At 60.9% G+C, this 56,405-nt stretch carries 52 protein-coding genes and 1 pseudogene (1 of these 53 running past the window's edge); 26 read left to right on the top strand and 27 right to left on the bottom strand.

Features of this window, described 5'->3' with window-relative positions; all coding sequences use genetic code 11:
* Positions 1–802: the 5' portion of a leucine--tRNA ligase gene (gene leuS, locus KGB24_RS00260; RefSeq protein WP_223414463.1), read on the bottom strand. Its footprint begins 1,805 nt before the window's first position; the window shows 802 of its 2,607 coding nt (coding positions 1–802); it begins with the start codon at positions 800–802; its stop codon lies beyond the left edge, outside the window.
* A 279-nt stretch (positions 803–1,081) separates the two neighbouring features.
* Here leuS and KGB24_RS00255 point away from each other — a divergent pair, with 279 nt between their 5' ends.
* Positions 1,082–1,402, top strand: coding sequence for a hypothetical protein (locus KGB24_RS00255; RefSeq protein ID WP_008035114.1), 321 nt, complete (start codon positions 1,082–1,084; stop codon positions 1,400–1,402).
* A 107-nt stretch (positions 1,403–1,509) separates the two neighbouring features.
* Complete coding sequence (locus tag KGB24_RS00250; protein WP_008035115.1) at positions 1,510–2,271, top strand: YdcF family protein; 762 nt, start codon at positions 1,510–1,512, stop codon at positions 2,269–2,271.
* Between the two features lie 125 nt (positions 2,272–2,396).
* On the opposite strand, the gene lnt is transcribed toward KGB24_RS00250, so the two are convergent.
* From lnt to miaB, 5 genes are all read right to left on the bottom strand, one after another.
* Positions 2,397–3,920 carry an apolipoprotein N-acyltransferase gene (gene lnt / locus KGB24_RS00245; protein ID WP_223414462.1) on the bottom strand — a complete coding sequence of 508 codons (1,524 nt, stop codon included), beginning with the start codon at positions 3,918–3,920 and terminating at the stop codon, positions 2,397–2,399.
* Positions 3,921–3,928: 8 nt separating this feature from the next.
* Positions 3,929–4,768: an HlyC/CorC family transporter gene (locus tag KGB24_RS00240; protein ID WP_008035118.1), complete on the bottom strand. Its 840-nt coding sequence runs from the start codon at positions 4,766–4,768 to the stop codon at positions 3,929–3,931.
* Positions 4,769–4,773: 5 nt separating this feature from the next.
* Entirely contained in the window at positions 4,774–5,268 is a 495-nt protein-coding gene (gene ybeY, locus KGB24_RS00235) for an rRNA maturation RNase YbeY (protein ID WP_008035119.1), read from the bottom strand.
* Complete coding sequence (locus KGB24_RS00230; protein ID WP_032829221.1) at positions 5,261–6,265, bottom strand: PhoH family protein; 1,005 nt, start codon at positions 6,263–6,265, stop codon at positions 5,261–5,263. The genes ybeY and KGB24_RS00230 overlap by 8 nt, the downstream gene beginning before the upstream one ends.
* A 193-nt stretch (positions 6,266–6,458) precedes the next feature.
* Positions 6,459–7,787, bottom strand: coding sequence for a tRNA (N6-isopentenyl adenosine(37)-C2)-methylthiotransferase MiaB (miaB, locus tag KGB24_RS00225; protein WP_032829224.1), 1,329 nt, complete (start codon positions 7,785–7,787; stop codon positions 6,459–6,461).
* Between the two features lie 135 nt (positions 7,788–7,922).
* Between miaB and KGB24_RS00220 the strand changes: the two genes are divergently transcribed.
* Positions 7,923–8,252, top strand: a complete 330-nt coding sequence (locus tag KGB24_RS00220) for a DUF1820 family protein (RefSeq protein WP_007894425.1) — start codon at positions 7,923–7,925, stop codon at positions 8,250–8,252.
* Positions 8,253–8,391: 139 nt separating this feature from the next.
* Here the strand turns inward: KGB24_RS00220 and KGB24_RS00215 are convergent, their stop codons facing one another.
* The 4 genes from KGB24_RS00215 to KGB24_RS00200 form a co-directional block, all read right to left on the bottom strand.
* On the bottom strand, positions 8,392–8,946 hold the full coding sequence (locus KGB24_RS00215) for a tetratricopeptide repeat protein (RefSeq protein ID WP_008035122.1): 555 nt from the start codon (positions 8,944–8,946) through the stop codon (positions 8,392–8,394).
* 225 nt (positions 8,947–9,171) lie between these two features.
* On the bottom strand, positions 9,172–10,455 hold the full coding sequence (gene hemL / locus KGB24_RS00210) for a glutamate-1-semialdehyde 2,1-aminomutase (RefSeq protein ID WP_223414461.1): 1,284 nt from the start codon (positions 10,453–10,455) through the stop codon (positions 9,172–9,174).
* A gap of 15 nt (positions 10,456–10,470) precedes the next feature.
* Positions 10,471–11,094, bottom strand: a complete 624-nt coding sequence (gene thiE, locus KGB24_RS00205; protein WP_008044565.1) for a thiamine phosphate synthase — start codon at positions 11,092–11,094, stop codon at positions 10,471–10,473.
* Between the two features lie 18 nt (positions 11,095–11,112).
* Positions 11,113–11,910, bottom strand: coding sequence for a hydroxymethylpyrimidine/phosphomethylpyrimidine kinase (locus KGB24_RS00200; RefSeq protein ID WP_223414460.1), 798 nt, complete (start codon positions 11,908–11,910; stop codon positions 11,113–11,115).
* 314 nt (positions 11,911–12,224) lie between these two features.
* On the opposite strand from KGB24_RS00200, the gene KGB24_RS00195 reads away from it, so the two are divergent.
* The 4 genes from KGB24_RS00195 to KGB24_RS00180 all read left to right on the top strand — a co-directional run bounded on the left by KGB24_RS00195 (position 12,225) and on the right by KGB24_RS00180 (position 18,708).
* A complete protein-coding gene (locus KGB24_RS00195) occupies positions 12,225–14,609 on the top strand; it encodes a hybrid sensor histidine kinase/response regulator (RefSeq protein WP_223414459.1) in 2,385 nt (794 codons plus the stop codon).
* 73 nt (positions 14,610–14,682) lie between these two features.
* On the top strand, positions 14,683–16,329 hold the full coding sequence (locus KGB24_RS00190; RefSeq protein WP_223414458.1) for an acyl-CoA dehydrogenase family protein: 1,647 nt from the start codon (positions 14,683–14,685) through the stop codon (positions 16,327–16,329).
* 172 nt (positions 16,330–16,501) lie between these two features.
* Positions 16,502–18,001, top strand: coding sequence for an AMP nucleosidase (amn, locus tag KGB24_RS00185; RefSeq protein WP_177318196.1), 1,500 nt, complete (start codon positions 16,502–16,504; stop codon positions 17,999–18,001).
* A 71-nt stretch (positions 18,002–18,072) separates the two neighbouring features.
* Positions 18,073–18,708: a pseudouridine synthase gene (locus tag KGB24_RS00180; protein WP_008035145.1), complete on the top strand. Its 636-nt coding sequence runs from the start codon at positions 18,073–18,075 to the stop codon at positions 18,706–18,708.
* Here KGB24_RS00180 and KGB24_RS00175 read toward each other — a convergent pair.
* A complete protein-coding gene (locus tag KGB24_RS00175) occupies positions 18,703–18,912 on the bottom strand; it encodes a DUF2788 domain-containing protein (protein WP_007937369.1) in 210 nt (69 codons plus the stop codon). The two genes, KGB24_RS00180 and KGB24_RS00175, sit on opposite strands and share 6 nt — an antisense overlap.
* A 189-nt stretch (positions 18,913–19,101) precedes the next feature.
* Entirely contained in the window at positions 19,102–19,581 is a 480-nt protein-coding gene (locus KGB24_RS00170; RefSeq protein WP_007894448.1) for an Lrp/AsnC family transcriptional regulator, read from the bottom strand.
* A gap of 435 nt (positions 19,582–20,016) precedes the next feature.
* Here KGB24_RS00170 and KGB24_RS00165 point away from each other — a divergent pair, with 435 nt between their 5' ends.
* On the top strand, positions 20,017–21,051 hold the full coding sequence (locus tag KGB24_RS00165) for a DUF6515 family protein (protein ID WP_223414457.1): 1,035 nt from the start codon (positions 20,017–20,019) through the stop codon (positions 21,049–21,051).
* Here KGB24_RS00165 and KGB24_RS00160 read toward each other — a convergent pair.
* Positions 21,036–21,944: a cation diffusion facilitator family transporter gene (locus KGB24_RS00160; RefSeq protein ID WP_223414456.1), complete on the bottom strand. Its 909-nt coding sequence runs from the start codon at positions 21,942–21,944 to the stop codon at positions 21,036–21,038. The genes KGB24_RS00165 and KGB24_RS00160 overlap by 16 nt on opposite strands.
* Before the next feature lie 29 nt (positions 21,945–21,973).
* Positions 21,974–22,393, bottom strand: a complete 420-nt coding sequence (locus tag KGB24_RS00155) for a hypothetical protein (protein ID WP_008035153.1) — start codon at positions 22,391–22,393, stop codon at positions 21,974–21,976.
* A gap of 109 nt (positions 22,394–22,502) precedes the next feature.
* On the opposite strand from KGB24_RS00155, the gene hrpB reads away from it, so the two are divergent.
* Positions 22,503–25,019 (top strand): ATP-dependent helicase HrpB, encoded by a 2,517-nt coding sequence (gene hrpB, locus KGB24_RS00150; protein ID WP_223414454.1) that lies wholly within the window; start codon positions 22,503–22,505, stop codon positions 25,017–25,019.
* 221 nt (positions 25,020–25,240) lie between these two features.
* Here the strand turns inward: hrpB and KGB24_RS00145 are convergent, their stop codons facing one another.
* Positions 25,241–26,170 (bottom strand): LysR substrate-binding domain-containing protein, encoded by a 930-nt coding sequence (locus KGB24_RS00145; RefSeq protein WP_008031766.1) that lies wholly within the window; start codon positions 26,168–26,170, stop codon positions 25,241–25,243.
* A 225-nt stretch (positions 26,171–26,395) separates the two neighbouring features.
* Between KGB24_RS00145 and KGB24_RS00140 the strand changes: the two genes are divergently transcribed.
* The 5 genes from KGB24_RS00140 to KGB24_RS00120 all read left to right on the top strand — a co-directional run bounded on the left by KGB24_RS00140 (position 26,396) and on the right by KGB24_RS00120 (position 32,313).
* Complete coding sequence (locus tag KGB24_RS00140; protein ID WP_223414473.1) at positions 26,396–27,886, top strand: aldehyde dehydrogenase; 1,491 nt, start codon at positions 26,396–26,398, stop codon at positions 27,884–27,886.
* A gap of 21 nt (positions 27,887–27,907) precedes the next feature.
* Positions 27,908–29,278 (top strand): aspartate aminotransferase family protein, encoded by a 1,371-nt coding sequence (locus KGB24_RS00135; RefSeq protein ID WP_008041264.1) that lies wholly within the window; start codon positions 27,908–27,910, stop codon positions 29,276–29,278.
* A 402-nt stretch (positions 29,279–29,680) separates the two neighbouring features.
* Positions 29,681–30,676: an ABC transporter substrate-binding protein gene (locus KGB24_RS00130; RefSeq protein ID WP_223414453.1), complete on the top strand. Its 996-nt coding sequence runs from the start codon at positions 29,681–29,683 to the stop codon at positions 30,674–30,676.
* A 9-nt stretch (positions 30,677–30,685) separates the two neighbouring features.
* On the top strand, positions 30,686–31,489 hold the full coding sequence (locus tag KGB24_RS00125) for an ABC transporter permease (RefSeq protein ID WP_008031757.1): 804 nt from the start codon (positions 30,686–30,688) through the stop codon (positions 31,487–31,489).
* Entirely contained in the window at positions 31,477–32,313 is an 837-nt protein-coding gene (locus KGB24_RS00120) for an ABC transporter ATP-binding protein (RefSeq protein ID WP_008031755.1), read from the top strand. Before KGB24_RS00125 ends, KGB24_RS00120 begins: the two co-directional genes overlap by 13 nt.
* A gap of 126 nt (positions 32,314–32,439) precedes the next feature.
* Here the strand turns inward: KGB24_RS00120 and KGB24_RS00115 are convergent, their stop codons facing one another.
* Positions 32,440–33,519, bottom strand: coding sequence for an endonuclease/exonuclease/phosphatase family protein (locus KGB24_RS00115; RefSeq protein ID WP_223414452.1), 1,080 nt, complete (start codon positions 33,517–33,519; stop codon positions 32,440–32,442).
* Positions 33,520–33,585: 66 nt separating this feature from the next.
* Entirely contained in the window at positions 33,586–34,260 is a 675-nt protein-coding gene (locus tag KGB24_RS00110) for a YciC family protein (protein ID WP_032828940.1), read from the bottom strand.
* Positions 34,261–34,438: 178 nt separating this feature from the next.
* Here KGB24_RS00110 and KGB24_RS00105 point away from each other — a divergent pair, with 178 nt between their 5' ends.
* The 3 genes from KGB24_RS00105 (at position 34,439) to KGB24_RS00095 (ending at position 36,423) form a co-directional block, all read left to right on the top strand.
* Positions 34,439–35,182 carry a DUF2076 domain-containing protein gene (locus KGB24_RS00105; protein WP_223414451.1) on the top strand — a complete coding sequence of 248 codons (744 nt, stop codon included), beginning with the start codon at positions 34,439–34,441 and terminating at the stop codon, positions 35,180–35,182.
* A 127-nt stretch (positions 35,183–35,309) separates the two neighbouring features.
* Entirely contained in the window at positions 35,310–35,789 is a 480-nt protein-coding gene (locus KGB24_RS00100) for an NYN domain-containing protein (RefSeq protein ID WP_008031749.1), read from the top strand.
* A gap of 22 nt (positions 35,790–35,811) precedes the next feature.
* The gene (locus tag KGB24_RS00095) at positions 35,812–36,423 is read left to right on the top strand and encodes a PolC-type DNA polymerase III (protein WP_008041272.1); all 612 of its coding nucleotides are present in this window, start codon (positions 35,812–35,814) and stop codon (positions 36,421–36,423) included.
* Between the two features lie 120 nt (positions 36,424–36,543).
* On the opposite strand, the gene KGB24_RS00090 is transcribed toward KGB24_RS00095, so the two are convergent.
* Entirely contained in the window at positions 36,544–36,999 is a 456-nt protein-coding gene (locus KGB24_RS00090) for an Lrp/AsnC family transcriptional regulator (RefSeq protein WP_223414450.1), read from the bottom strand.
* A 165-nt stretch (positions 37,000–37,164) separates the two neighbouring features.
* Between KGB24_RS00090 and yedA the strand changes: the two genes are divergently transcribed.
* Both yedA and KGB24_RS00080 read left to right on the top strand, forming a co-directional pair.
* Positions 37,165–38,091: a drug/metabolite exporter YedA gene (gene yedA / locus KGB24_RS00085; RefSeq protein ID WP_223414449.1), complete on the top strand. Its 927-nt coding sequence runs from the start codon at positions 37,165–37,167 to the stop codon at positions 38,089–38,091.
* Positions 38,092–38,156: 65 nt separating this feature from the next.
* Complete coding sequence (locus KGB24_RS00080) at positions 38,157–39,491, top strand: DEAD/DEAH box helicase (RefSeq protein ID WP_223414448.1); 1,335 nt, start codon at positions 38,157–38,159, stop codon at positions 39,489–39,491.
* A 107-nt stretch (positions 39,492–39,598) separates the two neighbouring features.
* On the opposite strand, the gene KGB24_RS00075 is transcribed toward KGB24_RS00080, so the two are convergent.
* Together KGB24_RS00075 and KGB24_RS00070 are read right to left on the bottom strand one after the other, a co-directional pair.
* A complete protein-coding gene (locus KGB24_RS00075) occupies positions 39,599–40,840 on the bottom strand; it encodes a TIGR03862 family flavoprotein (protein WP_223414447.1) in 1,242 nt (413 codons plus the stop codon).
* Between the two features lie 281 nt (positions 40,841–41,121).
* On the bottom strand, positions 41,122–42,042 hold the full coding sequence (locus KGB24_RS00070) for a histone deacetylase (RefSeq protein WP_223414445.1): 921 nt from the start codon (positions 42,040–42,042) through the stop codon (positions 41,122–41,124).
* A gap of 87 nt (positions 42,043–42,129) precedes the next feature.
* Here KGB24_RS00070 and KGB24_RS00065 point away from each other — a divergent pair, with 87 nt between their 5' ends.
* From KGB24_RS00065 to KGB24_RS00055, 3 genes are all read left to right on the top strand, one after another.
* Positions 42,130–42,699 carry a GNAT family N-acetyltransferase gene (locus KGB24_RS00065; RefSeq protein ID WP_008031732.1) on the top strand — a complete coding sequence of 190 codons (570 nt, stop codon included), beginning with the start codon at positions 42,130–42,132 and terminating at the stop codon, positions 42,697–42,699.
* A gap of 106 nt (positions 42,700–42,805) precedes the next feature.
* A complete protein-coding gene (gene tesB / locus KGB24_RS00060) occupies positions 42,806–43,675 on the top strand; it encodes an acyl-CoA thioesterase II (RefSeq protein WP_008031730.1) in 870 nt (289 codons plus the stop codon).
* A complete protein-coding gene (locus KGB24_RS00055; RefSeq protein ID WP_008041913.1) occupies positions 43,672–44,265 on the top strand; it encodes an HAD family hydrolase in 594 nt (197 codons plus the stop codon). The genes tesB and KGB24_RS00055 overlap by 4 nt, the downstream gene beginning before the upstream one ends.
* Before the next feature lie 80 nt (positions 44,266–44,345).
* Here the strand turns inward: KGB24_RS00055 and KGB24_RS00050 are convergent, their stop codons facing one another.
* The 4 genes from KGB24_RS00050 to KGB24_RS00035 all read right to left on the bottom strand — a co-directional run bounded on the left by KGB24_RS00050 (position 44,346) and on the right by KGB24_RS00035 (position 49,028).
* Positions 44,346–45,305 carry an alpha/beta hydrolase gene (locus KGB24_RS00050; protein WP_223414444.1) on the bottom strand — a complete coding sequence of 320 codons (960 nt, stop codon included), beginning with the start codon at positions 45,303–45,305 and terminating at the stop codon, positions 44,346–44,348.
* Positions 45,306–46,202, bottom strand: a complete 897-nt coding sequence (locus tag KGB24_RS00045) for a neutral zinc metallopeptidase (RefSeq protein ID WP_223414443.1) — start codon at positions 46,200–46,202, stop codon at positions 45,306–45,308.
* 260 nt (positions 46,203–46,462) lie between these two features.
* Entirely contained in the window at positions 46,463–47,296 is an 834-nt protein-coding gene (locus KGB24_RS00040; RefSeq protein ID WP_223414442.1) for an aldo/keto reductase, read from the bottom strand.
* Positions 47,280–49,028 (bottom strand): FAD-dependent oxidoreductase, encoded by a 1,749-nt coding sequence (locus tag KGB24_RS00035; RefSeq protein WP_223414441.1) that lies wholly within the window; start codon positions 49,026–49,028, stop codon positions 47,280–47,282. Before KGB24_RS00035 ends, KGB24_RS00040 begins: the two co-directional genes overlap by 17 nt.
* Positions 49,029–49,201: 173 nt before the next feature.
* On the opposite strand from KGB24_RS00035, the gene KGB24_RS00030 reads away from it, so the two are divergent.
* The 4 genes from KGB24_RS00030 (at position 49,202) to KGB24_RS00015 (ending at position 53,084) form a co-directional block, all read left to right on the top strand.
* Positions 49,202–49,978 (top strand): IclR family transcriptional regulator, encoded by a 777-nt coding sequence (locus KGB24_RS00030; protein ID WP_008028937.1) that lies wholly within the window; start codon positions 49,202–49,204, stop codon positions 49,976–49,978.
* A gap of 237 nt (positions 49,979–50,215) precedes the next feature.
* Entirely contained in the window at positions 50,216–51,271 is a 1,056-nt protein-coding gene (locus tag KGB24_RS00025) for a Gfo/Idh/MocA family protein (protein WP_223414440.1), read from the top strand.
* Between the two features lie 2 nt (positions 51,272–51,273).
* Positions 51,274–52,089 carry a sugar phosphate isomerase/epimerase family protein gene (locus KGB24_RS00020; RefSeq protein WP_223414439.1) on the top strand — a complete coding sequence of 272 codons (816 nt, stop codon included), beginning with the start codon at positions 51,274–51,276 and terminating at the stop codon, positions 52,087–52,089.
* Positions 52,090–52,205: 116 nt separating this feature from the next.
* Positions 52,206–53,084 carry a DMT family transporter gene (locus KGB24_RS00015; RefSeq protein WP_008028930.1) on the top strand — a complete coding sequence of 293 codons (879 nt, stop codon included), beginning with the start codon at positions 52,206–52,208 and terminating at the stop codon, positions 53,082–53,084.
* A gap of 6 nt (positions 53,085–53,090) precedes the next feature.
* Here KGB24_RS00015 and KGB24_RS29315 read toward each other — a convergent pair whose 3' ends face one another.
* The 3 genes and pseudogenes from KGB24_RS29315 to KGB24_RS00005 form a co-directional block, all read right to left on the bottom strand.
* A complete protein-coding gene (locus KGB24_RS29315; protein ID WP_411740729.1) occupies positions 53,091–53,879 on the bottom strand; it encodes a methyl-accepting chemotaxis protein in 789 nt (262 codons plus the stop codon).
* Between the two features lie 66 nt (positions 53,880–53,945).
* Positions 53,946–54,713 (bottom strand): annotated as a pseudogene (locus KGB24_RS29310) (MCP four helix bundle domain-containing protein); the annotation flags it as partial.
* A gap of 95 nt (positions 54,714–54,808) precedes the next feature.
* On the bottom strand, positions 54,809–56,065 hold the full coding sequence (locus tag KGB24_RS00005) for an MFS transporter (protein WP_223414472.1): 1,257 nt from the start codon (positions 56,063–56,065) through the stop codon (positions 54,809–54,811).
* Between the last annotated feature and the right edge of the window lie 340 nt (positions 56,066–56,405).

The raw sequence follows: 56,405 nt of genomic DNA, 5'->3' as shown, positions 1-56,405 counted from the left end.
CGGCGGCCACGGCGACGTAGGTCGCGCCCATCAGGGTGTCCGGACGGGTGGTGAAGACTTTCAGCGCGCCGACTTCGCCGATGGAATCGACGTTGTACGGGAACTGCACTTCCATGCCGCGGGACTTGCCGATCCAGTTGCGCTGCATGGTCTTGACCTGTTCAGGCCAGCCCGGCAGATCGTCGAGACTCTCCAGCAGTTCATCCGCGTACGCGGTGATCTTGAAGTAGTACATCGGGATTTCGCGTTTTTCGATCAGCGCGCCGGAACGCCAGCCGCGACCGTCGATCACTTGCTCGTTGGCCAGGACGGTCTGGTCGACCGGGTCCCAGTTCACGGTGCCGCTCTTTTTGTAGATCACGCCTTTTTCGAACAGGCGAGTGAACAGCCATTGTTCCCAGCGGTAGTAATCGGGCTTGCAGGTGGTCACTTCACGCGACCAGTCCACCGCCAGGCCCAGGCTGCGCAGCTGGTTTTTCATGTAGGCGATGTTTTCGTAGGTCCACTTGGCGGGCGCTACGTTGTTCTTCATCGCGGCGTTTTCCGCCGGCATGCCGAAGGCGTCCCAACCCATGGGTTGCAGGACGTTCTTGCCTTGCATGCGCTGGTAGCGGGAGATCACGTCGCCGATGGTGTAGTTGCGCACATGCCCCATGTGTAGCTTGCCGCTGGGGTAAGGGAACATCGACAGGCAATAGAACGTCTCCTTGCCTGGCTGTTCACTGACTTCAAAGGACTTTTGCTCGTCCCAGAACGACTGGGCGGCGGCTTCGATTTCACGGGGCTGATATTGTTCGTGCATGGCTACTTTTGAACTGAATAGGGGTGGCCTAATCCTCTTCAATGCGACGCTGGACGGTGATCACGCCAAATCGGCGTTTCGGTGCCCAGACGAGCTGGAAGTGGAGTTACAGGAAGCGCCGTAGCATACATGACCGCACTCTACCGAGGGAAACCCTGATTACTGCCGCGCGTCTCGCAGAAATGGCTGCGAGGGCCGTTGGTCGCGGCGTTCAGCCGGTTTGTTCATGGAAGCTAAGCTCTAAATGGGGAGTGAGTCTTATCTTCAATGAGGTGAGGGATGGTTGAGTCACAGCAAAAAGTTACAAAACCGGAGTTGTACGAAAGACTGATCGATCGTCTGGGATTGGCCTTGGACGCGGCAAAAACCGCTGGCCGGTTGCGCGATGAACGTCCCCTGGAGCTGGAGCTGCGTGGCCTGAGCCCCGCAGAGTTTGAACTGGTCAAGGCGTATCTGGACCGCAGTGAACGTGAAACACACGGATGCTTGTCAGAAGCAGTGAAGCAACTCGACGCACCACGTTCGGCCAAGATCATCTGGCTCAAGGACAAGGCACCCGGCAGAGACGCGGTAAAGGTCCGGTCTCTGCAATTCAAGTAAGGGCACTTGAACCCATGGCGTATGGTTTTTTAAAGCTTAGTCCTTTCGCATTTGTTGTCGCATTGCGTCAACCCACTTAGGCTTCGGGCATCTTCAGGAGATGCTCGATGCCTTTTCGTTACTTCGTTAAACAACTTCTGCTGCCTCCCGGCATTTTATTGTTGTTACTGGTGCTTGCCTGGTGGCTTCGCCGCTCAAGGCCGCGCCTTGCGGGCGTGTGCTTTGTATTGGGCGCGGGCGGTTTCTGGTTGATGAGTTTGCCGGTGGTGGTGCAGTGGAGCGCCGAAGCCCTTGAACGTATGCCCCCACTGGCTCGCGACGAATGGGCCGCCCTGGCTCAGCGTGCCGATGCAATTGTGGTGCTGGGATCGGGGCGTGAACGTGGCGATCCGGCCTGGGGCGCCGATCAGCCGACCGGTGTCGGTCTGGAGCGAGAGCGTTATGCCGCCAGACTGGCCAAGGCGTCTGGCTTGCCGATCCTGACCAGTGGCGGCCTGCATTACGGCACGCCACCGACAGAAGCCAAGTTGATGGCGGACTCGTTGCTCGATGATTTCGGCGTAACTGTGCGCTGGCAGGAAGGGCGCAGCCGTACGACCTGGGAAAACGCGCAGTTCAGCGCCGAGGTGTTGCTGCCACAAGGGATCAAGCGCGTTGTGGTCGTGACTCAGGCCTGGCACATGCCTCGGGCAGTCTGGAGTTTCCAGAAGGCAGGATTTGAGGTGGTGGCAGCACCTGTAGGGTTTTTAGGCGTAGACAACGCCCGACCGCTGGGTGGTTGGATGCCGGAGTTCAAGTCGATCTGGCAGAGCGGGCAGTTATTGAATGAGGCAGTGGGGCAGGTGGGGTATTCGTTGTTTTATCGATAACCCGAAGTTCACCCATTTCCTGTAGGAGCGAGCTTGCTCGCGATGAGTCTGAAAGCGGCGCTTGTTTGCGGCAAACACGCGTCATCGTTCACGTCCATCGCGAGCAAGCTCGCTCCTACAGAGATTCAGACGGTTTTGGCCATCCGGTTCGCGACTAGCGCCCAGCCGAACAACAGCACGCACACGATGATCAGCGGCCACGAACGCCATTCAAGATACGGCGTCAGGTTGTGCATTGGCACCACTTCGCCATACAGAATGCCGCGTTCGAACTGTGGGATCTGGACAGTGATCTGCCCAAACGGGTTGATCAGGCCGGTGACGCCGTTGTTGGTGGCGCGGATCATCCAGCGACCGGCCTCAAGCGCGCGCATCTGCGCCATCTGCAAGTGTTGCAGCGGGCCGATGGAGGTGCCAAACCAGGTGTCGTTGCTGATGGTCAGCAACAGATCGCTGCGAGCGGCAAGGCTGGCGGCGAATTCCGGATAAACCACCTCGTAACAGATGAACGGCGCAATCTGATAACCCTTGGCTTGCAGCATCGCCTGATCGGCGGGGCCGCGGGCAAAGTCCGACATCGGCAAATCGAAGAACGCGATCAGCCCACGCAGCACTTCCTGCAACGGTACGTACTCACCGAACGGCACCAGTTTCTGCTTGAGGTACGTGCCATCGCCTTCACCCACTACGGTAATGCCGTTGTAGAAGCGCTTCTGGTGGTGGACTTCTTCACGGATCGGTACGCCGGTAATCAGCGCGCTCTTACGTTCCGCGGCGAAGTTTCCCATCATGTTCAGGTAGCCCTGGGCGGACTCCTTGAGCACCGGGACGGCGGTTTCCGGCCAGATCAGCAGGTCGACCGGCTTGGAGCTGAAGCTCATGTCGCGGTACAGCGCCAGTTGTGCATTGAGCTGCGCCGGGTCCCACTTCATGCTTTGTTCGATATTGCCTTGAATCGCCGCGACGCTCAGCGGCTCGCCGGCCGGGGTGGTCCAGGCATGGCCCTTGAGTGCGATGCCGACGACCCAAGGGCCGAGCAACAGCAATACGCCGGCGGCGATGAAGGCTTTACGTCCCGCTTTCACCAGGCGCAAGGCGTTGTAGATCAGTGCGGCGGTCAGGGCCAGGGTGAAGGAAATCAGCCACATCCCGCCTACAGGCGCGAGCCCGGCCAACGGGCCGTCGAGCTGGCTGTAACCGGAGTAGAGCCACGGGAAACCGGTCAGGAACCAGCCACGAAACGCTTCCTGGCCGACCCACAACGCCGCAAACGCCAGGGCATCGGCCAGCGGCGCCTCGTTGCGTCGCAGCCAGCGCGCCCAGATCCAGGCGGGCAGAGCGAAAAACCAGGCAATCGCTGCGGTGAAGAGCAGCATCAGGAACCCGGCCAGCAGCACGGAAGCGCCACCGAAGTTGTGAATGCTGTAGTAGATCCAGCTGGTGCCCGCGCCAAACAGACCAAAACCGAAACACCAGCCACGGCCAAGGGCCTGACGTGGGTTCAGTTCGCGCAAACCGGCATAAAAGAACCCGACCGCCAGCAGTGCCAGCGGCCAGATATCGAACGGCGCCAGGGCCAGGGTGGTGAGTGCACCGGCCGCCACGGCCAGCAGGTTACCGGGCCAGCCGGGGCGGGTTACGCGGAGCATGTCAGTCCTTAACGGGCAATAGGTGTCAGGCGCAGCAAATGAATCCGACGGCTGTCGGCGTTCAGGATGCGGAAGCGGTAAGGGCCGATTTCAGTGATTTCGTTGCGTTTTGGCAAGTGCCCGAACGCGCTCATCACCAGGCCGCCAACGGTGTCGAATTCGTCGTCGGAGAACTCGCTGTCGAAGAATTCGTTGAAGTTCTCGATCGGCGTCAGGGCCTTGACCAGGAAATCACCGCTGGGCAGCGGCTTGATGTAGCTGTCTTCCTCGACGTCATGCTCGTCTTCGATGTCGCCGACGATCTGTTCCAGCACGTCTTCGATGGTCACCAGGCCCGCCACGCCGCCGTATTCGTCGATGACGATGGCCATGTGGTTGTGGTTGGCGCGGAACTCGCGCAGCAGCACGTTCAGGCGCTTGGACTCGGGCACGAAGGTGGCCGGGCGCAGCAGGTCCTTGATGTTGAAGCTGTCGCCGTTCTCCCTGAGGATCAACGGCAGCAAGTCCTTGGCCAGCAACACGCCCATCACGTCATCGTGGCTTTCGCCGATGACCGGGTAGCGGGAGTGGGCCGAGTCGACCACGGCGGGCAAAAACTCGCGGGGTGTCTGGGTCGCCTTGATGCTGATCATCTGCGAGCGCGGGACCATGATGTCCCGTACTTGCAGGTCTGCAACCTGGATGGCGCCTTCGACGATGGCCAGCGCTTCGCTGTCCAGCAACTTGTTTTGATGTGCATCGCGCAGGAGCTCCAGCAGCTCCTGACGGTTCTTCGGCTCGTGGGCAAAAGCCTGGGTGAGCTTACCCAGCCATGACTTCTGCCCGTTGCTCGATCGATCTTCGCTCATAGCGATTACTCTGAATCCTTTGTTGTAACGATAGGGGATGTTTCTGTTTCGTCGTCCGCGTACGGGTCGGGGTAGCCCAACTCAGCAAGCAACGTTCGTTCCAGTGCTTCCATTTCTTCGGCTTCGTCGTCATCTATATGGTCGTAACCCAGCAGATGCAAGCAGCCGTGAATGACCAGATGTGCCCAGTGGGCCTTGGGTTCCTTGCCTTGTTCGGCGGCTTCGCGCTCGACCACCGCCACGCAGATCACCAGATCGCCCAGCAGCGGGATGTCGAGAAACTCGTCAGGCACATCGGCAGGAAACGACAGCACGTTGGTGGCGTAGTCCTTTTGCCGCCAGGTGTGATTCAGCTCGCGACCTTCCGCTTCGTCGACCAGGCGAATGGTCATTTCGGAGTCGGCGGTGCGCTGGCGCAGGGCCAGTTCGCACCATTGGCGGAACTCGGCTTCACTTGGCGCAGATGCTTCGGTGGCCAGTTGCAGATCAAGCTCAAGCATCGCGGCGGCTGTCCTTTGGTGTTTCGTCTGCCCCGCGATTCTCGAAGCGCTCGTAGGCTTCGACGATCCGCTGCACCAGTGGATGGCGCACGACGTCCTTGGGCATGAAGTGGGTGAAACTGATACCCGGCACGTCTTTCAGCACTTCGATCACGTGGTGCAGCCCGGACTTGGTGCCTTTCGGCAGGTCGACCTGGGTGATGTCACCGGTGATAACCGCTGTGGAACCGAAGCCGATCCGGGTCAGGAACATCTTCATCTGCTCGACGGTGGTGTTCTGGCTTTCGTCGAGGATGATGAAGCTGTTGTTCAGCGTGCGACCGCGCATGTAGGCCAGCGGCGCGACTTCGATCACCTGGCGCTCGATCAGCTTGGCGACGTATTCGAAGCCGAGCATTTCGTAGAGTGCGTCGTAGAGCGGACGCAGGTACGGGTCGATTTTTTGCGACAGGTCGCCGGGCAGGAAGCCGAGTTTTTCGCCCGCTTCAACCGCCGGGCGCACCAGCAGGATGCGGCGGATTTGCTCGCGTTCCAGCGCATCTACCGCGCAGGCAACGGCCAGGTAGGTCTTGCCGGTACCGGCCGGACCGATGCCGAAGTTGATGTCGTTGCCGAGGATTTCCTTCACGTAGCGCAGCTGATTCAAGCCGCGAGGGCGAATCATGCCTTTCTTGGTGCGCAGGGCCACGGAGGGTTCGGACGGCGAAACGTTGTCCAGCTCTTCGACGGCCGATTCCTGCAGGAACAGGTGAACCATGTCCGGCGACAGCTCGGTACCCTTGGTTTCCCGGTACAGACGGCGCAGGAGATTTTCCGCGGAGGTGGTGTGTTTGGGATCGCCGATCAGCTCGAACTGATTTCCGCGGTTGCGGATTTCGATGGTCAGGCGTTGCTCGATCAAGCGCAGGTGCTCGTCGAACATCCCGCACAGATTGGCAAAGCGGCGAGCCTCAAAGGGCTCGAGGATAAAACGATGTGGTTCTATGGGTGCGTTCAAGGTCGTATTTAGCCGCCCTGGGGCAATTAAGATGAAATCAAGGATAACGCCAGTGAGGCGGGTGCGAAAGCTCTTAAATATCTCGACCTGACACACCTCGATTCTGTAGGAGCCGGCTTGCTGGCGATGAACGATAACGCGGTCTTGCTGATCTACCGCGGTGTTCCCATCGCCAGCAAGCCGGCTCCTACAGTTAGATAATCAGCGAGCCGCGCAGCGAGTGCGGCTGAGCGGCGTCGATATGCACGTCGGCAAACTGGCCTATCAGGGTTGGATTGTCGCAGCGGAAGTTGACGATCCGGTTATTCTCGGTCCGGCCCTGCAGCTCGCCGGGGTCTTTTTTCGAGTAATCGGTCACCAGGATCCGCTGGACCGAACCGACCATTTGTCGGCTGATCTCGAAACCTTGCTGGTTCAGGCGATGTTGCAAGGCGTTCAAGCGTTCTTTTTTCAGTTCTTCCGGCGTTTCGTCGGCCAGATCGGCGGCCGGCGTGCCTGGGCGCTGGCTATAGACGAACGAATAGGAGAAGTCGAAACCGACGTCTTCGATCAGCTTCATGGTCTGTTCGAAGTCTTTTTCGGTCTCGCCCGGGAAGCCGACGATGAAGTCCGAGCTGATGCAGATCCCTGGAACGGCGGCGCGCAGCTTGCGCAGTTTGGATTTGTATTCCAGCGCCGTGTGGTTGCGCTTCATCGCCGACAGAATGCGGTCCGAACCCGATTGCACCGGCAAGTGCAGGTGTTTCACCAGTTCCGGTACCTCGGCGTGGGCCTGGATCAGGCTGTCGGAGAACTCCAGCGGGTGGGAGGTGGTGTAACGAATCCGGTCGATGCCATCGACAGCGGCGACCACGCGGATCAGTTCGGCGAGGTCCGCCAGGCGACCATCGTGAGTGGTGCCGCGATAGCCGTTGACGTTCTGGCCCAGCAACGTCACTTCACGCACGCCGTTCTCGGCGAGGTGGATGATTTCGGCAATCACGTCATCGAACGGGCGGCTGACTTCTTCGCCGCGGGTGTAGGGCACCACGCAGAATGTGCAGTACTTGCTGCAACCTTCCATCACCGACACATAAGCGCTCGGGCCATCGATGCGCGGCTCTGGCAGGTGGTCGAATTTTTCGATTTCCGGGAACGAGACGTCGACTTGCGGCAGCTTGGTAGCGCGTGCGGCGTCGATCATTTCCGGCAAACGGTGCAGGGTTTGTGGGCCGAACACCACGTCGACGTACGGTGCGCGATCGCGGATGGCGGCGCCTTCCTGGCTGGCGACGCAACCGCCGACGGCGATCACCATCTCCGGGTTCGCCAGTTTCAGTTCACGCCAGCGGCCGAGCTGGGAATACACCCGGTCCTGGGCACGTTCGCGGATCGAGCAGGTGTTGAGGAGGATCACGTCGGCGTCTTCAGCGCGAGCAGTGACTTCCAGGGCCTGATGTTCACCCAGCAGATCAACCATGCGCGAGCTGTCGTACTCGTTCATCTGGCAACCGTGGGTTTCGATGTAAAGCTTCTTGGCCATGGATACAGTCATCACGTGATTCAAAGAACCGCGCATTATAGGGAACATGTCCCAAGGTTCCTACCGTTGCGCGTCCGGTGGCTATGCTATAGTTCGCGCCCTCATTTTTATCCCCCGATGTGTTGCTCGCCCACCATGACCAAACGTGAAGCTCCAATCTACAAGGTGATTTTCCTCAATCAGGGCCAGGTGTACGAAATGTACGCCAAGCAGATCTATCAAAGTGATCTGTGGGGCTTCCTGGAAGTGGAAGAGTTCGTCTTTGGCGAGCGCACGCAAGTGGTCGTCGACCCGAGCGAAGAGAAGCTCAAGGCTCAGTTCGAGGGCGTGGTGCGCAGTTTTGTGCCGATGCATTCGATCGTGCGCATCGACGAAGTCGAGCGTCTGGGCACCCCGAAAATCAGCGAAGCCCGTGGCGCGGTCGGCAATGTGATGCCGTTTCCGATGCCGATGCCTGAGAAGTAAGGCTCAAGACCGCGTTGCCCCCATCGCGAGCAGGCTCGCTCCCACAGTTAATCTCAAGTGTTCACAGATATTGTGTTCACTGAAGATCCAATGTGGGAGCGAGCCTGCTCGCGATGGGGCCAGTCAGAGCAACGCAGATTCAGGGAAGCGGCGAGAAAGGCGTGCGCCCATCGGCGCTCTGCAATTCCATCAGGTACTTGCGGAAGATCTGCCCAAGCACCTGAGTCGCCACTTCAAGTTCTTCACGCGGCATCTTCTCGGCGACTTCATCCGCCGTATCCAGCGCTTCTTCCGCACCATTGACCGCCGCCATTTTCAGCACGATGTACGCCTGAACGTTATTGGCCGGTACGCCTTCGCCGTGGAAGAACATGGTGCCGAGTTTGAATTGCGCCTGGGCATGGCCTTGCAGCGAGGCCTTTTCGAAGTAATCCAGGGCTTTTTTCAGATCGCGCGGGGTGTTTTTGCCGTCGTAGTAGAACTCACCCAACTCGTATTGCGCTTGCGCATCCCCTTCATCCGACGCTTTCTGACAGGCGGCGAGCGCCTGTGCCAGGTCTTGCGGCTGGGTATTGAGGGTGCAGCGACCCATCGCTGGGATTAACAACGAGTTGCCGCCTGCTTGTGCGAGCGCGAGCAGGGGCTGAAGGAGCAACAGGCAGCCCATTGCAAGGGCGCGGCCGGTGCGGTTCATGGGAATCGACTTACCTCTGAAGGGCGCGCGGACCCAACGAGGGGATCCAATAAGCGCGCATTATGAAATAAGCAGGGCCAACCTTACAAAGTCTTTACTCGTTTTTCTGCTGCACGGGGAATATATCGCCCACTTTACGGGGGATTATCGGCAGGTGAGTAGGAAAAGAGGCGGGAATGTAGGTGAAAGCTGACGCTGGCAATCGCCAACGTCAGCGGCACAACGTTATTTCAATGCAGCGAAGGCGCGCTCGGCGGCATCCAGGGTCAGTTTCAACTCGGCTTCGCCATGGGCGATCGAGGTGAAGCCGGCTTCGAATGCACTTGGTGCCAGGTACACGCCACCTTCGAGCATCAGGTGGAAGAAACGGCCGAACAGCTTCGCGTCGCTGGCCATCACGTCATCGAAGGTGACGATGTCGTCGGCGCCGCTGAAGTACAAGCCGAACATGCCACCGGCCTGGGTGGTCACGAACGGAATGCCGGCGGCGTCGGCGCGCTGTTGCAGGCCATCGAGCAGGCGGCTGGTGTAGTCGCTCAGTTCGGCGTGGAAGCCTGGGCGGCTGATCAGGCGCAAGGTCGTCAGACCTGCCGCCATTGCCAGCGGGTTACCCGACAAGGTGCCAGCCTGGTACACCGGGCCCAGTGGCGCGATGTGCGACATGATTGCGCGTTTGCCGCCGAAGCAGCCAACCGGCATGCCCCCACCGATGATCTTGCCGAACGTGGTCAGGTCTGGCGTAACGCCGTAATGCGCTTGAGCACCGCCGAGGGCAACGCGGAAACCGGTCATCACTTCGTCGAAAATCAGCACCACGCCGTGCTTGTCGCACAGGGTCCGCAGGCCTTCGAGGAAGCCCGGTGCCGGCGGTACGCAGTTCATGTTGCCGGCCACCGGCTCGACGATGATGCAGGCCACGTCCTGGCCCACTTCAGCGAGCATGGTTTCCACGGCATCGATGTCGTTGAACGGCAGGGTCAGGGTGTGTTTGGCGAAGGCCGCCGGTACACCGGCCGAGCTCGGCACGCCTTGGGTCAGGGCGCCGGAACCTGCTTTAACCAGCAGGCTGTCGGAGTGACCGTGGTAGCAGCCTTCGAACTTGATGATGCTGTCGCGACCGGTGAAACCACGGGCCAGGCGAATCGCACTCATGGTCGCTTCGGTGCCGGAGCTGACCATGCGCACCATTTCCATCGATGGCACGATCGAGCAGACCTGGTCGGCCATCTCGGTTTCCATCTCGGTCGGGGCGCCGTAGGACAAGCCGTGTTCCAGCTGCTTGCGCACCGCGTCCAGCACGTCCGGATGGCTGTGGCCGAGGATCATCGGCCCCCAGGAACCGACGTAATCCACATAACGCTTGTCGTCTTCGTCGGTGACGTAGGCGCCTTCAGCATGTTTGAAAAACAGGGGAGTGCCGCCAACGCTCTTGAACGCGCGAACAGGCGAATTCACGCCACCGGGAATGTGTTTCTGGGCATTGGCAAACAGCGTTTCGGAACGAGACATGATGGGGCTCTCAAATCAGATTTTTAGTAATTCGTTAAATGCGCGGGCGCGGCGGGTCACTTCAGCCGTGCTCTCGGCGCCAAACAGGCCGTGGACCACCGCCAGCAGATCGACCCCGTGGGCCACCAGCGGGGCGGCGTTTTCCAGGGTGATGCCGCCGATCGCGCAGATCGGCAGGTGCAATGTGCTGCGGGCCTGGTCGAGCAGTTCGAGGCTGCAAGTCGGTGCGCCGGGTTTGGTACTGGAATTGAAGAAGCGGCCGAAGGCGACATAACTGGCGCCTTCTTTGGCTGCTTGTTCGGCGAGTTCGAGTTGCGCGTGACAGGTCGAACCGATGATCGCCTGGCGACCGAGCAACGCACGGGCCGGGGTCAGCGGGCCGTCGGTCTGGCCCAGGTGCACGCCGACGTTCAGGCGTGCGGCCAGTTCGGCATCGTCATTGATGATCAGATGGGTCTTGTAGCGTTCGCACAGATCGCGCAGGGCTTCAGCTTCACGCAGACGGCGGGCCTCGTCGCTGCTCTTGTCGCGGTATTGCAGCAGGGTGACGCCGCCTTCCAGCGCCGCCTCCACGTACGAAAGAAATTTACCGGCCAGTAACTGGCTGTCGGTAATGGCGTACAGGCCACGTAGTTTCATCGGGCAAGCCTCATGGCGTTACGAACAGAAATCCAGTGGCAGGCGGCGCGGCACGAACTGGCCTTTGCCCAACTGCTCGGCATCGCGCAGGGTGCGCCACGTGTAGTTAAGCGCGCTCTGCACGGCTCTGACGAGGTTTTCACCCTGGGCCAGACGACCGGCGAGGGCGCTCGCCAATGTGCAACCCGAACCGTGGTAACTGCCGGGCAAGCGCTGGCAGGTATAGGTTTCGCGCAGACCGTCGCGGCTGTACAGGCGATTGTGTATTTCGTGTTCATCACCGTGGCCGCCGGTGATCAGCAGGTGTTTGACGAACGGCAGGAGTTTTTCAGCGCACTCGTCGGCGGTGCCTTCTGGCAGTTCAGCGAGGATGCGGGCTTCGGGAAGGTTAGGGGTGGCGATGATGGCCAGGGGCAGCAGGCGTTCGCGCATGGCGTAGCCGACTTCGTCCTTGCCCAGTCGTCCGCCACCGCCGGCGCGCAGCACCGGGTCGCAGACCATCGGCAAATGCGGGTGCGCCTGAAGCAGTTCGACGACGGTGTCGACCATTTCCAGGGAACCGAGCATGCCCAGCTTGACGGCGGCGACTTCGGAGTCGTTGAGCACGGCGTTGGCCTGAGCCAGCACCCACTCACGGTCGAGGACGCGGAAATCCGTGACGTTGACCGTGTCTTGCACGGTCAGGGCGGTGACGGCCGGAGCCGCATGACATCCCTGGGCAAGCAGGGCTTCGATATCTGCCTGCAAGCCGGCGCCACCACTTGGGTCGTGGCCGGAGAGACAGAGGACAACGGGGCGAGAGCTGTAGATATTCATGGTGCGCGAGCTTACCACCAAACATCGATTTTCGGGTGCAGTGCCCGCCAGGTCTGCCGATAGAGAGTCATGGGCTGGCAATGCAGCCCTCCGGGATTGTCATAATCTGACCGAGCAAACAGCAATGGCTCGATATGCTTCGCTGGAACGCCCGTGCTAGAGCCTTTACGATAAAAATTTCAATGGTGTTCAATGGCCATCAACGGCTATGCTAGAGTGGATCCAAACCAATAACAGGTAATGCCGGTTTTACGTCTACTCAAAAGGAATGAGGGGCTTCCTGAGATAACCGGACAGGCCACGCTGGGGCTTAAATGCGCTATTTGCTGATGTTGCTGTTTTGCTTGCCCCTCATGGCAAGCGCAGTCGAGTTCGATGAGTTCACTCAAAGCCTGCCCTTGGGCCGAACCCTGCAAGTGTTCGAAGACGCCGATGGTCAGGCGAGCATTGCCGATATCCGCGCGCAAGCCGCTGCCGGACACTTCAAACCCCATGACAAGGCCACGCTCAACGCCGGTTACTCGCGTTCGGTGTTCTGGCTGAAAATCGACCTGCATTACCGCCCGACCAATCCCTCTGCACAACGGACGTGGTTGCTGGAACTGGCCTATCCGCCCCTCGATCACCTTGATCTGTATTTGCCTGATGCCGGCGGTGGCTATCAATTGGCCCGTCAGACCGGCGACGCCTTGCCGTTCAGCAGCCGCGAGATTCGCCAGAACAACTACCTTTTCGATCTGAACTTCACGCCCGACCAAACGCAAACCGTGTACTTGCGCCTGCAAAGCGAAGGGTCGATCCAGGCGCCGGTCACGTTGTGGTCGAGCACCGCGTTTCTCGAAGAACAGCCGGTGCGGCTTTATGTGTTGGGCATGATTTACGGCGTATTGCTGGGGATGCTGGTCTACAACCTGTTCATCTACCTCAGCGTGCGCGACACCAGCTACCTCTATTACATCTTTTATATTGCCTCGTTCGGCCTGTATCAGCTGTCGGTGAATGGCGCGGCCGTAGAGTATTTCTGGCCAGACAACCCGTGGTGGGCCAACGCCGCGACGCCGTTCTTCATCGGTTGCGCAGGGCTGTTCGGCAGCCAGTTCGCCCGCAGCTTCCTGCAAACGGCGACCCTCAGCCGCTGGCTCGATCGCTTGCTGCTGGCGTTGATTGCGTTCAGTGCGGTAGTCGTCGGGTTGTCATTGATGACCAGTTACGCCCTGGCCCTGCGCCTGGCGACGACGCTGGCCCTGTCGTTCACCGTGGTGATTTTCGCCGCAGGGTTTTTCGCCTGGTGGCGCGGCTTGCGGGTGGCGCGCTATTTCATCATCGCCTGGTCGGCGTTTTTGCTCGGCGGCATCATCAATACGATGATGGTGCTGGGTTACCTGCCGAACGTATTCCTGACCATGTATTCCAGCCAGATCGGTTCGGCGATTGAAGTGGCGCTGCTGTCCCTGGCCCTGGCCGACCGCATCAACGCCATGCGCGAGCAACAGGCGCAAACCTTGTTTGATGCCGGCCAGAAGCTTGAAGTGCTCAACCAGCAACTGGCGCACAGTAACAAGCTAAAGGATGAATTCCTCGCCACGTTGACCCACGAATTGCGCACCCCCATGAACGGTGTGATCGGTTCCCTGGAATTGATGCAAACCGTCGAGATGGACCCGGAGCTGGAGCAATACCAGCAAACGGCCGCCGGTTCTGCGCGCGACATGATGCGCATGGTCAACGGCATTCTTACCCTGACCGAATTGCAGGCCGGCAAGCTCAAGGCTTCGGCGTCCACCTTCAGTTTGCGCAGCGTGGTAGATACCTTGCGCGTGCAGTTCGAAGGCAACGCGTCGGGCAAGTCGCTGGACTTCAAGGTCGAGGTGACACCGGGCCTGCCGGACCGTTTGTACGGCGATAACGTCAAGTTGGCGCAATGCCTGGAATGCCTGCTGGATAACGCGATCAAGTTCACGCGAGTGGGCGGGGTGGCGCTGCGGGTCTCGGGTAAAAACGTGGAGCCCGGCAAGCTGGCATTGTCCTTTGCGGTGATCGACACCGGCATCGGTTTCACTGATCTGGGCGAGGCGACGCTGTATCAGCGGTTCTTCCAGCTCGACGGCTCGATGACCCGTGAATATGGCGGCCTCGGTGTCGGCTTGGCGATCTGTCGACAACTGGTCGACCTGCTCGGCGGGAACCTGACTCACCGCTCCGAACCTGGTCGCGGCAGCCGCTTTCAGCTTGACGTCGAGTTTGAATTGCCGGTGGTCGAGCGCGTGACAACGCCATTGATGATCCGCGAATTCCCGCGTCTGCGCCTGCCTCAGGACTGCACGGTGCTGCTGGTGGACGACAACAGCATCAATCAATTGGTGATGCGCGGCATGTTGCTCAAGCTCGGGTTTCGGGTCCGTACGGCGGACAACGGGGCGACCGCGCTGGAAGTCCTGCAGCGTGAAACCTTTGACGCCGTACTCCTCGATTGTCAGCTACCGCCCCTCGACGGGGAGTCTGTCTGCTGCCAGATCCGGGACTTGCCGGGGTGTGCCGAGTTGCCGGTGTTCATGATTGCCTTGAGCGCTGATCGGGAGCGCTGCCCAACCGGTGCACTGATCGATTACCTGAGCAAACCGGTGAAATTCGAAGATTTGCAGGCCGCGTTGTATCGACGCGTGCTTTGTCCAAAACAAGGCGAAAGCGCCGACAGTTAGGCGGATATGCCACTTTGTTCGGCCTCGAGGCAGTGCTTAACTGAACTCCTTGGCTGACCAAAGGAGCCCCGTCATGAACCTGCATCAGTTCGCCGAAACCCACGAAGTCACCAACCAGCCGCCGTCGCTGGACGGCGCCAACCTGTATCGCATCGACCTGCCTTTGCAGGAGTGGTCGCGGCGTTTCGGGGCCGGTTGGGCCGAGTCGCGGATCGACGCATACGGCGCGCTGGCCGGCGGGCCGCTGATGGAAGCGGGGTTCCTGGCCAACCAGAACAAACCGGTGTTCAGCAGCCACGACCGCTACGGTCACCGCATCGATCTGGTGGAATTTCATCCGGCGTATCACGAGCTGATGCGCATGGCAATCGAGCACGGGTTGACCTCGCTGCCTTGGGCGCATCCACAGGACGGCGCCCATGTCGCCCGCGCCTCCATGACCTACCTGCACAGCCAGGCCGAAGCCGGCAGCGGTTGCCCGCTGACCATGACCTTCGCCAGTGTGCCGGCGATGCGCTTGCAACCCGATCTCGCCCGGCAGTGGCTGCCGAAAATCCTCGCCACCGAATACGACCCGCGCAATGTCGGCATGGCCCATAAGGCTGGTGTCACCATTGGCATGGCAATGACTGAGAAACAGGGCGGCACCGATGTGCGGGCCAACACCACCAAGGCGTATCCGGTGGGTGCCAGCGGACCGGGCCAGGCTTACGAACTGGTGGGCCACAAATGGTTCTGTTCTGCGCCGATGTGCGATGCCTTCCTCACGCTGGCGCAGACCGACAAAGGATTGACCTGCTTCCTGTTGCCACGCCATCGCCCCGACGACACACGCAATCAGTTCTACATCCAGCGCCTGAAAAACAAACTCGGCAATTGCTCCAACGCCTCCAGCGAAGTCGAGTTTCGCGGTGCACTGGCGTGGATGGTCGGTGAAGAGGGGCGCGGCGTTCCGACCATTATCGAAATGGTTGCCATGACCCGCTTCGATTGCATGGTCGGTTCCAGCGCCTTGATGCGTCAGGCGCTGAGCCAGGCCAGTCATCACTGCGCCCATCGCAGCGTCGGCGGCAAGCTGCTCAGCGAACAACCGTTGATGCAGAACGTCCTCGCCGATCTGGCCCTGGAGAGCGAAGCGGCGTTGGCGTTGAGCCTGCGAATGGGCAAGGCGCTGGATCATCTGGATGACGGGCACGAAGCGAAATTCGCCCGCCTGGTGACCGCAGTGGGCAAGTACTGGATCTGCAAACGCGCACCCGCGATGATCAACGAAGCCGCCGAATGCATGGGCGGTGCCGGGTATGTCGAAGACAGCATCCTGCCGCGCTTGTACCGCGAGGCACCGGTCAATTCGACGTGGGAAGGCTCCGGCAACGTGCAATGCCTGGATGTGTTGCGGGCGCTGTCGAAAGAGCCGGGCGTGCTGGATGTGTTGTTCAGCGAGTTGGGCGATGGTCACGGCGACAAGCGGCTGGCCGCGCACATCAGCCAGTTGCAGGCGGCGTTCAAGGACACCGGCGATATTCAGTATCGTGCGCGACAGCTCACCGAAGACATCGCGTTGGGGCTGCAAGCCAAACTGTTGCTGGAGGCCGGTAACTCGGCGGTCAGCGATGCGTTCATCGCCAGCCGCCTTGGCTCCGCCGGTCGGGTATACGGTGCGTTGCCGCGTGGGCTGGATGTCCAAGCGATCGTCGCCCGCTCGACCCCGCTCGTGTAACCGACACCGGTCTACTGTGGGAGTGAGCCTGCTCGCGATATCGGTCTGTCAGCCACATCAATGTCGAATGTGCCTACGCTATCGCGAGCAGGCTCGCTCCCACATTGGATCTGCTGTGGACTTGGCATTTGTGTAGCCACCGCTGTTCCCGTGAAGCGACGATGCAGGCAAGATGAAGGCCTGCAAGTCAGAACACAGGATGCTGATCGTGACCGAAGCTTTTATTATCGTTCAAACCGCCGAGCAAGCCGTGGACCGGCTTGCTCACTTGCACAATCGCGCAACCACCGCACTGAGCCAGGCGCTCAAGCGTTACCTCAAGGATCGAGTTGAACCGGACGCCGAACAGCGTGCGATGTTTCGTTATCCTGAACTGCGTCTGACCTACCACTGCCAGGGCGAAGTCCCGCAAACCACCCGCGCCTACGCCAAGGTGCAGCTGCCGGGGACCTACAGCGTCACCGTCACCCATCCGGCGGCTTTCCGTAAATACTTGCTGGAACAGCTCGTGCCGTTGATGCACGACTTCACCGTGACCGTGGAAGTCGGCATCAGCCAGCAGAACATTCCTTATCCGTATGTGGTCGAGCAGGGCGATGAACTGGCTGGTTCCGGCGTGACCGCGGCCGTGCTGGCGCGGGTGTTCCCGAGTACCGATCTGTCCGCCGCCACCGATGGCATCGCGGACGGTTTGTACGATTGGGAAAACACCGATCCGCTGCCGCTGGCCCTGTTCGACGCCGCGCGGGTGGATTTCTCCCTGCGCCGCCTCGTGCACTACACCGGCAGCGACTGGCGCCATGTGCAGCCGTGGATTCTGCTGACCAACTACCACCGCTACGTTGACCAGTTCATTGTTCATGGTCTTGAGCAGTTGCGCAGCGATCCGCGTTTCGTGCGCATGGTGCTGCCGGGCAACGTGATCATCGAAAAGAGCATGGATCACGGCGAAGCGTCGGCGATTGCGGCCGGCGTGGTCTGGCATCGCTATCAAATGCCGGCCTATCACCTGATCGCCAGCGACGGTCACGGCGTGACCCTGGTGAACATCGGCGTCGGCCCGTCCAACGCCAAGAACATCACCGACCATTTGGCGGTACTGCGTCCGCATTGCTGGCTGATGATCGGTCACTGCGGCGGTCTGCGTCAGTCGCAGACCATTGGCGATTACGTGCTGGCTCACGCCTACATGCGTCGCGACGGGATTCTCGACCGGGTCGTGCCGCCGAACATTCCGATTCCGGCCCTGGCCGAAGTGCAGATGGCGTTGCAGCAAGCGGCGGCCAACATTACTGGCGAAAAGGGCGACGAGCTGAAGAAACGCCTGCGCACCGGCACCGTGCTGACTTACGACGACCGTAACTGGGAATTGCGCTGGGCCCAGGAGCGTCCGCTGATCAACCTGTCCCGCGCCGTGGCGGTGGACATGGAAAGCGGCACCATCGCCGCGCAAGGTTATCGCTTGCGGGTGCCGTACGGCACATTGCTTTGCGTCTCGGACAAACCGCTGCACAGCGAAATCAAGCTGCCGGGTTCGGCCAACGCCTTTTATGAGCGCGCGGTCAGCCAGCACTTGAAGATCGGTATCGAGGCGGTGGACTTGTTGCGCACCGAACTCAACTCGTTGCACTCGCGCAAACTGCGCAGCTTCGACGAGCCGCCGTTCCGGTAATAGTTGTCATGGTCATTTGGCGGTCAGGGCACTAGCATTAGCAGCCCTGACCGTTAGATGTTCTCTTCGCCATGTCCCGTCCCCAACGTCCCGTGTCCCGCCGCCCTGGCGCGAACACCCCGTCATCAGCCCCGCGCCGTGTCGCCAAAGCGCCGCCGGCCGAGCCGAAGCTGATCCTGTTCAACAAACCATTCGATGTGCTGACGCAATTCAGCGACGGCGAAGGGCGGGCGACGCTCAAGGATTTCATCGAGATTCCCGGGATTTACCCGGCAGGTCGTCTGGATCGCGACAGCGAAGGGTTGCTGTTGCTGACCAACGACGGCCAGCTCCAGGCGCGGATTGCCGACCCCAAGCACAAACTGGCCAAGACGTATTGGGTGCAAGTGGAGGGCGAGCCGAGTGCCGAGCAGTTACAGCGTTTGCGTGATGGCGTCGAGCTGAATGACGGCATGACCTTGCCCGCGCAAGCGCGGCAACTGGATGAGCCGCAACTGTGGCCGCGAAACCCGCCGGTGCGCTTTCGCAAAAGCGTGCCGACCAGTTGGCTGGAACTGGTGATTCGCGAGGGGCGTAACCGTCAGGTCCGGCGCATGACCGCCGCGGTCGGCTTGCCGACGTTGCGGCTGGTGCGGGTCAGGATCGGCGACTGGTCGATCGAAGGGCTCGATCAGGGCCAGTGGAAAGAAGTGCCGGCGCGCTTATAACGTGCCGGATTCGATCAGGCCGATTACCACGCTTTTGATCACGAACGCGGCCACGCCCAGGCCGAGCACGAAGAACAGGATGAACGAGCCAAAGCGCCCGGCCTTGGATTTTTTTGCCAGATCCCAGACGATGAAACCCATGAAAATGATCAGAATGCTGACCAGTCCGGTCATCATCCACTCTTCGAATACTGCAGGATCCATCGGACATCTCCAGCGGGGGCGGGGCTAAAAGGCGCTGGAGTATACGGCATGGGGGATTGGTGCGGCATTGACCTGCGGCAGCGTGTCGCAGCTATTCGTCACTTGTTCCGGCCTCTTCGCGGGCAAGCCTCGCTCCTACAAGGGCTCGCGCAAAACCTGTAGGAGCGAGGCTTGCCCGCGAAGGCGTCGTCAGCTACGCAGATGAGTCAGCGGCAGTTCGGTGCTGTTGAGCACCTGATTCAACACAAAACTCGACCGCACACTCGTCACCCCTTCAATCCTTGTCAGGTGCCCCAGCAGCAATTTCTGATAGTGATCCATGTCCGGCACCACCACCTTGAGCTGATAGTCCGCATCCATCCCCGTCACCAGGCTGCATTCAAGCACTTGCGGCAAGGTGCGAATCGCCGCTTCGAAGTTCTCGAATCGCTCCGGTGTATGCCGGTCCATGCCGATCAGCACGTAAGCCGTCAGGCTCAGGCCAAGCATTTTGCGATCCAGCAGGGCCACCTGGCGGGTGATGTAGCCGTCGTCTTCCAGTTGCTTGACCCGGCGCGAGCACGGTGAAGGTGACAGGCCGATGCGTTCGGCCAGCTCCTGGTTGGAGATGCGCGCGTCGCGCTGCAATTCCGCCAAAATGCTCAGGTCGTATCGGTCGAGTTTGCTCATCAATCAGGCCTTTGTCATATCGATTGCGGCAGATTATCTATCCAAGGTTAAAAATTGCGCAAGTCATGTTTATTTGAGCAATCTTCGCAATCCTCTGCCGGCGCCCCAGGCCTATTCTTATCACCAGAATCACTGCTCGGACAAACAGTCCACAGCGGCTCGCCCAATCAGGCCAGTCGCGGCCGCCACCCCCACCGGGGATGTGCCGGCCCCCGAGCTACACACTGTCCAGAAGACGGCGTGAGGTGAGCCGACGTCATAAGCGTCGAGCACGGACGAAGTTCTCAAAGGGAGGCCGACGGGTCTCCCTTTTCTTTTGCCCGCAATTTTTCACCCGCCCTCAATAAATAAGTTGCGCGACTGATAACCTGTTGCAGAACCGGCCTGTGCTTTCCCAGTCTTACGTACAGGCCCTAACCCGCAGTGAGGAAAAGCATGAAGTCGCGCATCTGGCGTTTGGCCGGTGTTGGTTTGCTGTGTGTCAGTGTCACTGCGCAATCGCTGGCCGATGAGCCGCAGAACCGGGGGCCCGACAATGGACAACGCGGTGACGGTCATCAGGGCAACAATCAGGGCCATGGTGGCAATAATCAGCCGCGCCCGCAAAACAACGACATCATTCGTGGCGACAACAGTCGTCAGTTCGAGAACAACGGCCAGTCGCGCAATGGCGGGCAGTGGCAAAACAATCAGCCGCGAGACAACCCGCCGCGCGACTTCAACAGTCCCGTCCGGCCACCACCGCCGCCGCCACAATTGCCGGCCAACGACTTGCCGATCCAGGGCCGGCCCGACACCGTGCGCCAGACCCAGCAGCCGCAACGTGGTTACTATCAGGACATCCCGCGAAACAATGGTTACAACCAGCAATGGCAGACCGGCGGGCCGGGTTCACGTCCCGACGATCATCATTGGGCCGGTCGTCCGAATGGCCACGGTAACGGCTGGGGGCCAGGCCCGCAGTACCGTCCCGGGCATGTGATCGACCGCTTCCCGGACCGCGACTACCGCGTGCCGTATCGTGGGCAGGATTATTTCTTCTCCGGCGGCTACTGGTATCGCCCGCTCGGCCCGCGTTATGTCGTGGTGCAGCCGCCGCGCGGGATTCGCGTCAGCTATCTGCCTGATTACGCCCGTGAAGTGTGGATCGGCGGCGCGCTGTTGTTCCTGGCGGCGGGCTCGTATTACGCCTATCAGGAAAGCACTCAGGATTACGTGGTGGTCGAGCCGCCCGTGCAACCGCAACCGCAACCGACCGGCAATGGCTATGACGTGGTGGCGTATCCCGCCAACGGGCAGTCGCCGCAGCAGGTCAATCAGGACGGCTACGAGTGTTATCAATACGCGGTGCAGCAGAGTGGCTTCGATCCGCGCACGGCCACCTACCAGCCGGATCCGTCGGTGGTGCAAGCCTACCGCCAGGCCCAGGGCAACTGCCTGGGCAGTCGCGGGTATCAGGTGAGTTTCTGATTTGCCCTGGCGGCCTTCACCACTTCCTGCGGGTCGGCGTGCACCAGCACCTCTGCTCGCGGGTACGCCGCGTGAATTGCATCGGCCGCCTGATCGCTGATGCCGTGAGCGACTGACAGGGTCAGCTCCCCCGGCAATTCCAGGTGCAATTGCACGAACCACTGGTTGCCGGACACCCGTGTGCGCAGGTCATGCGCGCCCAGCACCCCCGGTACGCTACAGGCCAGTTCGAGCATGTGTTGGCTGACGTCTGGCGGCAGCTCCTCGTCCATCAGCACCGTAAAACTTTCCCGGGCGATTTGAATGGCGCTCCAGAAGATGTAAGCGGCGATCCCCAATCCAAACCACGCGTCCATCTGATGCCAGCCAAACCCGGCCAGCACCAGCGCAACCAGAATGCTGCCATTGAGCAGCAAGTCCGAACGGTAATGCAGGGAATCGGCACGCACCGCGTTGGAGCCGGTTGCCTTGACGACCCGATGCTGCAACATCAGCAGGACCAACGTCAGCGCCAGGGAAAACACGATCACGCCGATGCTGATCCACGGCGCACCCACCGGTTCCGGATGCTTGAGCCGATCAAACGCCTGCAACGCAATCAGCACCGCACTGCCGCCAATGAACAACGCCTGCGCCATGCCCGCCAGCGATTCGGCCTTGCCGTGCCCGTAACGGTGATCTTCATCGGCGGGGCGCAAGGCGTAATGCACTGCCAGCAGGTTGAGCAGCGAGGCGATACCGTCCAGGGCCGAGTCGGTCAACCCGGCGAGCATGCTCACCGAACCGCTCAACCACCACGCGATGGCTTTGGCGACGATCAACGTGCACGCCACCGCCACCGAGGCACGGGTCGCCAGCCGCAGCAGGCGGGCGTGTTCGGAGCTGGAAATCATAAGTGCGGCTATTCCTTTATGTGCACGGATTACGCGGCAGGTTGCAGGCCGAGCAAGGCCAGTTGCTGAGTGCTGCCCTTGTGTTGAATCAAACGTGGGTCGTCCAGCGGGAAGCTGCGGCCCAGTTCGGTTTCAAGAATAGTCTGCAATTTGTGGGTATCGACCTTGCCGTCGGCACCGATCGCTTCCTTGAGTTTTTCCGGCGCCACCTGTGCGGTCTCGCCCGGTGCGTAGTAGATCGCGCCGGTGGCGAAGTCCACGGCAAACGCGATCAGGCCGGGGATGATGTAGAACAGCAGGCCCACGGCATCCAGCGCGGCGATGGCCGGGTCGATCTTGCCTTCGATCTGCCCGCGGCGATCAGGGTAGAAGATCGATCCGCAAGCGGTTACCTGGGTCAGCAAGGTGGCAACCAATACACCGCCAATCAGGCGAAAGGGAACACGCATATGAAATCTCCTGGGTAATTTCAAAACGAAAGGGCGTCTCTATGAATTAGGACCCTGATAAACGCCGAGCAGTTCGCCGTTATACTCGGCCCTCTGTTTGGGAGCCAGCATGATTTCTTTGCCGATTGATGAAGTTTTACCCGCCCTGCGTGAAGCCTTGGCGACACGCCACGAAGCCGTGCTCGAAGCACCGCCCGGCGCCGGTAAAACCACCCGTGTTCCATTGGCCCTGCTTAACGAGCCGTGGCTGGCCGGGCAGACCATTCTGATGCTTGAACCGCGTCGGTTGGCTGCACGTGCGGCGGCTGAGCGCTTGGCCAGTGAGCTGGGCGAGAAGGTCGGTGAAACCGTCGGCTATCGCATTCGGCTGGACAGCAAAGTCGGGCCCAGGACGCGGATTGAAGTGGTCACCGAAGGCATCCTCACCCGGCGCTTGCAGGATGATCCGGCGCTGGAAGGCGTGGGCTTGCTGATCTTCGACGAATTTCATGAGCGCAGCCTTGATGCCGATCTGGCCTTGGCCCTCAGCCTGAATGGCCGAGAACTGTTCCGCGATGATCAGCCGCTGAAGATTCTTTTGATGTCGGCCACCCTTGAAGGCGAACGCCTGGCCGGGTTGCTCGATGACGCGCCGATCCTGCGCAGTGAAGGGCGCATGTACCCGGTGGCGATGCGCTGGGGCCGACCGTTCCAGCCCGGTGAATTCATCGAGCCGCGCCTGGTGCAAACCATCCTCGAAGCCTTGAACGATGAAACCGGCAGCCTTTTGGTGTTCCTGCCGGGACAAGCGGAAATCCGCCGGGTGCATCAACAACTGGCCGATGCGTTGGGCGAAAACACACAGGTGTTGCTCTGCCCGTTGCACGGTGAACTGGACCTCGCCGCGCAACGTGCCGCGATTGATCCAGCGCCGGCGGGCAAACGCAAAGTGGTGCTGGCGACCAACATCGCCGAGACCAGCCTGACCATCGACGGCGTACGTGTGGTGATCGATGCCGGGTTGGCGCGGGTGCCGCGTTTCGATCCGGGCAGCGGCATGACCCGCCTCGACACGCAGCGCATCTCCCGCGCCAGCGCCACGCAACGTGCGGGGCGGGCAGGGCGGCTGGAGCCAGGCGTGTGTTATCGCTTGTGGTCGCAGGATCAACACGAGCAACTGGCGGCGTATGCCAGTGCGGAAATTCTCTCGGCGGACCTTGCCGGTCTGGCGTTGCAACTCGGTCGCTGGGGCGTGACACCGACGCAACTGGTGTGGCTCGACGTGCCGCCCGCCGCCGCGTATGCCCAGGCTCAGGACTTGCTTGATCGCCTCGGCGCACTGGATGGCGAAGCGCTGACCCGCCACGGTCAGGCCATGGCCGAACTGCCGGCGCATCCGCGCATCGCCCATTTGCTACTGCGCGGTCAGGCGCTGGGCTTGGCGGACATGGCGTGCGATGTCGCGGCGTTGCTCGGCGAGCGGGATATCTTGCGCGGTGCCGGCGCGGATCTGCACAGTCGACTGGTGCTGTTGTCCGGCGAAGAGCGTGCTGCACGCGGCGCTCAGGGCGGTGTTCAGCGAGCGCGGCAACTGGCGCGTCAATACCGTGGTTATCTGCGTGGCAAGGCGTCGGAACCGGTCAGCGATCCGGAGCACCCGCGCTGGCTCGGCGCCTTGCTGGCGCTGGCCTATCCCGACCGTGTGGCGCAGCAACGTCGAGCGGGTGGCGCGGAATATCGCCTGGCCAACGGTCGTGCTGCGTTGTTCGCCGAAGCCGACAGCTTGATGAAACAACCGTGGCTGGTAATCGCCGATCTCGGCAGTCGTCAGGGGCAGCGCGAGGAACGGATTTATCTGGCGGCGGATTTCGATCCGGCGTTGTTCGATTCGGTGCTCGCCGAACAGGTGCGGGTGGTCGATCAGCTGGATTGGGACGAGCGTGAAGGCGTGTTGCGCGCCGAGCGTCAGCGCAAGGTTGGCGAGTTGATCCTCAGCCGTGAACCGTTGACCGGGCTCGATGAAACCGCGCGCAGTCAGGCGCTGGTGAATCTGGTGCGGCGCAAGGGGCTGGAGTTGTTGCCGTGGACGCCGGAGTTGCGTCAGTGGCAGGCGCGGGTGGCGTTGTTGCGGCAGTTGGACCTTGTCGGCAAGGGCGAGAGCGAGTGGCCGGATGTCAGCGATGCTGCGCTGCTCAAAAGCCTCGAACACTGGTTGATGCCGTATCTGGGGAAGGTTTCGCGGCTCAGTCATTTTGCCAATCTGGATCTCTCAAGCATTGTTCATAACCTATTGCCGTGGCCGCTGCCGCAACGGCTCGATGAGCTGGCGCCGCATCATTTGAGCGTGCCTTCAGGGTCGTCGATTCGTCTGGATTACAGCGAGCAGCCGCCGATTCTGGCGGTGCGGTTGCAGGAGTTGTTCGGCCTGGCCGAAACCCCGCGCATTGCCGGTGGCCGGCAGGTGGTCAAACTGCATTTGCTGTCCCCGGCGCGGCGGCCGGTGCAGGTGACGCAGGATCTGGCGAACTTCTGGCGCAGCACGTACGCCGAGGTGAAAAAGGATCTGAAGGGGCGGTATCCGAAGCATTACTGGCCGGATGATCCGTTGGTGGCCGAAGCGACCGCACGAATCAAACCCCGGAAGTGAGGTGCCCCCCACTGTAGGAGCCGGCTTGCTGGCGATAGCGGTGGGTCAGTTATAGATTTATTGGCTGGACGGACGCCATCGCCAGCAAGCCGGCTCCTACAGGTTTGCGTTTGCCTTGATCCCTCAAACATCCACGCACCTTGTAGGAGCCGGCTTGCCGGCGATGGGGCCGCTGGATTTTGCATCGGTCTTTCGGACGCCATCGCCGGCAAGCCGGGCTCCTACAAGGTCGGGTGTGATCTTTCGGCCTTGGCGGTGAGTTGTTCGCGGCAGTAATCGGCAAACAACTGCGCCGGTTTGGTCAACTGCCCGCGCTTCAGCCACGCCGCCACCAGCCCTGAGCCGGTAATGTCTTCGACGATGTCCACGCACACCACTTTCTGCCCGTCGTAGGTGCATTCCGAGTGCGGGCGGGTGACCAGGATCGAGAAGCCGAACCCTTGCCCGACCATGCCCCGGACCATCTCGATCGACGGTGAGCTGAACGCAATGTTCGGCGACAGGCCCAGTTCTTCGAACAGGCTGACGAAGTAGGTCCGGCTCGGTTGCACGTCCAGCAGAATCATCGGCTCCAGGCACAGATCGCGCAGGGACACTTGCTTGAGTTGGGCAAAGCGATGATCCGCCGGCAGCAAGGCATAAGGCCGCTGCGCGGGCATCAAGGGTTCGGTTTCGATGGTGGCGTCGAGGTCGTGTTCATAGAGGATCGCCAGGTCGAAGGTGCCCGAGGTCAGGCCTTGCACCAACTCCTGCTGCTCGCCGTCGCGGATGCGGATTTTCACGCCGGGATACAGCGCCGAGAACCCGGCAATCAATTGCGGCAGGTACAGCGGCGCGACGGTTTCGAAGCAGCCGATGTCGATTTGCCCGGCCACCACGTCGTTGTCGGCCAGGGCGTTCTGTTCGAACTCCTTGGCCATGCGCAACAGTTCCTGGGCCTTGCGGTAGAAGCGTGCGCCGCTGGGCGTCAGGGACACGCCTTGTGCGTGATGACGGATCAGCAGTTGCACGCCGAAGCTGTCTTCCAGGCCTTTGATCGCCGTGGAAATGGCCGGCTGGGCGATGTACAGCTTGCGCGAGGCCTCGGCGACGCTGCCGCATTCGACGGTGGTGATGAAGTATTTCAATTGACGCAGGTTGTAAGCAGCCACGGCAAACCTCGGGGTGGATGGACTCGACATCCAGCAATTTTTGCGCCGACTGCGTCCGTTCTGACGACGGTGTTGTTGTGCCTGAACAATAACCACATACCGCGACACCGGGGAGATGGGCTGCCCAGTTTTTTCATGGTCTGCGAAGACATTTTTACTATTTTTCCTCGACACGGGCCTGGGCCACCATCCAATTCACAAGAAAAGCCCATGGAGCATCTGAACGTGTTCGAGCTTACCTACTGGCAAAACAAGGCCGCTGCGCTGGCGTTTCCCGACCAGGCCCTGATTGATGGCAAACCCCGTTCGGCGCAGTTGGGGCAAACCTTCGCCGCGATCAACCCGGCCACCGGCCAGCGCCTGGCCAACGTGACAGCGTGCGGTGATGAAGAAGTGAACGCCGCCGTCAAAAATGCGCGGCAGGTGTTCGAGGCCGGCACCTGGTCGTCGCGTTCGCCAAACGAGCGCAAGCAAGTGCTGCTGCGCCTGGCCGATCTGATCATGACCCACCGCGAAGAACTGGCGCTGCTGGATTCGCTGAATATGGGCAAGCCAGTGATGGACGCCTACAACCTCGACGTGCCGGGCGCGGCCGGGGTGTTTCGCTGGTACGCCGAAAGCCTCGACAAACTCTACGACCAGATCGCACCGAGCGCGCAGAACGTACTGGCGACGATCACCCGCGAAGCGCTGGGCGTGGTCGCCGCCGTGGTGCCATGGAATTTCCCGCTGGACATGGCCGCATGGAAACTCGCCCCCGCGCTGGCGGCAGGCAATTCGGTGATCCTCAAACCCGCCGAGCAATCACCGTTTTCCGCCCTGCGTCTGGCCGAGTTGGCGCTTGAAGCCGGCTTGCCAGCAGGCGTGCTCAACGTGCTGCCGGGACTCGGCGAGCAGACCGGCAAAGCCCTCGGTTTGCACCCGGACGTCGATTGCCTGGTGTTCACCGGCTCCACCGAAGTCGGCAAATTTTTCATGCAGTATTCCGCGCAATCGAACCTGAAACAGGTGTGGCTGGAGTGCGGCGGCAAGAGCGCCAACCTGGTGTTCGCCGATTGTCAGGACCTGGATCTGGCGGCCGAAAAAGCCGCGTTCGGCATCTTCTTCAATCAGGGCGAAGTGTGTTCGGCCAACTCGCGGTTGCTGGTGCAGCGTTCGATCCATGACGAGTTCGTCGAGCGCCTCAAGGCGCAGGCCGAACGCTGGCTGCCGGGCGATCCGCTGGACCCGTCGAGCAGCGCCGGGGCGATCGTAGACAGCCGCCAGACCGCGCGCATCATGAAGTTCATCGAGCAAGCCCAGCGCCAGGGTGCGACCAAGGTATGCGGTGGTCGGCAGTCGATTTTCAACGGCTCCGACAACTTCATCCAGCCGACTATTTTCACTAACGTGACCCCGGGCATGCCGCTGTTTCGCGACGAGGTGTTCGGCCCGGTGCTAGCGGTCACGGCGTTCGATGACGAGGCACACGCCTTGCAACTGGCCAACGACAGCGTCTACGGCCTGGCCGCTTCGCTGTGGACCGACGACCTCAATCGCGCGCACCGCGTGGCGCGGCAATTGCGCGCCGGCACGGTGTCGGTGAACAGCGTCGATGCACTCGACGTGACGGTGCCGTTTGGCGGCGGCAAGCAGTCCGGTTTCGGCCGTGACCTGTCGCTGCACTCATTCGATAAATACACCCAGTTGAAGACCACCTGGTTTCAACTGCGCTAATAACAAAACGGAGAACTGGCGATGACCACACCACGTGAAACCCGCGACTACCAGGCCGCCGACGCTGCGCACCACATCCACGCATTCGTCGATCAGAAAGCGCTCAACGATGAAGGACCGCGGGTGATGGTCCGTGGCGAGCGCTTGCACCTGTGGGACAACGATGGTCGGCGCTACCTCGACGGCATGTCCGGGCTGTGGTGCACCAACCTCGGTTACGGCCGCAAGGATCTGGCGGCAGCAGCGGCTCAGCAGCTTGAGCAACTGCCGTACTACAACATGTTTTTCCACACCACTCACCCGCAGGTGATCGAGCTCTCGGAGCTGCTGTTCAGCCTGTTGCCGGGGCACTACAGCCACGCGATCTACACCAACTCCGGCTCCGAAGCGAACGAGGTGCTGATCCGCACCGTGCGCCGTTACTGGACCATCCTCGGCAAGCCCGAGAAGAAGGTCATGATCGGTCGCTGGAACGGTTACCACGGTTCGACGCTGGCAGCGACGGCGCTCGGTGGCATGAAGTTCATGCACGAAATGGGCGGCATGCTGCCGGACATCGAGCACATCGACGAGCCGTACTTCTTCGCCCACGAAGGCAATCTGACTCCGGCTGAATTCGGCCTGCGGGCGGCGCAGCAACTGGAAGCGAAGATTCTCGAACTGGGCGCGGACAAGGTCGCCGGGTTCATCGCCGAACCGTTCCAGGGCGCGGGTGGGATGATCTTCCCGCCAGAAAGTTACTGGCCGGAAATTCAGCGGATTTGCCGTAAGTACGACGTGCTGTTGTGCGCCGACGAAGTGATCGGCGGCTTCGGTCGCACTGGCGAATGGTTCGCCCATGAGCACTTCGGTTTCGAGCCGGACACGCTGTCGATTGCCAAGGGGCTGACCTCCGGCTACATCCCCATGGGCGGGCTGATCCTGTCGAAGAAAATGGCGCAGGTGTTGGTGGAGCAGGGCGGGGTGTTTGCCCACGGCCTGACCTATTCCGGACACCCGGTGGCGGCCGCGGTGGCCATCGCCAACCTCAAGGCGTTGCGCGATGAAGGCGTGGTGACGCGGGTCAAGGACGACATCGGGCCGTACCTGCAACAGTGTTTGCGCGAAGTGTTCGGCAATCACCCGTTGGTGGGGGATATTCAGGGTGTCGGGATGGTAGCGGCGTTGCAGTTGGCCGAAGACAAAACCAGTCGCAAGCGTTTTGCCAACGAGAATGATATTGCCTGGCGCTGCCGCACGATTGGGTTTGAGGAGGGTGTGATTATTCGTTCGACGCTGGGGCGGATGATCATGGCGCCGGCGTTGATTGCCAGTCGTGAGGAAGTTGATGAACTGGTTGGCAAGACGCTGAAAGCGGTTGATCGTACGGCTCAGGAATACGGCCGGCTTTAAGATTGTCGGAAGGTCCTTCGGACCTTAATCGCGAGCAGGCTCGCTCCCACATTGGAACTGTGTTGACCTCGGTAGAGAGGGCAACATAGAACCCCCTGTGGGAGCGAGCCTGCTCGCGATTGCGTTAGACCATTCAACACAACTCTCATGTTTTGCACTCACCCCGTGCACCTCCGCCCACACCGCCCTTTAGCAGTGCGCACTACCCAGTTTTTTCATCGCTCGCCTCGACATATTTCCTAATTTTCCTATTCCTGGCCCTGGTCCAACATCGACCTCGCCAGTCAGCCGAACACTGCCCACCCAAAGGTCCATCAGAGACCACCCGTGGCAGCTCTTCTCCAAAGGCTGCTGGCCGTACTGCCCATGACAAAACTAAATCAACAGCTTTGGGAGTGCTCCATGATCAAGTCCTTGCTAACCCGCGTCGCTCATCCACTGGCGATCACCGCCATCGCCGCCATCGCCGCCACGGTCGCCACCAGCGCCCAGGCCGGCACCCTGTCCATCGGCCATACCACATGGGTCGGTTACGGCACGCTCTACCTCGCCCAGGACCTGGGCTACTTCAAGGAAGGCGGTTTGACCGTCGAGTTGCCCGTCGTCGAAGAGGCTTCGATGTACATGGCCGCGCAAGCCTCGGGCGAATTGTCCGGCTCGGCCTCGACCATCGACGAAGTACTGAAATACCGTCCGCAATTCTGCTTCAAAGCCGTAGCCGCACTCGATGACAGCCATGGTGGCGACGGTGTTCTGGTGGGCAAGGACATCAAGAGCCTGCAGGAGCTGAAAGGCAAAGCCGTGGCGGTGAACGAAGGCTCGACTTCGCAGTTCTGGCTCTCGTATCTGCTGAAAAAACACGGCATGAGCATGAGCGACATCACCGTGCAGAACATGACGGCTGACGACGCAGCCACCGCGTTCATCGCCGGTCGTGTGCCCGCCGCCGTGACCTGGGAACCGCACCTGTCGATGGTGCGTGACAAGAAGCAAGGCAAAGTCTTGATCGACAGCAGTAGCACGCCTGGCGTGATTGTCGATGTGGTCGCGCTCAACTGCACGGTCATCGAGAAGCAGCCGGAAGACGTCAAGGCGTTGGTCGCCGGTCTGTACAAAGCGGTGCAGTACACCAAAGACCATCCGCAGGAAGCCTACAAAATCATGGCCAAGGGGGTTGGCGGCTACCTCGCCGATCCGAAGGAACTGGCCGCTGCCGCGCAAGGCGTGCGCTTCTACGATCAGGCCATGAGCGAAAAACTCCTGGGCTCGCCGGGCAATCCGGGCGACAGCAAACCGTTGATCAAACTGGCCAACGAAACCGCCAGTGAATTGCAGGGCAAACCCTACAACGTCAGCAATGACGACCTGATCGACAACCGTTTCGTCAGCCCGCTGTAGGAGGTTCGCATGTTCAAGCGCAATTCATGGCTGAGCCGTTGCATCACGCCCAAGACCGGCTTGCCGGTTTCGGTGATCTGGAGCGCGAGCGGCCTGGCCTGGGTGTTGTTGGTTGGCCTGTGGGCCGGGTTGTCTTACGGCGGCGTGGTGCCAGGCATGTTCTTGCCGACACCGGGCGCGGTGGTCGAAGCCGCCGTGCGCCTGAGCCGCGATGGCACGCTCGGTTTGCACGTGTGGGCCAGTCTTGAAGTGGTGGTGGTCGGTTTCGTCGTTTCGTCGCTGGTGGCGGTGCCGCTGGGGTTGCTGATGGGCAGCTTCCGCATCGTTCAGGCGTTCCTCGAACCGATGGTCAATTTCATCCGCTACCTGCCGGTGACCTCGTTCGTGCCGCTGTTCATTCTGTGGATCGGTATCGGTCTGGAGCAGCGTGTCTCGGTAATCATCTTCGGCGTGTTTTTCCAGCAACTGGTGATGATCGCGGACGTGTCCAAAGGCATCTCCAAAGACCTGATCAACGCCTCCTACACACTCGGCTCTAACCGCCGCGATGCGGTGTTGCATGTGATCGCGCCGGCCTCGTTGCCGGGTGTGCTCGACACCTTGCGCGTGACCATGGGCTGGGCCTGGACGTACCTGGTGGTCGCCGAACTGGTCGCCGCTTCCAGTGGCCTGGGTTACCTGAGCCTCAAAGCCATGCGCGGCTTTCAGGTGGATGTGATTTTCCTCGCCATCGCGATCATCGGCCTGTTGGGCCTGGTCACCGATCAACTGTTCCGTTTCCTTCGTCTGAGGATTGCCGCATGGGCTCAGTAACCGCCGTCAACCCGCGTATCGTCACACCGATGGCTGCCCCGGCCTACGCCGCGCCTCGTTTGCAAGTGGACAAAGTCAGCCTGCGTTACCAGAAGCCCGACGGCGGCGTGTTCACCGCGCTGGATCAGGTGTCGTTCGAAGTTCCGGATCAGCAATTCGCCGTGCTGGTCGGGCCGTCGGGCTGCGGCAAGTCGAGCTTGCTGTACCTCACCGCCGGTTTGAACGAGCCCACGGAAGGCGAGATCTACGTCGGCGGTCAGCAAGTTCAAGGGCCGGGCGCGGACCGCGGCATGGTGTTCCAGAGCTACACGCTGTTCCCGTGGCTGACCGTGCGGCAGAACGTCGAGTTCGGCCTCAAGCGTCGCGGTATGGCGGCGGCACAGCGCAAGGACATCGTCGATTACTACGTCAACGAAGTCGGTCTCAGCGGGTTCGCCGACAACTACGCCAAGCAGCTGTCCGGCGGCATGATGCAGCGGGTGGCGATTGCCCGCGCTTTGGCCAATGACCCGCAAATCCTGCTGATGGACGAACCCTTCGGCGCCCTCGACAGCCAGACGCGCCTGCAAATGCAGCAGCTGTTATTGCGCGTTTGGGGCAACAGCAAGAAGACCGTGCTGTTCGTGACCCACGACATCGACGAGGCGATTCTGCTGGGTGATCGGGTCTACGTGATGGGCGCCAGGCCTGGGCGGATCAAGCAGATCCTCGACGTGCCAATCGAACGTCCCCGGACCCTGGACATGGTCATGGAGCGCTCATTCATCGAGATGAAACGCGATATTTTCGGGCTGCTGCATGATGACCTGGAGGAGGTGCATTGAGTGTCACGCAATCCCCTGTAGGAGCCGGCTTGCCGGCGATGAGGCCATCACATCCAACATCTTCGTTGACTGACCCACCGCTATCGCCAGCAAGCTGGCTCCTACAAGGTTTGTGTTTGGCTGGGGTTACGGCGCAGCTGGCAGGAGGAAACGCGCAATCACCGGCAGGTGATCGGAGATCCTCAACGTATCGTCCTGTCGCACCGTCGCCTCGACCCGTTTGATCCGAGGGCTGTAAAACAGGTAATCGACGGTCCGGTCCGGGCCGTTCAGGCCTGGATCATTCGGGTAGTGCGTCAGCCACCGCGCCCGATCGATGCCGCTGGCTTCGTTGTTGGTCGGGATCATCGGGTACTTGTCCCACAACAGATGCAGCGCGCTGTCGGCGGAGTAGGGCGTGCGTTGTTCGGTGGGCAGGCGTCGATATTGCCCCAGCGGCAACAGGTTGAAGTCGCCGCCGATCAGCCACGGGGTGCTATGGCTTTCGTATTTGTCGAGGACTTTGGCCACCGCCGTCACCTGGGTCTGTAGCGTTTCATCCGGTTGGGTCGCGCGGTCCAGATGGGTGTTGAGGACCGCCAACTGCCCGCCGTCACTCAACGGCAGGTAAGTGACCAGCAAGGCATTTTTCGGCTGGAACTGACGGCTGATGAAGTTAGTCGGCGCCACCGGCAGTTGCAGGCGTTCGGCGTGTTCGATCCGGTAGCGGCTGAGGGTTGCCAGTTGCCGGCCGACACTGCCGAAGATGTGCGGTTGCGGCACGAAGTCGGCTTTCCAGTCGAAGGCATGGGCGCTGCACGGATAGAGGTCGGCGAGGCGTTCCTGAAGCAGTTTGAACTGGTTCTGGTAATCGCTGGCCTTGGCGCCGTCATCGAGCTCTTGCAGCAACACGATGTCCGGTTGTTCGTCGCGAATCACCCGCGCCACTTCATCGAGGCTGAAGGCCATGTCTTCAGGCGTCGGTTTTTCGTCGTCGCCGGCGGCCAGGTCATTCCAGAACACATAGCGCTTACCCGCCAGGTACTGAACGTTCCAGGTCATCACTTTCAACGCCTGGCCGGGCACCAGTGTCGGTGCTTGAGCGTTGCAACTGACGGGCAAAACTTCCTTGGCTTCGGGGCGCCAGGTCAGGCTGTAGATCAGCAAGGCAATCAGGCCGATTGCTATCAACAGGCCCAGCAGGGTGTAGCGCAGTAGTCGGGTCATGGCTCGGCTTATAGCGTTACAAAAGATGGATCCGAGCATAACCGAGAGCCGGGCCGAAGCCCACGATCAGAGCGGCCGGTCGATTTTCTCGGGAACGTCGCTGATCAGCATGAACAAACGGAACAACACCACGCTGGTGAACAGTTGCAGGAAGCTGTGGGCGCTGTCGATCAGCAGGGAAATCACCGGGTTCTGCGGTTCCGGATACACGTTGAGCGTCACACCCTTGAGTACCCACAACGGGCCCATCACACACAGGATGCACACCAGAATCCGCAGGAAATGACCGCGGGTCAGGCGCAGGCTTTCCTTCATTGCCGCCAGCGGCGCCAGGCCGCGCAGCACCAGCAGGTATTCGCTGAACGCCAACGTCACCATCAGCCAGATGCCCGGCAGGAAGTACAACGACAGGCCGAGCAGGATCATCAATGTATTGAGCGCCGTGAGCAGGGCGAAGCGCGGCCACAGGTACGCGGACCTCGCCAGCAGGTCACGGTTGCGCGGCGATTCGCCACGGCTGCGCGCGTCGAGAAACAGGATCAGGGCGGCGGTGTATAGCGGGTACACCAGCAGGCCGACGATCACGCTGACGCCGGGAAAGCTGTCCGGCACGGTGTTGTGGTCGACCACTTGTTGCAGCAGCGCTTCGAAAATCACCAGCGGCAGGCACAGCCGCACGATCTGGCTCAGATTGCGCTTAAAGAAATACAGCGAGTCACGCAGTACATCGAACGGATTCATCAGTCGGTATCGCAGGTTGAAAGCAGTGGCCCACTTTAACCGATGCAGCGCGTCGGGGCGCAAACGTAAACGTTCGGTAAAGGTCATTGAAACAACTTGTTTCAGCCTCCATTAAGGTCGAGCGCCGTATCCTCCCTGGAGAAGGTCAACGATTTCCCCGGCAATCTACGAGGTCGCCATGAACACTGAAGAACAAACCCTGATCGATGGACTGTTTTCCCGGCTGCAACAGGCCGAAACGGAAGCAGCCCCGCGCGATGCCCTGGCCGAGGCGCGGATCAAGGAACATCTGGCTCGCCAACCCGCGGCGGGCTACTTCATGACCCAGGCGATTCTGGTGCAAGAGGCAGCGATCAAGAGCCTCGACGCACAGAACAAGCAACTCACCGAGCAAATCCAGCAATTGCAGGCCGAACTGCAATCGGCCAAGTCCCAGGCACCTGCTCCGGCGCCGAGCAGCGGTGGCTTCCTGTCGAGCATTTTCGGTGGCAGTTCCCGTGAAACGCCTGCGCCAAGTGCACCGCCCTCCAGCGGCGGCTGGCGTGAGCCGGGACGGCCTTCGTTCAACGCGCCGCCGCCACAGCAGAATTTCGGTGCGCCGCCACCGCAGCAGAACTACGCGCCGCAACAGCAGGCGCCGGCGGTTGGCAGCGGTTTCCTCGGCGGCGCGCTGAAAACTGCAGCGGGTGTGGCGGGTGGCGTGATGCTGGCACAAGGCATTAGCAGCCTGTTCCATCACAACCAGCAGCCAGAAGTGGTGGAAGTGATCAAGGAAGAGCCGGCGCAGGTCAACGACCACGGCGGTGACAACGGCTGGGGCGATGACCAGCGCGTGGCTGACAACTCCCAAGACTATGCCGACACCGACTACAACGATGACAGTTCATCGTTCTTCGGCGGCGACGACGATTCCTTCGTCTGACACGCCATTCGTCCGGAGCGCTGCGGCGCTCCGGGCCGATTATTCGCGGAACAATCCTCCAGGCTGGCATACTGGGCAACTTTTCGGGCCCGGTGCCTGATCCCGCCTGCGCGAAAGAGGATGCACGGTGAAAAAAATTGCAGTGTTCGCCGATGTCCAGAACCTCTACTACACCGTGCGTCAGGCCTATGGTTGCCACTTCAACTACGCCGCGCTGTGGGCTGACATCAGCAAGCAGGGCGATATCGTCGAAGCCTATGCCTACGCGATCGATCGCGGCGACAGCAAACAGCAGCAGTTCCAGCAGATCCTGCGCAACCTCGGCTTCACCGTGAAGCTCAAACCCTACATCCAGCGCAGCGACGGCTCGGCCAAGGGCGACTGGGACGTGGGCATCACCCTCGACATCATGGACGCCGCCGATCACGTCGACGAAGTGGTGCTGGCCTCCGGTGACGGTGATTTCGACATGTTGCTGGAACGCATCATCGCCAAGCACGGCGTACAAGCGGTGGCCTACGGCGTACCGGGCCTGACGGCCAACTCGCTGATCCGCGCCGCCAGCCGCTACGTGCCGATCGAAGGCGCGTTGCTGCTCAAGAATTGATTTTTACGGAGTTGAAACAGGTTTGGAACGCATAGCAGTCATCGACTTTGAAACCACCGGGATCTCCCCGAGCAGCAGCTGCCGGGCCACGGAAATTGCCGTGGTGATCCTTGAACAGGGGCGCATCGTCGAGCGTTACCAAAGCCTGATGAACGCCGGCGTGCGCGTCCCGGCCTTCATCGAACAACTCACCGGCATCAGCAACGCCATGCTGCGCACCGCGCCATCGGCGGAACAGGTGATGAACGAGGTCAACGAATTCGTCGGCACCACGCCGCTGCTGGCGCACAACGCCGCGTTCGACCAGAAGTTCTGGGACTTTGAACTGGGGCGGATCAAGCGTACGCGGTTGCAGAATTTTGCCTGCTCGCTGCTACTGGCCCGTCGGCTGATGCCGGCTGCGCCGAATCACAAACTCGGCACCCTCACCACCTTCGCCCAATTGCCCGACACGGGTAAAGCTCACCGGGCGATGGCTGACGCCGAGATGGCGGCCAACCTGACGGCGCATCTGGCGCAGGAGTTGCGACAGAAGCACGGGTTGCGCGAGTTGTCCCATGATTTGTTGGTCAGCCTGCAGAAAGTGCCGGCGGCCAAAATCAATGAGCATCTCAAGCGCCATCGCGGGTTTTAAACGCACCGAAAACCCCTGTAGGAGCCGGCTTGCCGGCGATGGCGGTTTATCAGTCGACATCAATGTTGAATGATGAATTGCTATCGCCAGCAAGCTGGCTCCTACAAGGACCGTGTTGGATCAGGGCTTTCCATTGCCTTCCAACTGCCCCAACGGTACGCGCTTCTCTATTGCGCTCGACAATACGATCGACGTCTTGCTGAACCCGAACGTGGCAATCCGGTTGATCAGCTCTTCCAGTTCCGGCATCGAGCCCACCGCCGCTTGCATGATCACGCACGGATCACCCGTCACCCGGTGGCACTCCGTCAGCTGTGGGATTTTGATCAGGTCGTCGTAGGCTTTCTGATTACCGTGCTGGTTCAGCCGCAGTTCGATCACGCATTGAATCGGCAGCCCCAGCTTGGCCATATCGACTTTCGCCTGATAACCGGTAATCACCCCACTGGCCTCAAGTTTGGCCACGCGCTCGGCCACGGCCGGGGCGGACAGGTTGACCTTGCGCGCGAGGTCGGCGTAGGACGCACGACCGTTTTCCAGCAGGGCGCTGAGGAGCATGCGGTCGTATTTGTCCATGAGCGAATTCCTGAAAAATGACTGACTTTCGAAAGCATGGTTTATAGCGCTGATCTCCGTGATTTGAAAAGTGTACCGGCGCTATAAACAGGTTTTGTAACTTATTTTCTGCTGTTCGCCTTTCTAGAATAGCTGTTCATTTGTCCTTGCCTGCGAGCTGCCCCCATGCCTGGCCTCCGTCGTTTTCCCTTGCCGTTGATCGCTGCCTTTTTCGCCTTGTACGTGATTTGGGGCTCGACTTACCTGGTGATCCGTATCGGCGTGGAGTATTGGCCGCCCTTGTTGCTCGCCGGTATTCGCTTCGTCATCGCCGGCACGTTGATGTACGCGTTCCTGCGCTGGCGCGGGGCGCCGGCACCGACCTGGGCGCAGTGGAAAGCGGCGGGGATCATCGGGATTTTGCTGCTGGCGTGCGGTAACGGTGGGGTCAGTGTGGCGGAACACATGGGTGTCGCTTCCGGCGTCGCGGCATTGGCGGTGGCGACGGTGCCGTTGTTTACCTTGCTCTGCGGCTATTTCTGGGGCGCGCGTAATACTCGTCTTGAATGGGCGGGGATTGTGCTCGGGCTGATCGGCATCGCCATGCTCAACCTCGGTTCCAACCTGCAATCGAGCCCGCTGGGTGCGATGTTGCTGATCTTTGCGGCGGCGGCCTGGGCGTTCGGTTCAGTCTGGAGCAAACACTTGCCGTTGCCCCAGGGCGCGATGGCCAGTGCCGTGGAAATGCTGGTGGGCGGCGTGGCGTTGCTGATCGGCAGTGCGATGAGTGGTGAACATCTGGAAGCCATGCCACCGATTGAAGGATGGGCGGCGCTGGCCTACCTGACCTTCTTCGGTTCGATCATCGCCTTCAACGCCTACATGTACCTGCTGAAAAACGTGCGGCCGGCAGCGGCCACCAGTTATGCCTACGTCAACCCAGCGGTGGCGGTGTTGCTGGGGATCGTGTTTGTCGGCGAGACCATCGGCATCGAAGAAGCCCTGGCCATGCTGGTGATCATCAGTGCCGTGGTGTTGATCGGTTTGCCGCAGTGGCGCCGGACGCCGGAACGACCTGCTGCGGTGGTGCAGACAGAATCGAGTGTGAATTAGGGTAAACTGCGCGCCATTGCACACTTGTTTCGCACAACCGCGCTGAATTTTCCTACGGTAATCCCATGACTTTCGCCACCCTTGGCCTGATCGAACCCTTGCTGCGCTCTCTCGAGACGCTCGGCTACCAGACCCCGACGCCGGTTCAGGCGCAAGCCATTCCGGCGGTGCTGGCCGGTCGCGACCTGATGGCCGCCGCCCAGACCGGCACCGGCAAGACCGCCGGTTTCGCGTTGCCGCTGCTGCAATTGCTGGCCATGGAAGGGCCGAAAGTCACCGCCAACTCGGTGCGCGCATTGATTCTGGTGCCGACCCGCGAACTGGCCGAGCAGGTTCACGAAGCCGTGCGTCAGTACGCTGAGAACCTGCCACTGAGCACTTATGCGGTGTACGGCGGCGTCAGCATCAACCCGCAAATGATGAAGCTGCGCAAAGGGGTCGACCTGTTGGTGGCAACACCGGGCCGTCTGCTCGATCTGTTCCGCCAGAACGCGCTGAAGTTCAACCAGTTGCAAGCCCTGGTGCTGGACGAAGCCGATCGCATGCTCGACCTGGGCTTTTCCGAGGAGTTGGGGAACATTTACCGCGTGCTGCCGAAGAAACGTCAGACGCTGCTGTTCTCCGCGACCTTCTCCGATGCGATTCGCCTGCTGGCCGGGCAAATGCTCAATGACCCGCTGAGCATCGAAGTCAGCCCGCGCAACGTTGCTGCCAACACCGTTAAACAGTGGGTGGTGACGGTGGACAAGAAGCGCAAGCCGGAGCTGTTCATCCACCTGCTGCGCAAGGGCAAGTGGAAGCAGGTGCTGGTATTCGCCAAGACCCGCAACGGCGTGGACGCGCTGGTGGAAAAACTCCAGGGCCTGGGCATCAACGCCGACGGCATCCATGGCGACAAACCTCAGGCTACGCGTCAACGTGCGCTGGACCGTTTCAAGGCCAGTGAAGTACAGATCCTGGTGGCCACCGACGTCGCGGCCCGTGGTCTGGACATTGAAGATTTGCCATTGGTGGTCAATTTCGACCTGCCGATCGTGGCAGAGGACTACATCCACCGCATCGGTCGTACCGGCCGTGCGGGTGCCACCGGGCAGGCTATTTCGCTGGTGTGCGCCGATGAAGTGAATTTGCTGTCGGCCATTGAGACGTTGACGCGTCAGACGTTGCCTCGGCAGATGGAACACGATTTCGAACCTGAGCACCGCGTGCCGGACACCGATGCCAGCGGGCAGGTGGTGAAGAAGCCGAAAAAACCGAAGAAGCCGAAGACGTCCAGCGGCGGTAAGCGCAATTTGGGTAAGTGGGTCGAGAGCGGGGATGCTTCGGCGCCGGAGCCTTCTATCAAGCCTGTGCGTAAGGTGCCGGTGTTTAATACTGGGCCGCGTAAGCGTAAGCCTTGATTGGTTGCGGCGGCTGTTAGGCCGCCTTCGCGGGCAAGCCTCGCTCCTACAGGATTTACGTCGAACCTGTAGGAGCGAGGCTTGCCCGCGAAGGGCGCAACTCGGTCTCAAGACGTGCGCTTGAGCCACTCCACCATCCCCAACCCCGCCGCTCGCCCACTGGCGAAACACGCGGTCAGCAGATAACCGCCGGTCGGCGCTTCCCAATCCAGCATTTCCCCCGCGCAGAACACGCCAGGCAACTGCTTGAGCATCAAACGTTCATTCATCGCCTCGAACATCACGCCACCGGCAGTGCTGATGGCCTCGTCCAGTGGACGGGTTTTCACCAATGTCAGCGGCAACGCCTTGATCGCTTTAGCCAGCAACGCCGGATCGGCGAAGCATTCTGCCGGCGTCAATTCGCGCAGCAGCGCCGCTTTCGCGCCATCTATCCCGAGCTGACTGTGCAGATGTTTGGACATTGAACGAGACCCGCGCGGTTTGCTCAGCGCCGCCTGAACTTTATCCACAGGCCGGCCCGGCAACAGGTCGAGGTGAATGGTCGCCGAGCCCTGCTGATTGATCGCTTCGCGGATGGGCGCCGACAGGGCGTAGATCAAACTGCCTTCAATCCCGGTGGCCGTGATCACACATTCGCCGAGCCGAGGGATGTCGTCATTGAGACCGATCGCGATATTTTTCAGCGGTGCGCCGGCGAATTTGCTGACGATCAATTCGCTCCAGGCCTGCACCTCGAAGCCGCAATTACTCGGTTGCAGCGGCGCCAGTCCTACGCCGTGCTGCTCCAGTGGCAGCATCCACGCGCCATCCGAACCCAGGCGCGACCAACTGCCGCCACCGAGGGCGAGCAGCGTTGCTTCGGGCTTCAGGGTTTTTTCACCCTCAGGACTTTCAACACGCAATCCACCGTTGTTATCCCAGCCGAGCCAACGATGGCGGGTGTGGATAACTACGCCGGCCTCTCGCAGGCGTTTGAGCCAGGCGCGCAACAGCGGCGCGGCTTTCATGTCGGTCGGAAACACCCGGCCGGAGCTGCCGACAAAGGTTTCGATGCCCAGGTCATGAATCCACTGGCACAGCGCCTCGGCACCAAAGGCTCGCAGCAGCGGTGCAATCTGCGGTGCGCGCTCGGCGTAGCGCGAGAGGAATGCCGGGTAGGCTTCGGAATGGGTGATGTTCATGCCGCCCACGCCAGCGAGGAGAAATTTCCTGCCTACCGAAGGCATGCCGTCGTACAGATCGACCTTGATTCCGGCCTGGCTCAACACTTCGGCCGCCATCAGGCCGGCGGGGCCGCCGCCGATGATGGCGACTTTAGGGGGGAGGGCGGCGGAAGATTGGGTCATGGTGTGCGCTGCGGTTCGGCGGAATAAGCCGGGCATTCTACCAGCCCAGATCCCTGTGGGAGCGGGCTTGCTCGCGAAAGCGATTTAACATTCAACACAAATATCGACTGATCCACCGCTTTCGCGAGCAAGCCCGCTCCCACAGGGGATTTATGTCGGGTTGAAGAGTTGGTTAAAAAACAACCACCCCTTTGCAGGCTATATGCAGCATGGCCTGTAGGCCCTTTCACTCAGGTTATCCACAGGCAGTTCCACAGGCATTGTGGGTAAAGGCGCACACCTCAATGACAACCTGATGACGCCCACACCCGCTGCGCGCTGTGATGCAGGATGCCGTGACGCCGCGCCAGCGCCTTGCGGTCCTTGCTGTAGCCGCCGCCAATAACCCCGACCACCGGAATATCCCGCCCGAGGCAATGGCGCATCACGCTTTCATCCCGCGCGGCCACGCCTTCGTCTGTCAGCTTCAGGTAACCGAGCGCGTCGTCCTTATGCACATCGACACCGGCGTCGTACAGCACCAGGTCCGGCTGGTAGAGCGGCAGCAAATAATTCAGCGCGTCGTCGACGACCTTCAGGTATTCGACATCGCCCATGCCCTTGGGCAGCGGGATGTCCCAGTCACTTTCGGCCTTGCGTGCAGGAAAGTTCTTCTCGCAGTGCAGGGAAACGGTCACCGCGTCCGGGGTGTTGTGCAGAATCCGTGCAGTCCCGTCGCCCTGATGCACGTCGCAATCGAAGATCAGCACCCGATTCACACGACCGCTTTCCAGCAGGTAATGGCTGATCACCGCCAGGTCGTTAAAGATGCAGAACCCTGCCGGGTAGTCGTAATGCGCGTGATGCGTGCCGCCGGCCAAGTGACAGGCCAATCCATGCTCCAGCGCCTGTTCTGCCGCCAGTAGCGAACCGCCGACCGCCCGCACCGTGCGCCGGGCCAGGGCTTCGTTCCACGGCAGGCCAAGACGCCGCTGGTCTTCGCGGGACAACTCGCCGCTCATGTAGCGCTCGATATAGGCAGCGTCATGTGCGAGGGCGAGAATTTCCGGCGGGCAGAGTTCCGGGCGCAGCAGGTCGGCGTCCCGGGTCAGCCCGCTGTCCACCAGGTGATCGCGCAGCAGGCGAAACTTGTCCATGGGGAAGCGGTGGTCCGCCGGGAACTCGGGGCTGTAGTCTTCGTGGTAAATCAATGGCAGCGGCATGACGGGCTTTTATGAGTACGGCGTGTAGGAATGAGTGAACGATCCTACCAGCGATGTAGACTTGCGGCATGGAAACGGAGGGGCACGATGGAGCCGATACTGGAACTCGAGAGCGCGCGACTGCTGTTGCGGCAGTGGCGTGACGAGGATTTGCCGGCGTTTGCGGCGATGTGCGCCGATCCACAGGTGATGCGTTATTTCCCGGCGCCCTTGAGTCGGCTGGAAAGTGCTTCGCTGATCGGGCGGATTCGTGGGCATTTCGCCGAGCATGGTTTCGGCCTCTGGGCGCTGGAGCGCAAGGACACCGGTGCATTCATCGGTTTTACCGGGCTCGGCGTGGTCGGTTTCGACGCGCCTTTCACGCCGGCCATCGAGATCGGCTGGCGCCTGGCCCGTGAACACTGGGGCTTGGGTTACGCCAGTGAGGCGGCGTGGACCGCTCTGCGCTGCGGGTTTGACCGGTTGGCGCTGCAAGAGGTCGTGTCCTTCACCACGGAAACCAACACGCCATCGCAGAAAGTCATGCAGGCCATCGGTATGCACCATGATTCAGCCGGTGACTTCGACCACCCGAAACTCGCGGTCGATCATCCTCTGCGTCACCATGTGCTGTACCGCATCACCCGTGAACAATGGCTGCAAACCTTGCATGGATAAGACGGCCCGGACGTTTACAATGGCGCCAATGATGGCCCTGGCCGGAAACTGAATCGACCGCCGCAGCCAAGACTGCGCGGCATTGCGATGTGTGAGGAGAGTCTGAATGAGCCAAGTGTTGGATGATCTGGTCGATTTGCTGACCCTGGAACCGATCGAAGAAAACCTGTTCCGTGGCCGCAGCCAGGACCTGGGCTTTCGTCAGTTGTTCGGCGGCCAGGTGATCGGTCAGTCCCTGTCGGCGGCCAGCCAGACTGTCGAAGTCGCGCGTCATGTGCATTCGATGCACGGTTATTTCCTGCGTCCGGGCGATTCCACGTTGCCCGTGGTGTATCAGGTTGATCGGGTTCGCGACGGCGGCAGTTTCAGCACGCGTCGGGTCACGGCGATCCAGAAGGGCAACCCGATCTTCACGTGCAGCGCATCGTTCCAATATGACGAAAAAGGCTTCGAGCATCAGGGCCAGATGCCGACGGTGGTCGGGCCGGAAAACCTGCCCTCGGAACTGGAGCTGACCCATCAGCGCGCGCACCTGATCCCCGAGCACATGCGTGAAAAACTGCTGTGCCCGAAGCCGATCGAATTCCGCCCGGTCACCGAGAAAGATCCCTACAACCCGCAGCCATCCGATCCGGTCAAGTACGTCTGGTTTCGCGCCGACGGCGCGCTGGCCGACTCCCCGGCGCTGCACAAATACCTGCTGGCCTACGCGTCGGACTTCAATCTGCTGACCACCTCGATGTTGCCCCATGGCAAGTCGGTCTGGCAGAAAGACATGCAGGTCGCCAGCCTCGATCACGCGCTGTGGTTCCATGCGGATCTGCGTGCCGATGACTGGTTGCTGTACGCGATGGACAGCCCGTGGGCCGGCAATTCCCGTGGGTTCAGCCGTGGCAGCGTGTTCAATCGCGCCGGGCAACTGGTGGCGTCGGTCACTCAGGAAGGCCTGATCCGTCACCGCAAGGATTGGGCATGAGCCTGGCCGAGGTGCGGCACTGGGTGTTCGACATGGACGGCACCCTGACGGTGGCCGTGCATGACTTCGCGGCGATTCGCGTGGCGCTGGCGATCCCGGCCGAAGACGACATCCTGACCCACCTCGCCGCGCTGCCGGCCGCTGAAGCCGCGGCCAAACATGCATGGTTGCTGGAGCATGAACGGGATCTGGCGCTGGGTTCGAAACCGGCGCCGGGTGCTGTGGAACTGGTGCGCGAGTTGGCGGGGCGCGGTTATCGCCTGGGCATTCTTACGCGCAATGCTCGGGAGTTGGCGCATGTGACGCTGGAAGCCATTGGCCTGGCGGACTGCTTCGCGGTGGAGGATGTGCTGGGGCGTGATGAAGCGCCGCCCAAGCCGCACCCCGGTGGTTTGTTGAAATTGGCCGAGGCCTGGAACGTGCCGGCGAGCGAGATGGTGATGGTCGGTGATTACCGGTTTGATCTGGATTGCGGAAGAGCGGCGGGGGCGCGGACGGTGTTGGTGAACTTGCCGGATAACCCGTGGCCGGAGCTGACCGATTGGCATGCGGCGGATTGCGTGGCGTTGCGGGAAATGTTGTTGGCTTGAGGGACCCTTCGCGGGCAAGCCTCGCTCCTACAGGCGCATGCAAAACCTCGTAGGAGCGAGGCTTGCCCGCGAAGGCGTCATCACTGCCCGAACAACACTTTCTGCCCCTCCGGCGACGTAAACATCCCATCCCCGTTATGCCCAACCCCGGGCACTTCGATCAATTGCTGATTGAATCCTTGCGGATGGCTACGCTTCAAAAACTCAAAATAATTGTGCCCGCGAATCAATCGATTAGCGCCCTGGGCTTTCGCCTCACAACTTTTATCCAGCGCCGGATGGTTCGGATCAATGTCCTGCTGCCCCAGTAGATAAACGATGTCACGCTGAACGTAGTTTTCCTCCAGTTGTGCGGGTGTTTGTCCTTCGGCGTAAGCGGGCAAATCTGACAGGCCGTACTTCCAGCGATTGAACGCCGGGCAGCCGGCGTGACTGAACGCCACTGGCCGCCGCTCATCGAAATACGCGTAGGAAGACGGGTTGGCGATGACGTAGCGCACGTGCACGCCAGCCGCCTTGAGCTCCGGTTGATCGTGACTCAACAACGCATAACGCTGAACCACCTGAGCGCCGCCCGAGTGGCCCGCGATGACGACATCCTTCACATCCGGAAACTGTCGACGATCGCCGAGCCGGGCGATGATCTGGTCGAGTGCCGCGTAGGAACTCAGCGCAAACGGAGCGGTGGATAAACCGCCGGCCATCCAGTCATTGCCCTGCCAACGCAACACGGTGTCGGCGACGGGATGGAGTGCCACGTCGGTTTCATTGAGAAATTGCGGAGCGATCACCAACGTATTGGCGCTTTGCCCGGCTTGTTCTGCCGCCCGCTCGGCACTCTGGCGGTAAGTTTCAGCATTGCGCAACCGACCGTGGATGATGATCAGCACGCGCTCGATTTTCGCCGGCGCCGGGCCGATGCCCACCGCCATCTCACCTTCTTTCAACAAGAGTCGGCCGGGGCTGATCTCCTTGACCCCATGCTCGGCAGCCTGGGTACAGGTGCAAGTAAACAACAACATCAACAACCACTTTTTCATTTACAGATTTTTCGCCGCAAAGGTATCGCACTGGCCCACCTGGCCTTGCGCAAATCCGGTTTTGAACCAGCGCACCCTTTGCGCCGACGTGCCATGGGTAAACGAGTCCGGCACCACGCGACCCTGGCCTTGCTGCTGCAAGCGGTCGTCGCCGATGGCGTTGGCGGCATTCAAGGCTTCTTCGATGTCGCCCGGCTCCAGCCAGTTCAGGCGTTGCTGTGCATTGTTGGCCCAGACACCCGCGAGGCAGTCCGCTTGCAGTTCCTGACGCACCAGCAAGCCACCGTCGCCTTCCATTTGCCGGCCTTGCTGACGGGCGGCCTGAATTTTCGCGGAAACGCCGAGCAAGGTCTGAACATGGTGTCCGACTTCGTGAGCGATCACGTAGGCCTGAGCGAAATCACCCGCAGCGGCAAAGCGTTGCGACATTTCCTGGAAGAAACTCATGTCCAGGTAAACCTTCTGGTCTGCTGGGCAGTAGAACGGACCGGTCGCCGAGGTGGCCAGGCCGCACGCCGAGTTCACCCGGTTGCTGAACAGCACCAGCGTAGGATCTTTATACTGTCGGCCGGCCTGCTGGAAAATCTGGCCCCAGGTGTCTTCGGTGTCACCGAGGATCGAACGGACGAATTCCGCCCCTTCATCATTGGCTGGCGGTGCCTTGCGGGTTTGCGTCGGTGCCGGTGCCGATTGCTCGGTCATCTGCCCGGTGAGTTGGCCGAGGATCTGCAACGGGTCCTGGCCGGTGATCCAGCCGATCCCGACAATCAGAATGATCGCGGTCAGGCTCAGGCCCTTGCCGCCACCAAAACGCATCCCGCCGCCGCCACCACCGCCGACATCATCACCACGGGCATCGACCACGTTGTCGCTGCGTCGGCCTTTTTTCCATAGCATGTGGGAATCCTCTGATTATCGTGGGGATGAGTGTTGCTGGTGAGTGGGAGCGGCGCCAGTCCGGTCGTCCGGCTTTTATGCGGGCGGGAACATTACTGAGTGTATTGAACATGGATAGCCCATCGAATTCCGTCAGGTGATGGGTTTTTTATGACGTCAGGGCGAACGCCCGATGACTTGTAGGAGCCAGCTTGCTGGCGATAGCGTCCGTGAGATCGCCATCGCCGGCAAGCCGGCTCCTACGAAAAGCAGTTCTGTGCTTACCGGTCGAACGCATCCCACACTGGCGCAAAGTCAGGGCTGACCAGTCGTTCGCGTTTCGACAACCCGGCAATCAACGCCCGGTCTTCGTCATTGAGCTGGACGTCCAGCGAGGCCAGGTTGGCCAGTTGATTAGCCTCGCTGCTGGCCTTGGGAATCGCCGCAACGTTCGGTTGATCAAGCAGCCATTTGAGTGCCACTTGTGTTGGCAGAACCCCGTGTCTGGCGGCGATCTGCTGGATTTGCGGGATGTCCGAGACCTTGTTGCGGGCCAGCGGCGAGTAGGCCGTCAGTGCCAGGTCATGTTGACGGGCGTAGTCCAGCAGCGCGTTTTGTCCGAGCAACACGTGGTATTCAACCTGAATGGCTGACAGCGGCGCGCCCAGTTCTTCGACGACTTTACGCAGCAGCGGCAGCGGAAAATTCGCCACGCCGATGTTGCGCGCCAAGCCTTGCTCCTTGAATGACACCAGGGTTTCGATCGTGCGTGGCAGGTCCCAATCGGTGGTCGGCCAGTGGATCATGAACAGGTCAACGTAATCGCTGCGCAAGGCCTTGAGGCTGCGGTCCATGGAATGGCGCATGGCATCGGGTTGCAGTTGATCCCACCAGACTTTGGTGGTGACGTGGATCTGCTCGCGAGGCGTAGGACTGTTCGCCAGCGCCTGACCGACGGCCTCTTCGTTGTTGTAGGCGGCAGCGGTGTCGATGTGCCGATAACCCAACTTCAACGCCTGTTCAACGGCTTGTGTGCATTCTTCGCCGAGCATCGGCCAGGTGCCGAGGCCGAGTTTGGGCATGTTCAAACCCTGTGCATTAACGATGCGCTGCATGGTCGATCTCCTGTTCGTAAGCAGTGATGCCGGCGATATGTCGCGCGGCGATGTAGCCGAACGTCAGCGCCGGGCCGAGATTAATGCCGCCGGCGGGGTAATGCCCGCCCATGATGCTGGCCATGTCGCCGCCCGCGGCGTACAGCCCGGTGATGGCTTGGCCGGATTCGCCGAGGACCTGGGCGTGTTGATTGACCTTGAGCCCGGCGAAGGTGCCGAAGCAGCCGGGCTGGACCTTCACCGCGTAAAACGGCCCTTGCTCGATGGGGGCGACGCACGGGTTGGGTTGCTGCAAGGCGTCACCTTGTTTGCGGTTGTAAGGCGTCGAACCGCGGCCAAACAAGGGGTCTTCACTGTTGCGCGCATGCTGGTTGTAGTCCGCCACAGTGCTGCGCAAGCCGTTTGGGTCGATGCCGCAGGCGTGGGCCAATTCCTCGATCGTGTTGCCGGTTTTCAGATAGCCGCTGCGGATAAAGGATGACAACGGAACCGGAAACGGCCGAGAGATGCCCAGCCCATATCGGCGTTGAAAACCATGGGTGCAAATCAGCCAGGAGGCAACCTCTTCGCCGGCAGGCGCAGCGGCAACCATGGCCGTTACATAGTCGTAGTAGCCGTTCGCTTCATTGACGAAGCGCTGGCCGTTGCTCAGTACGCCGATGATCCCCGGTTTGCCCCGTTCGATGATGTGCGGGAAGTGACCGATGCTGCCATCCCTGTGTGGCACTTGCGAAACCGGCGCCCACGCTACGGGAGAGGCCATGTCGGTTTTGACCCGGGCCCCGGCGCTTTCGCCCAGGCGCAAACCGTCACCGGCCACGCCGAGGGGGGGCAGCGCCCAGTGTTCGTTGCCGGTCGGTGTGCGCGGGAACAGTGCCTTGCGCCGCTCGATGTCATTGGCAAACCCACCGGCCGCGAGCACCACAGCCTTACGCGCATGGATGCGGACCTTGCCCTTGGCGGTGCTCACCAGCGCGCCCCGGACCTGATCGCCTTCGCGAAGCAACTCACTGACAGGCGCTGATTCCCAGAGCAGTACGCCAAGGTCTTCGGCAGATTTTGCCAGGCGTGCGACCAGCGCCACGCCGTTGACCAGTTGCATCGCCCGGCCATGCACAATGAGGTCGAGCAGGTGCCGGGTGAAGCGCCGGGTGACGTGCCACGCGGCGGGCACCGAACGGGTCAGGTTGAGAAACGCGGCCAGGTCCGCCCCCGCCATGATTGGCATGCCCATGAACGAAGTTTCCCGCATGGTTTTGCGAAGACGCCTCAGCAGCGTGCCGACTTTTCGCCCGTCATAGGGCGCAGCAATCACCGAACGTCCGCCCGTTCCGGCACCGGGCGTATCGCCATGTATGTCGGCGATGGCATTGCCATCGGCGAATTGCAGCGAGGTGTGCTGTTCGAAAAAGGCGACCATCCGTGGGCCCGCCTCAAGGAATGCATCGATCATTGCCTGTTCGTAGCGTTCACCGAGTTCATGCTTGAGATAGGTGCGCGGCAACTCGACGTCTTCGACGATGCCGGCGCGGCGGGCCAGAGGATTGCACGGCACCCAAGCCCAGCCGCCGGACCACGCCGTGGCTCCGCCGAATACCGGGTCTTTCTCCACCACGATGACTTTCAATCCGTGCCATGCAGCAGTAACCGCTGCCGATAACCCGGCTGCACCGGAGCCGACGACCAAAACATCGCAGTCGATGTCTGGAGAGCTGTGGGATTCGGCAGGCATTGTTTAAAACTCCAGTGCATATTTTTAGAATTTGATTCCAGAAAATATAGCGACGTGAATCCGCTCGGCAACCACTCAGCCGATAAAACGGGCGGTTACCGAACAAGCAGTTCCAGATTTCGCATTAGGCGGTTTGTCTTCTAGAATCGGGCAAATTTCAGGCGGAACCTTCCATGGCCGGCAGTCAGATCGAACGTGTTTTCAGCGTGCTGGAAAGCCTCACCAGTGACCCTCGCGGCCTGCCGATGCAGACGCTGGCAGAGCAATTGGACATCCCTAAAAGCGCGACTCATCGCTTGCTCGCCGAGCTGATTCGGCTGGGTTACGTGCGGCAGAATCCGGATAACCTGCGCTATCACCTGTCGACAAAACTGGTGGCCATGGGGTTCCGTTATCTGTCGGGAAGCGGCGCCGATATCGTGCAGCCAGTGCTTGATCGCCTGGCCCAGGAAACCGGCGAACTGGTGCGCCTCGGGGTCATCGAGGGCGAGCGTCAAACCTGGATCGCCAAGTCCCAGGGCGCCCGCTCCGGTCTGCGTTACGACCCGGACATGGGCCGTGATGCGCCGCTGTTTTACACGGCGTCGGGCCATGCGTGGCTGGCGTGCATGAGCGATGCCGAAGCATTGTCGCTGGTGGAACGCCAGGGCGGCGAGCGGCCAAAAGACCTCGGGCCGAACGCGCCGCGCTCCAACATTGAATTGCTCGAGCGCCTGCGTCTGGCTCGGGAGCAGGGCTACGCCTGGGTTGAAGAGAGCTCGGCCGTGGGCACTTCGGCGATTGCGGCGGTGGTGCGTCACCCGAGCGATGGGCGAGTGATTGGTGTGCTGAGTATTGCCGGGCCGAGCGCGCGGATGCCGGGTGCGCGGCTGCATGAGTTGGCGCCGCTGTTGTTGAGATTTGCCGAAGAGTTGTCGGCGGCGAGTCTGGCGTCAGAATTCTTCAGTTAACCACCGCCGCACAGGTAACCCTGTGGGAGCGGGCTTGCTCGCGAATGCGGTCTATCAGCGCATAAATGCTGCGACTGACACACCGCATTCGCGAGCAAGCCCGCTCCCACATGGATCTTTGTTCGCCGGAAAGTTGTGCGTTGTTCGCACGCTTTCGTGAATCGCTTGTGTAAGAATCTGGAACCAGGTTCTAAATTGTTGAGGGTCAATCAACAATAATCACAAGAGGACCGCACCATGACTTCGCCCGTTCGCATCGCCCTGATCGGTGCCGGCAACATGGGCCAGCAGCATTACCGGCATCTGCACACCCTGAAGGACGCGACTCTGTGCGCGGTAGCCGATCCTGGCCCGCAAGCGGCAGGCCTCGCCGCCGAATGGGGCGTGGGGTATTTCTCCGATCACCGTCAGATGCTGGAGCAGGTGAAGCCGGACGCGGTCATCGTGGCCAACCCGAACACGCTGCACGTCAGCACCGCACTCGATTGCCTGGCTGCCGGCGTGCCGGTCCTGCTGGAAAAACCGGTCGGCGTGCACCTGGATGAGGCGCGCGAGTTGGTGGCTGCCTCGAAAGCCACCGGCGTCCCGGTGCTGGTCGGCCATCATCGTCGGCACAATCCACTGATCGTCCGCGCCCGCGAACTGGTGCAAAGCGGTGCTTTGGGACGGCTGACGACGGTGACCGCGCTCTGGCAATTGCGCAAACCCGACAGTTATTTCGAAACGCCGTGGCGCCGCGAACCAGGCGCGGGAATGTTGCTGACCAACCTGATCCATGACCTCGATCTGCTGCGTCATCTGTGCGGCGAAGTGCGGCAGGTTCAAGCGATCACCAGCAATGCCGTGCGCGGGTTTGCCAACGAGGATTGTGCGGCGGTGTTGCTGCAATTCGACAACGGCGCATTGGGCAGCCTGACCGGTTCCGACGCGGTGGCGGCGCCCTGGAGTTGGGAGCTGGATTCCGGGGAGAACCCGGTGTATCCGCGTCAGGCGGATCAGCCGTGTTACTTGTTGGCCGGTACCGGCGGCGCGTTGAGCATTCCGCAACTCAAGCGCTGGCATTACGCCGACGCTGATGGGGGATGGCATCAACCCTTGTTGCCGATGCAGGAAAGCGTCAGCTCCGATGAAGCCCTGGGTTTGCAGTTGCAGCATTTCGTGCGCGTGGTGCGTCGGGAAGTCGAACCGTTGGTCAGCGCTGCCGATGCGGCACGCACACTGGCGTTGATCGAAGCCATCCGCGAAGCCGCCGAAACCGGTCGCGCCTGCACCCCGGTGGTGATCGAGGAATGAACATGAGTGAACGGATCTTTTCCCTGGCCAGTCTGACGGTACTGGAATTGTCACCGCCGCAGATGGTGGACGTCGCGGCACGTGCCGGGTACAGCCACGTGGGACTGCGCCTTGAGCCGGCGACACCCGAAGAACATCACTTTGCGCTGGTAGCCGATGTCGGTTTGCGGCGTGAGACGCTGACGCGGCTGCGCGATACCGGTATTCGTGTGCTGGATGTTGAAATCCTGCGTCTTAAACCGGACACCGTCGTCGCCGACTTCGAGAAAATTCTGGCAGTCGGTGCGGAGTTTGGTGCCAGTGAATTGCTGGTGGCGGGTAATGATTCTGACGAGCAACGGCTGACGGAAAACTTCGCCCGGCTTTGTGATCTGGCGGCGCCTTACGGACTGCACCCGCACCTGGAGTTCATGCCCTGGACTGATGCGCGCAATCTTGAACAAGCGGTGCGCATTGTCGAAAACGCTGATCGTGAAAACGGCGCGGTATTGGTTGATGCTTTCCATTTCGACCGTTCGGGTTCGCGGCTGGAAGATCTGGCCAAAGTCGCCCCGTCACGGTTACGGTATACGCAGTTGTGCGATGTGGCGGGGCCGCGACCGACAGACATGGCGGAGATTTTGCGTCAGGCCCGCAACGAGCGACGTTTTCCAGGTGATGGCGATTGTGATCTGGCGGGGTTGTTGCAGTGTTTGCCGGCCGATATTCCGCTAAGCCTGGAGATTCCAACGGTGAAGTTGTTGGAGCAGGGCGTGAGCGGGTTGCAGCGGGCGCAGATGGCGCTGGATAAGGCCCGGGAATTGTTGGCGCGGCTTTAAGCGGTGCTACGCACCTATCGCGGGCAAGCCACGCTCCTACAAGGAAAATGGATAACCCTGTAGGAGCGAGGCTCGCCCGCGAAGCTTTTGACTTTCGATGTAAAAAAGGATCCCCAATGACCGTCAGCACCCCGCTCTCCGGCGTAAACCAACCCTTCAAAGGGATTTTGCTGATCGTCTTCGCCACTTTTCTCTTCTCCAGCCATGACGCCTTGTCGAAATACCTTTCGGGGTTCTACCCGATCGTCATGGTGGTGTGGGCCCGGTATGTGGTTCACACCTTGTTGATGGCAGGGATTTTTCTGCCGCAATCCGGGCTGCGAGTCCTACGCACCAAACGGCCGTTGCTGCAGCTGCTGAGGGCGTTGTGCCTGTTGGGCACCAGTCTGTTTTTCACCACCGGCTTGCAGTACATCCCGTTGGCCGAAGCCACCGCGGTCAACTTTCTTGCACCGGTCCTGGTGACTGCGTTGTCGGTGCCACTGCTGCGTGAGCGCGTCACCCGTGGCCAATGGATCGCGGTGATTTGCGGATTTATCGGCGTATTGATCATCGTCCACCCCGGCGGTGATCTGTTCACGCCAGCGGTGCTGCTGCCGCTCTGCTCGGCGCTGTTTTTCTGCTTCTATCAATTGCTCACCCGCAAGCTCAGCAGCGTCGACAGCCCGACCACCAGCAACTTTTTCGCCGGGTTGTGCAACACCCTGGTGATGAGCGCGCTGGTGCCGTTCTTCTGGCAAGTGCCGAGCCTTGGGCATGGATTGATGATGGTGGCGCTGGGTGCGTGCGGGATGACGGCGCACTTGTTTCTGACTCAGGCATTCCGCTACGCCGCCCCTGCGCTGTTGGCGCCGTTCGGCTATTGCCAGATTGTCTTCGCCGGTTTGCTCGGCTGGTTGCTGTTTTCCCACACGCCGACCCTGACCACGGTGGTCGGGATCGCGGTGATTTGCTGCAGTGGTTTGGCGGCGGCCTGGCAGCAAAGCCGTCGCTGAACAGGGTCAGAATCTGAAGCGCACCACCAGGTTTTGCAGGCCGGTCGCCAGTTGCGACAATTCCTGGCTGGTGGCGCTGGTCCGGGTCGAGGCGTCGGCACTTTCCAGCGACAGGTCGCGGATATTCAGCAAATTGCGATCCACCTCGCGGGCCACTTGCGCCTGTTCCTCTGACGCGCTGGCGATCACCAGATTACGTTCATGGATCTGCTCCATGGCCCGGGTGATTTCTGCCAGTGCCAGACCCGCCTGTTCGGCAATCGTCAAGGTATCGGCGACGCGCTGACTGTTGTCGTGCATCGACAGCACCACGCTGTCTGTATCGCCCCGCACCCGGCCAATCATCTGTTCGATTTCGCGGGTCGATTGCTGAGTGCGATGAGCCAGCGCCCGTACTTCATCGGCCACCACTGCAAACCCACGCCCGGCTTCCCCGGCGCGGGCGGCCTCGATGGCTGCATTGAGCGCGAGCAGGTTGGTCTGTTCGGCGATGGCGCGGATCACGTCCAGCACCTTGCCGATTTCCCGGGATTGCTCGGCCAGCGTTTGCACCTGCTGCAGAGCGATGCCGGCATTGCTGCTCATCGCCTGAATCGAATCCAGTGTCTCAATGACCCGCGTCTGGCCCTGGTTGGCTTGCTGCGTGGACAGGCGAGTGCTGTCGGAAGTCGACACCGCGTTACGTGCGACTTCTTCCACCGCGACCGTCATCTCGTTGACGGCCGTGGCGGCTTGCTCGATTTCATTGTGTTGCTGTTGCAGCCGGGCGGAATCCTGCCGAGTGTTCTGATTCATCTGCTGCGCAGCCGCCGCCAATTGCGTCGAGGTGCCGCTGATCAGTTGCAGGGTTTCGCGCAGGCTGGTTTGCATGGCCGACAAGGCCTTGAGCAAACGTGCGGTTTCATCGCTGCCGTGGCTGTGGATCGGTTTGCTCAAGTCCCCGGCGGCGACTTGCTCGGCCACGGCGACGGCCTGACGGATCGGAACGACGATGCTGCGAATCAGCAGCCAGGCCAGGCATAAGGTCAGGAGCGCAACGGCGATCAGCGCACCGATCACGGTGAACTTCACTTGGTTGTAAAGCGTATCGGCCTGGTTGGCCGACAGGCTGACTTCATTGGCGGCAAGGGCCATCAATTCGGCGAACTGGTCACCGGTCTGGGTCGAGTACTCCTGGATTTTGCCGTTGAGCAGCGCGGTCATGTCTTCGCTGCGGTTCTCCCGCGACAGCGCTTCGTATTGCGCCAACGCCTGACGGTAACGGGTGACGGTGGCAACGAACTTTTCGTACGGCTCCCGGTTGTAATCACCGACCAGCGGGGTGAATTTTTCCAGCGTCTCGCCCAGCCAGCCTTGTACTTGATGCAGGCGTGTGACGGTAGCATCGAGCACTTTCGGGTCGCGGTTGAGTGCCATGCGCAGGCTGAGTACGCGAATGCTCAGGACGTAGTCGCGGATTTCACCCAGGTAGCGAACGCTCGGCAGGGAGATGTTTTCCGTGTGCTGGCCGGTGGCGCGGACCTGCGCAACCTGTTTGAGGGCGAACAATCCCTGCAACAGAACCAGCAGGGCGATAACGCCGAAGCTGATCACGGCGCGTTTGGCAATGCTCAAGTGACCTGGCGACATGGTGGGTCTCTGTGGTGTTGAGAAAAAAGGGGGCATTCATAAATCCTGCGCATAAAAAAACGCAGGCCCGGGATCAGGCCTGCGTTTGGGGTGTATCAGTTTTCGACTGTAGGAATCTTGCGCGGCGCCATGAAGTACATCCAGGTCAGCGCGATGAAGTACATCGCCGGAATTATGGTGAACAGCACGGTGTAGTTGTTGTTGGTGATGGTCAGGATGTGGCCGACCAACTGGGTCATGAACATCCCGCCAATCGCCGCACACATGCCGCCGAAGCCGAACACCGTACTCATCATGTGTTTAGGCGTGTAGTCCATCACCAGGCTCCAGATGTTCGCGGTCCAGGCCTGGTGTGCACCGATGGCCAGGGATATCGCAAACACCGCCACCCACAGGCTGCTCGAACCGGCGGCCATGACCACGCCGATGATGCAGCAGGCGAACAGGAACATCGACATCAGGCGCGCCTTGATCGGGTTGATCCCGCGACCGATCAGGAACGAGGACAGGATGCCGCCGCCAACGCTGCCGAAGTCGGCGGTGAGGTAGATGATGATCAGCGGGATACCCATCTGGGTCACGTTGATCCCTAGGTTGTATTGCTGATTGAGGAACGGCGGCAGCCAGTACAGGTAGAACCAGAACACCGGCGCGGTGATCGAGTAGGCGAGGGCGAAGGCCCAGGTGCCACGCATGCGCAGGATTTTGGAGAACGGTACGCGGGATTGTTCCGGTTCGACTTCCTTCTGGATGTAGTCCAGTTCCGATTGTTTAACGCTTGGGTGATCTTCCGGGTTGAAGTACTTCAGGCCCCAGAACAGCAGCCAGATACCGCCCAGCGACGCCATGCACAGGAACGCGGCCTGCCAGCCCCACACATGCAGGATCAGCGGCAGCAGCATCGGGGTGAACATCGCACCGACGTTGGTGCCGGCGTTGAAGATGCCGGTGGCCACGGCACGCTCGCCGGCCGGGAACCACAACCGCGTGGTTTTCACGCAAGCCGGGTAGTTGGCGGCTTCGGTCAGTCCGAGGATAAAGCGGCAAACCATGAAGCCGACCGCTGACGTGGCCAGGCCGTGGGCGCCGGTCGCCAGGCTCCAGAGCAGCACCGCGCAGAAGAACACGCGCTTCACGCCGACCCGGTCGATCAGCCGGCCTTGCAGCACGAAACCGATGGCGTAGCCGACCTGGAACCAGAAGTTGATGTTGGCGTAATCCATCGCCGTCCAGCTCATTTCCTTGGCCAGGATCGGCTGCATCACGCCCAGTGCGGCACGGTCGATGTAGTTCAGGGTGGTGGCGAAAAACACCAGCGCCAGCATGCCCCAACGGGTCTTGCCGACGGCCATGGCGCCGCGGATCTTGTCGCCGATGCCACCGACGGCAGGAGTCGTGGAGGAACGCTCCACGGGAGAGCTTTGAGAAGGAGTCATGTAGGCCACCGATTATTTTTATGTGGTGTTCTGAGTCTTGGGTCACCGAGACCGATGGTTGTGACCGGACTCAATGTGTAGTGGATGGTGGGCAGTGGACGAAAAATCGTCAATTCGCCAAAGGCCATTGTGTTCGATAATCGCACGGAAAACTAACCGGATAGTACACTTTGAATTGCTGTGCTCGATACTACGGCCAATAATTTACTCCATGAAAAACGCGGTCCCTGTAGGAGCCGGCTTGCCGGCGATGGCG

It is taken from the genome of Pseudomonas sp. BF-RE-25 (assembly GCF_019956105.1).
GTDB lineage: Bacteria > Pseudomonadota > Gammaproteobacteria > Pseudomonadales > Pseudomonadaceae > Aquipseudomonas > Aquipseudomonas migulae.
The sequence above is the reverse complement of the archived record's forward strand: the minus strand, read 5'-3'. Positions and strand labels throughout refer to the sequence as shown.

Excerpts from the sequence above, each read along its gene's own strand:
- KGB24_RS00215 (WP_008035122.1), bottom strand. The coding sequence starts at position 8,946 with ATGAACCGCACCGGCCGCGCCCTTGCAATGGGCTGCCTGTTGCTCCTT.
- KGB24_RS00120 (WP_008031755.1), top strand. The coding sequence starts at position 31,477 with ATGGGCTCAGTAACCGCCGTCAACCCGCGTATCGTCACACCGATGGCT.
- KGB24_RS00065 (WP_008031732.1), top strand. The coding sequence starts at position 42,130 with ATGGAGCCGATACTGGAACTCGAGAGCGCGCGACTGCTGTTGCGGCAG.
- KGB24_RS00005 (WP_223414472.1), bottom strand. The coding sequence starts at position 56,065 with ATGGCCGTCGGCAAGACCCGTTGGGGCATGCTGGCGCTGGTGTTTTTC.
- KGB24_RS00175 (WP_007937369.1), bottom strand. The coding sequence starts at position 18,912 with ATGGATCCTGCAGTATTCGAAGAGTGGATGATGACCGGACTGGTCAGC.
- KGB24_RS00090 (WP_223414450.1), bottom strand. The coding sequence starts at position 36,999 with ATGGACAAATACGACCGCATGCTCCTCAGCGCCCTGCTGGAAAACGGT.
- KGB24_RS00040 (WP_223414442.1), bottom strand. The coding sequence starts at position 47,296 with ATGCAGCGCATCGTTAATGCACAGGGTTTGAACATGCCCAAACTCGGC.
- KGB24_RS00030 (WP_008028937.1), top strand. The coding sequence starts at position 49,202 with ATGGCCGGCAGTCAGATCGAACGTGTTTTCAGCGTGCTGGAAAGCCTC.
- KGB24_RS29315 (WP_411740729.1), bottom strand. The coding sequence starts at position 53,879 with ATGAATCAGAACACTCGGCAGGATTCCGCCCGGCTGCAACAGCAACAC.
- KGB24_RS00050 (WP_223414444.1), bottom strand. The coding sequence starts at position 45,305 with ATGAAAAAGTGGTTGTTGATGTTGTTGTTTACTTGCACCTGTACCCAG.
- KGB24_RS00025 (WP_223414440.1), top strand. The coding sequence starts at position 50,216 with ATGACTTCGCCCGTTCGCATCGCCCTGATCGGTGCCGGCAACATGGGC.
- lnt (WP_223414462.1), bottom strand. The coding sequence starts at position 3,920 with ATGCTCCGCGTAACCCGCCCCGGCTGGCCCGGTAACCTGCTGGCCGTG.
- amn (WP_177318196.1), top strand. The coding sequence starts at position 16,502 with ATGAAGGCCTGCAAGTCAGAACACAGGATGCTGATCGTGACCGAAGCT.
- KGB24_RS00125 (WP_008031757.1), top strand. The coding sequence starts at position 30,686 with ATGTTCAAGCGCAATTCATGGCTGAGCCGTTGCATCACGCCCAAGACC.
- KGB24_RS00020 (WP_223414439.1), top strand. The coding sequence starts at position 51,274 with ATGAGTGAACGGATCTTTTCCCTGGCCAGTCTGACGGTACTGGAATTG.
- thiE (WP_008044565.1), bottom strand. The coding sequence starts at position 11,094 with ATGAAACTACGTGGCCTGTACGCCATTACCGACAGCCAGTTACTGGCC.
- KGB24_RS00220 (WP_007894425.1), top strand. The coding sequence starts at position 7,923 with ATGACCAAACGTGAAGCTCCAATCTACAAGGTGATTTTCCTCAATCAG.
- KGB24_RS00180 (WP_008035145.1), top strand. The coding sequence starts at position 18,073 with ATGTCCCGTCCCCAACGTCCCGTGTCCCGCCGCCCTGGCGCGAACACC.
- KGB24_RS00240 (WP_008035118.1), bottom strand. The coding sequence starts at position 4,768 with ATGAGCGAAGATCGATCGAGCAACGGGCAGAAGTCATGGCTGGGTAAG.
- tesB (WP_008031730.1), top strand. The coding sequence starts at position 42,806 with ATGAGCCAAGTGTTGGATGATCTGGTCGATTTGCTGACCCTGGAACCG.
- miaB (WP_032829224.1), bottom strand. The coding sequence starts at position 7,787 with ATGGCCAAGAAGCTTTACATCGAAACCCACGGTTGCCAGATGAACGAG.
- KGB24_RS00045 (WP_223414443.1), bottom strand. The coding sequence starts at position 46,202 with ATGCTATGGAAAAAAGGCCGACGCAGCGACAACGTGGTCGATGCCCGT.
- hemL (WP_223414461.1), bottom strand. The coding sequence starts at position 10,455 with ATGTCTCGTTCCGAAACGCTGTTTGCCAATGCCCAGAAACACATTCCC.
- KGB24_RS00155 (WP_008035153.1), bottom strand. The coding sequence starts at position 22,393 with ATGCGTGTTCCCTTTCGCCTGATTGGCGGTGTATTGGTTGCCACCTTG.
- yedA (WP_223414449.1), top strand. The coding sequence starts at position 37,165 with ATGCCTGGCCTCCGTCGTTTTCCCTTGCCGTTGATCGCTGCCTTTTTC.
- KGB24_RS00195 (WP_223414459.1), top strand. The coding sequence starts at position 12,225 with ATGCGCTATTTGCTGATGTTGCTGTTTTGCTTGCCCCTCATGGCAAGC.
- KGB24_RS00075 (WP_223414447.1), bottom strand. The coding sequence starts at position 40,840 with ATGACCCAATCTTCCGCCGCCCTCCCCCCTAAAGTCGCCATCATCGGC.
- KGB24_RS00190 (WP_223414458.1), top strand. The coding sequence starts at position 14,683 with ATGAACCTGCATCAGTTCGCCGAAACCCACGAAGTCACCAACCAGCCG.
- ybeY (WP_008035119.1), bottom strand. The coding sequence starts at position 5,268 with ATGCTTGAGCTTGATCTGCAACTGGCCACCGAAGCATCTGCGCCAAGT.
- KGB24_RS00255 (WP_008035114.1), top strand. The coding sequence starts at position 1,082 with ATGGTTGAGTCACAGCAAAAAGTTACAAAACCGGAGTTGTACGAAAGA.
- KGB24_RS00200 (WP_223414460.1), bottom strand. The coding sequence starts at position 11,910 with ATGAATATCTACAGCTCTCGCCCCGTTGTCCTCTGTCTCTCCGGCCAC.
- KGB24_RS00250 (WP_008035115.1), top strand. The coding sequence starts at position 1,510 with ATGCCTTTTCGTTACTTCGTTAAACAACTTCTGCTGCCTCCCGGCATT.
- KGB24_RS00115 (WP_223414452.1), bottom strand. The coding sequence starts at position 33,519 with ATGACCCGACTACTGCGCTACACCCTGCTGGGCCTGTTGATAGCAATC.
- KGB24_RS00105 (WP_223414451.1), top strand. The coding sequence starts at position 34,439 with ATGAACACTGAAGAACAAACCCTGATCGATGGACTGTTTTCCCGGCTG.
- KGB24_RS00170 (WP_007894448.1), bottom strand. The coding sequence starts at position 19,581 with ATGAGCAAACTCGACCGATACGACCTGAGCATTTTGGCGGAATTGCAG.
- KGB24_RS00160 (WP_223414456.1), bottom strand. The coding sequence starts at position 21,944 with ATGATTTCCAGCTCCGAACACGCCCGCCTGCTGCGGCTGGCGACCCGT.
- KGB24_RS00110 (WP_032828940.1), bottom strand. The coding sequence starts at position 34,260 with ATGAATCCGTTCGATGTACTGCGTGACTCGCTGTATTTCTTTAAGCGC.
- KGB24_RS00080 (WP_223414448.1), top strand. The coding sequence starts at position 38,157 with ATGACTTTCGCCACCCTTGGCCTGATCGAACCCTTGCTGCGCTCTCTC.
- KGB24_RS00165 (WP_223414457.1), top strand. The coding sequence starts at position 20,017 with ATGAAGTCGCGCATCTGGCGTTTGGCCGGTGTTGGTTTGCTGTGTGTC.
- KGB24_RS00130 (WP_223414453.1), top strand. The coding sequence starts at position 29,681 with ATGATCAAGTCCTTGCTAACCCGCGTCGCTCATCCACTGGCGATCACC.
- KGB24_RS00135 (WP_008041264.1), top strand. The coding sequence starts at position 27,908 with ATGACCACACCACGTGAAACCCGCGACTACCAGGCCGCCGACGCTGCG.
- KGB24_RS00070 (WP_223414445.1), bottom strand. The coding sequence starts at position 42,042 with ATGCCGCTGCCATTGATTTACCACGAAGACTACAGCCCCGAGTTCCCG.
- hrpB (WP_223414454.1), top strand. The coding sequence starts at position 22,503 with ATGATTTCTTTGCCGATTGATGAAGTTTTACCCGCCCTGCGTGAAGCC.
- KGB24_RS00055 (WP_008041913.1), top strand. The coding sequence starts at position 43,672 with ATGAGCCTGGCCGAGGTGCGGCACTGGGTGTTCGACATGGACGGCACC.
- KGB24_RS00015 (WP_008028930.1), top strand. The coding sequence starts at position 52,206 with ATGACCGTCAGCACCCCGCTCTCCGGCGTAAACCAACCCTTCAAAGGG.
- KGB24_RS00035 (WP_223414441.1), bottom strand. The coding sequence starts at position 49,028 with ATGCCTGCCGAATCCCACAGCTCTCCAGACATCGACTGCGATGTTTTG.